The sequence below is a fragment of the Cohnella xylanilytica genome (assembly GCF_014212175.1).
Classification (GTDB): domain Bacteria; phylum Bacillota; class Bacilli; order Paenibacillales; family Paenibacillaceae; genus Cohnella; species Cohnella xylanilytica.
Genome location: NZ_JACJVR010000048.1, coordinates 1 through 41155, shown reverse-complemented (window position 1 = coordinate 41155; position 41155 = coordinate 1). Strand labels below are relative to the sequence as shown.

At 60.4% G+C, this 41155-nt stretch carries 26 protein-coding genes and 1 pseudogene; 20 read left to right on the top strand and 7 right to left on the bottom strand.

Features of this window, described 5'->3' with window-relative positions; translation table 11 throughout:
* Positions 1 to 244: 244 nt before the first annotated feature.
* Positions 245 to 937, bottom strand: coding sequence for a putative endonuclease domain-containing protein (locus H7B90_RS12200; RefSeq protein ID WP_185136154.1), 693 nt, complete (start codon positions 935 to 937; stop codon positions 245 to 247).
* 536 nt (positions 938 to 1473) lie between these two features.
* Between H7B90_RS12200 and chvE the strand changes: the two genes are divergently transcribed.
* The 3 genes from chvE to mmsB all read left to right on the top strand — a co-directional run bounded on the left by chvE (position 1474) and on the right by mmsB (position 5408).
* Positions 1474 to 2601, top strand: a complete 1128-nt coding sequence (gene chvE, locus H7B90_RS12195; RefSeq protein ID WP_185136153.1) for a multiple monosaccharide ABC transporter substrate-binding protein — start codon at positions 1474 to 1476, stop codon at positions 2599 to 2601.
* Between the two features lie 108 nt (positions 2602 to 2709).
* Positions 2710 to 4239 (top strand): multiple monosaccharide ABC transporter ATP-binding protein, encoded by a 1530-nt coding sequence (gene mmsA / locus H7B90_RS12190; RefSeq protein ID WP_185136152.1) that lies wholly within the window; start codon positions 2710 to 2712, stop codon positions 4237 to 4239.
* 5 nt (positions 4240 to 4244) lie between these two features.
* Positions 4245 to 5408 (top strand): multiple monosaccharide ABC transporter permease, encoded by a 1164-nt coding sequence (gene mmsB, locus H7B90_RS12185; protein WP_185136151.1) that lies wholly within the window; start codon positions 4245 to 4247, stop codon positions 5406 to 5408.
* Positions 5409 to 6004: 596 nt separating this feature from the next.
* Here mmsB and H7B90_RS12180 read toward each other — a convergent pair.
* Positions 6005 to 6865, bottom strand: a complete 861-nt coding sequence (locus H7B90_RS12180) for a hypothetical protein (RefSeq protein ID WP_185136150.1) — start codon at positions 6863 to 6865, stop codon at positions 6005 to 6007.
* A gap of 132 nt (positions 6866 to 6997) precedes the next feature.
* Here H7B90_RS12180 and H7B90_RS12175 point away from each other — a divergent pair, with 132 nt between their 5' ends.
* The 12 genes from H7B90_RS12175 (at position 6998) to H7B90_RS12120 (ending at position 23083) form a co-directional block, all read left to right on the top strand.
* The gene (locus tag H7B90_RS12175; RefSeq protein ID WP_185136149.1) at positions 6998 to 7939 is read left to right on the top strand and encodes an alpha/beta hydrolase; all 942 of its coding nucleotides are present in this window, start codon (positions 6998 to 7000) and stop codon (positions 7937 to 7939) included.
* Positions 7940 to 9010: 1071 nt separating this feature from the next.
* On the top strand, positions 9011 to 9946 hold the full coding sequence (locus tag H7B90_RS12170) for an ArsR/SmtB family transcription factor (RefSeq protein ID WP_185136157.1): 936 nt from the start codon (positions 9011 to 9013) through the stop codon (positions 9944 to 9946).
* A 196-nt stretch (positions 9947 to 10142) separates the two neighbouring features.
* Positions 10143 to 11507, top strand: coding sequence for an ABC transporter substrate-binding protein (locus H7B90_RS12165; RefSeq protein ID WP_185136148.1), 1365 nt, complete (start codon positions 10143 to 10145; stop codon positions 11505 to 11507).
* Positions 11508 to 11596: 89 nt separating this feature from the next.
* Positions 11597 to 12481, top strand: coding sequence for a carbohydrate ABC transporter permease (locus H7B90_RS12160; RefSeq protein WP_311772716.1), 885 nt, complete (start codon positions 11597 to 11599; stop codon positions 12479 to 12481).
* Complete coding sequence (locus H7B90_RS12155) at positions 12481 to 13287, top strand: carbohydrate ABC transporter permease (RefSeq protein ID WP_185136146.1); 807 nt, start codon at positions 12481 to 12483, stop codon at positions 13285 to 13287. Before H7B90_RS12160 ends, H7B90_RS12155 begins: the two co-directional genes overlap by 1 nt.
* Positions 13284 to 13490, top strand: coding sequence for a heparan-alpha-glucosaminide N-acetyltransferase domain-containing protein (locus H7B90_RS12150; RefSeq protein ID WP_185136145.1), 207 nt, complete (start codon positions 13284 to 13286; stop codon positions 13488 to 13490). Before H7B90_RS12155 ends, H7B90_RS12150 begins: the two co-directional genes overlap by 4 nt.
* Positions 13481 to 14341, top strand: a complete 861-nt coding sequence (locus H7B90_RS12145; RefSeq protein WP_185136144.1) for a hypothetical protein — start codon at positions 13481 to 13483, stop codon at positions 14339 to 14341. The genes H7B90_RS12150 and H7B90_RS12145 overlap by 10 nt, the downstream gene beginning before the upstream one ends.
* A gap of 20 nt (positions 14342 to 14361) precedes the next feature.
* Entirely contained in the window at positions 14362 to 16149 is a 1788-nt protein-coding gene (locus H7B90_RS12140) for a glycoside hydrolase family 2 protein (protein ID WP_260410972.1), read from the top strand.
* A 77-nt stretch (positions 16150 to 16226) separates the two neighbouring features.
* Positions 16227 to 18689 (top strand): family 43 glycosylhydrolase, encoded by a 2463-nt coding sequence (locus H7B90_RS12135; RefSeq protein WP_185136143.1) that lies wholly within the window; start codon positions 16227 to 16229, stop codon positions 18687 to 18689.
* Positions 18690 to 18782: 93 nt separating this feature from the next.
* Entirely contained in the window at positions 18783 to 20291 is a 1509-nt protein-coding gene (locus H7B90_RS12130; protein ID WP_185136142.1) for a family 43 glycosylhydrolase, read from the top strand.
* A gap of 7 nt (positions 20292 to 20298) precedes the next feature.
* On the top strand, positions 20299 to 22053 hold the full coding sequence (locus H7B90_RS12125; protein WP_185136141.1) for a glycoside hydrolase family 2 protein: 1755 nt from the start codon (positions 20299 to 20301) through the stop codon (positions 22051 to 22053).
* A 31-nt stretch (positions 22054 to 22084) separates the two neighbouring features.
* Positions 22085 to 23083 carry an aldose 1-epimerase gene (locus H7B90_RS12120; protein ID WP_185136140.1) on the top strand — a complete coding sequence of 333 codons (999 nt, stop codon included), beginning with the start codon at positions 22085 to 22087 and terminating at the stop codon, positions 23081 to 23083.
* A 202-nt stretch (positions 23084 to 23285) separates the two neighbouring features.
* Here H7B90_RS12120 and H7B90_RS12115 read toward each other — a convergent pair whose 3' ends face one another.
* Positions 23286 to 23732 carry a hypothetical protein gene (locus H7B90_RS12115; protein WP_185136139.1) on the bottom strand — a complete coding sequence of 149 codons (447 nt, stop codon included), beginning with the start codon at positions 23730 to 23732 and terminating at the stop codon, positions 23286 to 23288.
* A gap of 621 nt (positions 23733 to 24353) precedes the next feature.
* Here H7B90_RS12115 and H7B90_RS32910 point away from each other — a divergent pair.
* Together H7B90_RS32910 and H7B90_RS32905 are read left to right on the top strand one after the other, a co-directional pair.
* Positions 24354 to 24725: pseudogene (locus H7B90_RS32910) on the top strand (NAD(P)H-binding protein); the annotation flags it as partial.
* A gap of 44 nt (positions 24726 to 24769) precedes the next feature.
* Positions 24770 to 25261, top strand: coding sequence for an NAD-dependent epimerase/dehydratase family protein (locus tag H7B90_RS32905; protein ID WP_260410973.1), 492 nt, complete (start codon positions 24770 to 24772; stop codon positions 25259 to 25261).
* 71 nt (positions 25262 to 25332) lie between these two features.
* On the opposite strand, the gene H7B90_RS12105 is transcribed toward H7B90_RS32905, so the two are convergent.
* Both H7B90_RS12105 and H7B90_RS12100 read right to left on the bottom strand, forming a co-directional pair.
* Complete coding sequence (locus tag H7B90_RS12105; RefSeq protein ID WP_185136138.1) at positions 25333 to 25989, bottom strand: response regulator transcription factor; 657 nt, start codon at positions 25987 to 25989, stop codon at positions 25333 to 25335.
* A gap of 16 nt (positions 25990 to 26005) precedes the next feature.
* Positions 26006 to 28054, bottom strand: a complete 2049-nt coding sequence (locus tag H7B90_RS12100; protein ID WP_185136137.1) for a sensor histidine kinase — start codon at positions 28052 to 28054, stop codon at positions 26006 to 26008.
* A 279-nt stretch (positions 28055 to 28333) separates the two neighbouring features.
* Between H7B90_RS12100 and H7B90_RS12095 the strand changes: the two genes are divergently transcribed.
* The 3 genes from H7B90_RS12095 to H7B90_RS12085 all read left to right on the top strand — a co-directional run bounded on the left by H7B90_RS12095 (position 28334) and on the right by H7B90_RS12085 (position 38215).
* Complete coding sequence (locus tag H7B90_RS12095; RefSeq protein ID WP_185136136.1) at positions 28334 to 28840, top strand: hypothetical protein; 507 nt, start codon at positions 28334 to 28336, stop codon at positions 28838 to 28840.
* 404 nt (positions 28841 to 29244) lie between these two features.
* Positions 29245 to 30399: a stalk domain-containing protein gene (locus tag H7B90_RS12090; RefSeq protein ID WP_185136135.1), complete on the top strand. Its 1155-nt coding sequence runs from the start codon at positions 29245 to 29247 to the stop codon at positions 30397 to 30399.
* Positions 30400 to 30553: 154 nt separating this feature from the next.
* Positions 30554 to 38215 (top strand): S-layer homology domain-containing protein, encoded by a 7662-nt coding sequence (locus H7B90_RS12085; RefSeq protein ID WP_185136134.1) that lies wholly within the window; start codon positions 30554 to 30556, stop codon positions 38213 to 38215.
* A gap of 139 nt (positions 38216 to 38354) precedes the next feature.
* Here the strand turns inward: H7B90_RS12085 and H7B90_RS33390 are convergent, their stop codons facing one another.
* The gene (locus H7B90_RS33390) at positions 38355 to 40406 is read right to left on the bottom strand and encodes a LuxR C-terminal-related transcriptional regulator (RefSeq protein ID WP_311772715.1); all 2052 of its coding nucleotides are present in this window, start codon (positions 40404 to 40406) and stop codon (positions 38355 to 38357) included.
* Positions 40407 to 40572: 166 nt separating this feature from the next.
* Positions 40573 to 41155: HEAT repeat domain-containing protein (locus H7B90_RS12075; protein WP_185136133.1), on the bottom strand; the 583-nt coding region annotated here is incomplete at its 5' end.

Below are 41155 nucleotides of genomic sequence, written 5' to 3'. Positions count from 1 at the left end.
AATGCCGAAAAATTCGGCATTCAGAGCAACTGCGCTCCCGCAAGCGGTCCCCAATGCCGAAAAAATCGGCATTCAGAGCAACTGCGCTCCCGCGAGCGGTCCCCAATGCCGAAAAATTCGGCATTCAGAGCAACTGCGCTCCCGCAAGCGGTCCCCAATACCGAAAAAATCGGCATTCAGAGCATCGGTGCTCCCGCGAGCGGTCCCCAATGCCGAAAAAATCGGCATTCACGCGCTTGCAAGTTTACCGAAAATACTCGGAAAAACCGTTTATCCGATATCCTCTTACATGCTTAGCATCAGGGCGAATGGGTTGCAGTATCTTCTTTGCCACTAGAGCGCGAATATACTGGAGTGCAGTATCTCTATGGATACCCAGTTCTTCCGCGACTAGCTTCGTGGTAATGGGTTTGAGGTGCCGTCTAGCCAAAGAAATAATAGCAAGCTCGGTAAGCGTCAACTCCTGAACGCTCCCAACCATGCTCATCTTCCCCAGCAGTTGCTGGAGGACTTGCTGGCAGCTGCGGGGTCTCTCCATAATGTCGTCGTAGGAGAAGCGCAGCACGAGCCAGCCGTCGATGACGAGATGGTTCTGGCGCATGAGATTGTCGGCGAACTTCCGCCGGTCCACGTCGCGCCAATGCGGTCCGTAACCGTCGATCTCGATGCATACCTTCATTCCTTGAGCGAGATACGCGAAGTCCAAGAATCGCGTGCCGTCCTTGAAATCCTTTACCTCGTATTCCGGATGCAATCCCTCCAACGTGCGAAATGCCGGCCACCACACCCGATCCAGGAACATTTTCTCCGCATGTCCGTGGCTCGATAAACGCCGTTTGGCGTCTCCTTTGCCCTTCTTCATCTGTTGCTGCAGCCACGACTCATAGACCGACTTCAGTTCCGCCGACAACTCTTCTCCCGTACCTTGCAGATTCATTCTCGATCCCTCCGATTGGTTATATCGCCGTAAAAAAACAAAACGCCGCCAACCCCGGCGGCAAACCGGAGGATGGGCGGCGTGTTCTTCACGACCGTAAGTCTATTTGCCATTCATCATATCAGTTAAATCTAATAATATCAAGAAAAAATTCCCATTGTGTCCAATTGCGGCTTTAGAGGGAGACGCAGGAACGGTGGGATTACGAAACAGCAAGTGGAGAGAGAAGAGTTAGCTGAAGGGTTCCGAACGTGCGAGCCACAGACGCAGGAACGGTGGGATTGCGAAACAGCAGGTTGAGAGAGAAGAGTTAGCTGAAGGGTTCCGGACGTGCGAGCCACAGACGCAGGAACGGTGGGATTACATAGCGGGAGGAGGAGATTGAAGAGCGGGATTAAGTCTGGGCATTTTTAAACGGGATGTTTGCAACCGTATACAAAAGTAGATTTTTCGCAAAAAAGTGTTCGATTCCTCGAAAGACGGTTCCCCGGGCCCCGTGATAAATTCATACCAGATCATCGAAAGGGGAGTTCACATTGAAAAAGATTACGATTCTTGCCCTTATGCTTATCCTCGCGCTATCCCTGGCCGCCTGCGGCAAAACGAATAACGGCGGAGGCGGCAACGCGGCCGCGCCGAGCGGAAGCGCCAGCGCCGACAACGGCTCCGGAGGCGACAAAGGCACGATCGGCATCGCGATGCCGACGAAGTCGTCGGAACGCTGGGTGAACGACGGCAACAACATGGTGAAGCAATTCCAGGCGCTCGGTTACAAGACCGACCTGCAATACGGCGAAGACGTCATCGAAAACCAGGTGTCTCAGATCGAGAACATGATCACGAAGGGCGTGAAGCTGCTCGTCGTCGCCTCGATCGACGGCGAATCCCTGACGGACGTGCTGCAGAAGGCGCACGACGCGGGCATCCCGGTCATCGCTTATGATCGCCTGATCAAGAAGTCCGAATACGTCGATTACTACGCGACGTTCGACAACTTCAAGGTCGGCGTGCTGCAAGGCTCCTACATCGAAGAGAAGCTGGGCCTCAAGGACGGCAAGGGCCCGTTCAACATCGAGCTGTTCGCCGGCTCCCCGGACGACAACAACGCGACCTTCTTCTTTAACGGCGCGATGAGCGTACTGCAGCCTTACATCGATTCCGGCAAGCTGGTCGTCCGCAGCGGCCAGACGAAGTTCGACCAAGTCGCCACGCTGCGCTGGGACGGCGGCGTCGCCCAATCCCGCATGGATAACCTGCTGTCCGCGAAGTACACGACCGAGCGCGTCGACGCGGTGCTCTCCCCGTACGACGGTATCAGCATCGGCATCCTGTCCTCGCTCAAGGGCGTAGGCTACGGCTCCTCCGACAAGCCGCTGCCGATCATCACCGGTCAAGACGCGGAGCTCGCTTCCGTCAAGTCGATCATCGCCGGCGAACAGACGCAGACGGTGTACAAGGATACCCGCGAGCTGGCTAAAGTAGCGGTGTCCATGGCCGACAACATGCTGAACGGCAAGCCGGTCGAGACGAACGACACGAAGACGTACGACAACGGCGTGAAGGTTGTTCCGGCCTACCTGCTGACGCCGGTATCCGTCGACAAGTCCAACTACAAGGAAGTGCTGGTCGACGGCGGCTACTACACCGAAGATCAACTGAAGTAAGGGAATCGCAAGGCCGCAGCCAGCGGCCGAAGAAGCTTCGTGGCGGCCCGCCCGGGCCGTCGCGAAGCCGTTTTATCCCCTCAATCCAGAAAGGCCGGGTGAACGAACATGGCGGATTATATATTGGAAATGCGCGGCATCACCAAGACCTTCCCCGGCGTGAAGGCGCTCGAGAACGTCAACCTCAAGGTCAAGGAAGGCGAGGTGCACGCGCTCTGCGGCGAGAACGGGGCCGGCAAGTCGACGCTGATGAAGGTGCTGAGCGGCGTTTACCCGCACGGCACGTACGAAGGCGATATTTTGTTCAAAGGCAACGTCTGCGAATTCAAGGACATCAAGTCCAGCGAATCGCTCGGCATCGTTATTATTCACCAGGAGCTGGCGCTCATTCCGTACCTGTCGATCGCGGAGAACATCTTCCTCGGCAACGAGCAGGGAGCGAGAGGCGTCATCGACTGGAACGAGACGAACGTCAAGGCCAAGCAGCTGCTCTCCAAGGTCGGGCTCAAGGAATCGCCCGGCACGCTTATCAACACTCTCGGCGTCGGCAAGCAGCAGCTCGTCGAGATCGCCAAGGCGCTGTCCAAGCAGGTTAAGCTGCTCATTCTGGACGAGCCGACGGCGGCGCTGAACGAGGAAGACAGCGAGAACCTTCTCAACCTGATTTTAACCTTCAAGCAGCAAGGGATCTCTTCCATTATCATCTCGCACAAGCTGAACGAGATCGCCAAGGTGGCGGACTCGATAACGATTCTACGGGACGGGAAAACAATCGAGACGCTCGACATGAAGGCGGACGAGGTGACGGAGGACCGCATCATCAAGGGCATGGTCGGACGGGACTTGACCCATCGCTACCCGGAGCGGGTGCCGAACATCGGAGAGACGATCTTCGAAGTCAAGAACTGGACCGTCCATCACCCCCAGCACCTGGAACGCAAAGTGATCGACAACGTCGATTTCCATATTCGCAAGGGAGAGATCGTCGGCATCGCCGGCCTCATGGGCGCCGGACGCACGGAGCTGGCGATGAGCATCTTCGGCCGGTCTTACGGGCGGAACATCTCGGGACAGGTTTTCAAGGACGGCAAGGAACTGCACCTGCGCACGATCAGCCAAGCGATCGACAACGGCATCGCCTACGTGACGGAGGACCGGAAGCATTACGGGCTCGTCCTCATCGACGACATCAAGCGCAACATCTCGATGGCCAGCCTGCCGAAGCTGTCGCGCCGCTCGGTCGTGAACGAGAACGAGGAGATCGTCGTAGCCGAATCGTTCCGGAAAAAAATGAACATCAAAACGCCGAGCGTCAAGCAGATCACCGGCAATCTGAGCGGGGGCAACCAGCAGAAGGTCGTGCTTAGCAAATGGATTTTCTCCGGACCCGACGTTCTGATTCTGGACGAACCGACCCGCGGCATCGACGTCGGCGCCAAGTACGAGATCTACACGATCATCAACCAGCTGGCGTCCGAAGGGAAGGGCGTGCTTATCATCTCCTCGGAGCTTCCGGAGATTCTCGGCATGTGCGACCGGATCTACATCATGAGCGAAGGCCGGATGACCGGCGAAGTGAGCCGCGAAGAAGCGTCGCAGGAGACGCTGATGAAATACATGACCAAAAGCAGGGGGTAATACGGATGGCCGCTCTTAAATCGCTTTTCAAAAACAATATGCGGCAGTACAGCATGATCATCGCCCTCATCGTGATCACGCTGCTGTTCCAGATTCTGTCCGACGGAATTCTGCTCAAGCCTCTTAACGTGACGAACCTGATCCAGCAGAACAGCTACATTCTCGTGCTCGCGATCGGCATGGTTCTCGTCATCATCACCGGCCATATCGACCTGTCGGTCGGCTCGGTCGCGGCGTTCGTCGGGGCCATCTCGGCGATCATGATGGTCGACCACGGCATGCCGTTCTGGGTGGCGCTGATCCTGTCGCTGCTCATCGGCGCGCTCGTCGGCGCTTGGCAGGGCTTCTGGATCGCCTACGTGCGAATACCGGCGTTCATCGTGACGCTGGCCGGCATGCTCCTGTTCCGCGGCCTCACGATGGTCGTGCTGAACGGGCAATCGATCGCTCCGTTCCCGAAGCTGTTCCAGAAGATGAGCTCGGGCTTCCTTCCGGACATCGACGGCAGCTCGTCCATCCACACGCTGACGGTGCTGATCGGCGTCGTCCTGTCGCTCGTGACGGTCGTGCAGGAGATCCGCAACCGCCGCGCGCAGCTGAAATACGACTTCGAAGTGTCGCCGCTGCCGCTGTTCATCGCCAAGCTGGTCGGCATCGTGGCGGTCATCAACGTGTTCACGTACGTGCTGGCTCAGTATAAGGGCATTCCGTTCATCCTCATCATTCTGTTCGCGCTGGTCGTCGTTTACTCCTTCGTGATGAAAAAGACGGTCATGGGCCGCCACACGTACGCCATCGGCGGCAACGAGAAAGCGGCGAAGCTGTCGGGCATCAAGACGAAGCGCGTCACGTTCTGGGTGTTCGTCAACATGGGCGCCCTCGCGGCCCTGTCCGGCCTTATCTACGCGGCTCGTCTGAACGCGGCCACGCCGAAGGCGGGCACGAACTTCGAGCTCGACGCGATCGCGGCCTGCTTCATCGGCGGCGCATCGGCGAGCGGCGGCATCGGGACGGTGCTCGGCGCGATTATCGGCGGTCTCGTCATGGGCGTCATGAACAACGGGATGTCGCTCATCGGCCTCGGCATCGACTGGCAGCAGGGCATCAAAGGTCTCGTGCTGCTGCTCGCGGTCGGCTTCGACATCTACAACAAGAACAAGTCGGCTTAAGAGAGAGTCGAATAGCAGGTGGAAAAGAAGGGGGCGCCGGCGGCGCCTCCTTTTGCGCGTCGAGAAAATCGCCCCTTACGGGAGATCAATAATAACGTTGCCTTCCCCAAGAAGCTTTTATCTTTATAAACGATGCCTATGCCGAGGACGGGGGTCCGATCCAGGAAGGACCTGATCACCAACGAGCCTTCGAGTTCCAGACCGTTATAGATGGGGACAATCCCTACGTCTCTTTACGCCGGGTTGATCTGGTCCGGCATCGGATTCGCGGGTTTATTTAACGGGTGGATCGGAGGGAAGGCCATCGACCGCTGGCCGAGCGGATATACGCTTGCGGCGGGGCATTAGGCGCCATTACGATCGGGCTGGTCAGCTTTTTTCCCCCTCCGCTGATGACGACCGCGCTTCTTCGGCGATATGTCCCTCATCGCGCCTATGCGGCATGCCTGCCTTTTTCGCTTCCGGGCAGATTATCGGCCCCATCGTCGCAGGCCTTGCGCGCTTGAGATCCTTGAAGAAGCCGAGTTGCGTGATCTAAAAAACGAGCCCTTCGGCATGATGGACGCCGAAGAGCTCGTTGCTAGTTTGCAAGGAGGCTAGATGATATAGAGCAGAAGGTTGATCGAGCTGAACGGATCCGCCGGCAGATTCAGCAGGCTCTCCGGAATGACGCGGCCGTTGTACAGGATGCGGACGGCGATGTTGGGCCCGATCCGGATTCCGGCCACCGATGCGATCCGGCCACCGAAGCCGAAGGCGACCAGCCCCGACAATTGCAGCGCGATCCGAAGCGTAATTCCCGGATAGAAGCCGACGTAAGTCGTCTGCGTCACGCCGGGGAACGCGAAGCCTCCGTTGACGCGGATCGCGATATAGGCGGGCGTCGGCTGCGGCGGGAACGGCACGGGCGTCGGGAACGGAACCGGGAACGGAAGCGGGAACGGGAACGGCGGTCCAGGCGGCGGGAACGGTCCGGGCGGCCGGGGCGGCGGCGGAGGCGGGAACGGCCCGGGTCCAGGGCCGGGTCCCGGAAATGGCGGCGGCGGGAAGGGGCCGGGTCCAGGGCCGGGTGACGGTCCGGGTCCAGGGCCAGGGCCGGGGGGAAGCAAGCCGGCGCTCCCGCCGGCGGTTCCGCCCGTCGCCCCTCCGCCTATCGTTCCTCCCGGCTGCAGAGCGCGTTCGTTCTCCGGGAACACCCACCACGGAATTTGCCGCACCGGCGGCACCGGCACCGGCTCGCCTCCGCTCTGGTGAAGCCGGACCTTGGGGACTGCCGGCTTTATTTTCGACGGGGCTCTCTTCGCCTTCGGGAGTCGGGCCGCCAGCTTCGCCTTCGCGGAGCCGGCCTGGGGTTGCGCCTTCGGGGCATGAGCCGCTATCTTCGCCTTTGAGCCGGCGGAGCCGCCCGAAGAACGTCTCGCGTTCGGCCGGACGGAAGCCGGCCGTTGTCTCGGCATGGTTCGTTCCTCCTTTGATCCATAGGCTAATGTACGGTTAATGCACAATATGCGTTCGCCCATGCATAGGTGTCGGCCCATGGCGATGATGATACAATGAAGTTAATGTCATGGCAGCGGGGAGAGGGAAGAATGCCGGTCGCAGGTTGGATAGGGATCGCCGCGGCGATCGTCGTCGCCTTGTTGGGCGCGGGAGTATGGATGATGGCGGTCAAGGCCCAGAGCCCGACGCCGAAGCCGAACGAGACGAAGCCTCCGGAGCCGTACGAGGAGGCGGAGTGGCAGAGCGGGGAATCGAGGATTCGCGGCTGGCTGCTTCGGCCGCGGGCCGGCCGGCCGGGACCTTGGCCGGTCGTCGTCGTCGCTCACGGCTGGGGCTCCAACCGTTCGCGCGTTCTGCGCTATGCCGTGCCGCTGCGCGACGCCGGCTTCGCGGTGTTGACCTACGACGCCCGCAGTCACGGGGAGAGCGGGCGCGTCAAGGCTCCGTCCGGGCTGATGTTCCGGGACGACCTGCTCGCCGCGCTGCGCTGGATTCGCGCGCGGAACGATCTGGACGCCGGGAGGATCGGCGTCCTCGGCCACTCCGTCGGCGGCTTCGGGGCCGTGCTGGCGCTGGACGAAGGAGCGCCCATCTCGGCCCTGGTCACCGACGCGATGCCCGTCCGCTTCGCCACGATGGTCGAAGCGGAGCTGCGCCGCAAGGGGCTGCCGCCGTTCCCGCTGGCGAATCTGATCGGCGCGGCGACGCTGCTGCGCAGCGGCATCTCGCGCAAGGTTCTGAAGCGCGCCGATCCTGCGCGCATTCTCGCCGACAACGAGCGAAGCGGGCGCGTTCCGGCGCTGCACGTTCATTCCCGGAAGGATTCGTTCATCCCGCCTTCCGAGCTCGAGCACGTGCTCGCGGCGGTTCCCGCCGCGCGGCACCTGTTCGTCGACGAGGAGGGGCACAGCGTCTCCGAGAAGGACCCGGCCTTCTGGCCGGCCGTGCTCCCGTTCTTCGCAGAGCATCTCGGGAGCAAAAAAAGGGGGCCTGCGGCATCGGCCGCAAGCCCGGGAGAGTTATATGAATGAAAAGGGGGGTCATGAATGTATGATACCCCACGAATATGAAGCGTTTATGAAAGCCGGATTACGGTTTCGTTACAAAAGCAGCCATTCCCCATACAGTTTCAGTTCGGCGATAAAGTCGGGGAATGCAGAAAGTCTCCACGGCTTCCTTGAGGAGCCTTGTGGATGCCTTTGTTCGCCATACGGGATCTGATACCGCGAGGAGTTCGCGCCATTGTTTGGGAGCCGCGCGGCGTGGCGCGAACGCCGTGAATGCCGAATAATTCGGTATTGGAGCTCCTGAACGGGGGCAAGAGCGCCGCGAATGCCGAATTTTTCGGCATTGAAGCTCCTAAACGGAGGTGCGAACGCCGTGAATGCCGAATATTTCGGTATTGGAGCGCCTGAACGAGGGCGGGAAGGCCGCGAATGCCGAAATTTTCGGTATTGGAGCTCCTGAACGGGGGCAAGAGCGCCGTGAATGCCGAAATTTTCGGCATTGGAGCTCCTGAACGGGGGCAAGAGCGCCGCGAATGCCGAATTTTTCGGCATTGAAGCTCCTAAACGGAGGTGCGAACGCCGTGAATGCCGAATATTTCGGTATTGGAGCGCCTGAACGAGGGCGGGAAGGCCGCGAATGCCGAAATTTTCGGTATTGGAGCTCCTGAACGGGGGCAAGAGCGCCGTGAATGCCGAAATTTTCGGTATTGGAGCTCCTGAACGGAGGCGAGAGCGCCGTGAATGCCGAATAATTCGGCATTGGGCGAGCTGCGGCGTGGTGCGGACGTCCATGAGGCGGTTGCAGTGGGCTTGCCCGGAAGACCGCCGCAAAGACCGCCGCAAAGACCGCCGTCAAGACCCGTTAAGACCGCTGCCAAGGTCTGCCGCAAAGCCGCTACAAAAGCCGCTACAAAAGCCGCTACAAAAGCCGCCACATGCCAAAGCTTCAGCGCCGCGTCCGCGCGACCTCAGCCTTCGCCTTCCCCTCGCGCCCACAATTACAAACAATCCGTTTTATTACAAATATATTGATTTAAATCGGCGTTGCATGTAAACTTCTAGGAGGATAACGATTTCCAAGAGGCGGTGAAGAACGTGTTGGAGCTGAGCTTTAACGATCCGGACAAGCTGGTCCTGGTCTCGCACGCGCTGTCGACGCGTTCGCGGGTCGATATTCTCCGCCTGCTGAGCTCGCGGAAGATGAACGTGGTCGAGATCGCGGAGGCGCTGCAGCTGCCGGTGTCGACGGTCGCCAATAACGTGAAGGTGCTGGAGGCGGCGAAGCTGATCAACACCGAGCTGCTGCCCGCATCGCGCGGAGCGATGAAGGTGTGCAGCCGGAACTACGACGATATCCATATCGGCTTCAACCTGGAGAAGGCCGTGCCGAAGGGAGCCGTCCGCGTCTACGAGATGGAGATGCCGATCGGCCACTACAGCGATTGCGAGGTGCATCCGACCTGCGGCATGGCGAACGCGGACGGCATGATCATCCGCGAGGACGAGCCGGCCAGCTTCTATCATCCGAAGCGGGTCGGGGCGCAGATCATCTGGTTCCGCAAGGGCTACATCGAGTACCTGCTGCCGCTGGAGCTGCCGCCCCACGCCCGGATCGAATCGCTGGAGCTGTCCATGGAGATGTGCTCGGAAGCCCCGAACTACGACAACAACTGGCCGTCCGACATCTCGGTGTGGGTGAACGGGGCGGAGATCGGCACGTGGACGAGCCCGGGCGACTTCGGGGACCGGAGAGGCAAGCTGAATCCCCCTTGGTGGCTCGACTGGACGACGCAATACGGCCTGCTGAAGACGTGGCGGGTGGACGAGGAGAAAACGACGCTGGACATGAACAAGGTGTCGGACGTGAAGCTGAGCGACCTGAAGCTGACCCACCGGCCGAACGTCAGGCTGCGGATCGGGGTCAAGGAGGACGCTATTCACCAAGGCGGAGTGAACCTGTTCGGACGTCAATTCGGGGATCACGAGCAGGATATCGTCATGAAAGTGCATTATTCGGTCGAAAAGGACTAAAAAACCGACCTTTAATTACAACAAAACTGTAATTAAAGGTTTTTTTATTTTATTTGTTACAAGAAATCAAAATGAAATCGTTGACAATCCCTGTTTTCAGACCTATTATGGGCATATAGATACAAAAATCATGTATTAAAACAATTATGATGTTTTGTATCTGCCATTTATTTTCTACGGTTAAGGGGAGGCAAACATGAAAAAGAGCTATGGATTCACACTCGCGTCCTTACTGTCGGTATCCCTCATGCTGAGCGCCTGCGGGGGCAACAGCGGCAACAACGGCGGCAATAACGCATCGCCGTCGCCGTCCGCCTCGGAATCCGGAGCCTCGTCTCCGGCCGCTACTGAAAGCGCTGCACCGCCGCAAGGCAACGGAGAGACGATCAACCTGAACTTCTGGACGCTGTTCGACGGCGGAGACGGCGCCAACATGCAAGCGCTTGTCGACGAGTTCAACAAGACCCACCCGAACATCCAAGTGAAGAACACGAAGCTTGTCTGGGGCGAATATTACACGAAGCTGATCACGGCGGTCGGCAACGGCACCGGTCCGGACATCGGCATCTCCCATACGTCCCGCCTCCCGGACCTGATCGACCAGGGAGTCGCCACTCCGCTCGACGACGCCGCCACAGCCGCGGGCGTCGACTGGGGAACCTTCAACCAGAACCTGTTGAACGCAACCGTAGTGGACGGAGAGCACTACGCGGTCCCGATCGATACCCATCCGTTCATTATGTACTATAACAAGAAGCTGCTCAAGGACGCCGGCCTGCTCGGCGACGACGGCAAGCCGGTGCTGGAGCAATCCGCCGACGGCTTCGTCCAGTTCCTGGAGACGCTCAAGTCGAAGCTTCCCGCCAAGACGACGCCGTTCGCGCTGTCGAACGCCAACGACGACCCGTACCGCCTCTGGTGGGCGCTGTACTCGCAGCTCGGCGGCAACGACGTCGTGGCCGACGACCTGAAGACCGCCGCCGTCGACGCCGAGAAGGGCGCCAAAGCGGCCGAATACATCCAGAAGCTGTTCACGAACGGCTACATCAAGAAGAACGATCCGGACTTCTACAAGAACTTCCAGAGCGGCACGGCCGCCATCATGATGACCGGCGTCTGGGCGACCGGCACGTGGGAATCGACCAAGGGCCTCGAGTTCGGCGCGATGCCGATTCCGAAGATCTTCGATCAGGAAGCGACGTGGGGCGACTCGCACACGATCATCCTGCCGACGACGAAGGACAACGACAAGGCGAAGCGCCAAGCCGCAATGACGTTCGCGAACTGGGTCGCCGACAACGGCCAGATCTGGGCGAAGGCCGGCCATATTCCGTCGAAGCCTTCGGTGCTCGAGAAGCAAGAATTCAAGGATCTTCCTTACCGCAGCGATTACGCTTCCGTCGCCGACACGGTTAAGTTCAGCAAGCCGTCCACGAAGGTATGGCAAATCCGCGACAACTCCTCGTTCAAGTTCCTGAACGAAGTGTGGGCGAACAAGATGACGCCGGCCGACGCGATGGCGAAGATGCAAGAAGCGACGCAGAAGATCCTGAACGAATAGTTCCGGACGCGAGACGGATCCGACGGGCTTGCGGCGGCATCGCCGCAGGCTTGTCGGGCGACTAGGGAAGAGGTGAGGCGCGTATGAAAATGAGCAAGCTGAGAGCGGACGCGCAAGCGCTGCTTTTCCTGCTCCCCTTCTTGGCCGTTTATGGCCTGTTCACGATATGGCCGATGATCAAGGGCGTCGAGATGACGTTCTACAAGTGGACGCTCATCAAGAAAATGAAATACGTCGGCTGGGACAACTACCAGCGCATGTTCAACGATCCGGAAGTGTGGGCGGCCATCTGGCACTCCACGATTTTCGTCATTCTGACCACCCCGACGATGATCGTGCTGGCGATCTCGCTGGCCTTGATCGCGAACCGGCAGTCCCGCTTGCAGAAGCTGTACCGCAGCGTCTTCTTCCTGCCGAGCGTGCTGTCCGTGGCGGTCGCATCGTACCTCGGGCTGTTCGTCTTCCAACCGTACAACGGCTTCGTCAATTCGCTTCTGCATCTGCTCCAACTCCTGCCGGCCAACAGCGAGCTCTTCTGGCTGACCGAGGAGAACCTGAGCTGGATCGCCTTGACGCTCATCACGCTCTGGTGGACGGTCGGCTTCAACTTCATTCTCTACTTGTCCGCCATGCAGGATATTCCGGACGAGGTCAAAGAAGCGGCGAGATTGGACGGAGCGACCGATTGGGTCCTGTTCTGGAAGATCACGCTGCCCCACCTGTCGCCAATAACGAAGACGATTACGATGCTGCAGATCATCAGCTCGTTCAAAGTCTTTTTGCAAATCTACATTATTACCGGAGGCGGTCCGCTGGACAAGACGAGACCGATCATCCAGCTCATCTACCAGACGGGCTTCCGCAAGAACGATCTCGGCTACGCGGCCACCATGTCCTACATGCTCTTCGTCATTCTGCTCGTTCTGTCCGCGCTGCAATATTGGATCAATAACCGGAAGGGGGCGAACGCCTGATGAAGTGGGTCTATCGCATCGTCGCTCTAATCGCGGCCATCGTGTTCATCGCCCCGCTCGTCTGGATGATCGTCGTCTCGATCAAGGAAGAAGGCATGAAGATCGTTACCCTCGTCGACTGGTTCACGCCTCCTTACTCGTTCGCCGTCTACGACCAGATTCTGAGCGGCACCAAGCTGACGAACTGGATTCTCAACAGCTTCTTCGTGGCGTTCTGCGTCACGATTCTGACGGTCGCCTTCGCCGCGATGGCCGGGTTCGTCATGTCGAAGCTTCCGTTCCGCTATAAGTCCTTCATGTTCTTCCTCGTCCTGGCCGGCCTGCTGATCCCGGGCGAAGCGATCATCATTCCGCTGTACCAGGTCGCGAAGGACATGAGCTTGCTGAATTCGTACCAGGGGCTGATCATCCCGGTGCTCGCGTCTCCCGTAGCGGTCATCGTGCTCAAGAGCTTCTTCGACGGAGTCCCGAACGACCTGCTGGAGAGCGTTCAGATCGACGGCGGAGGAACCTGGCGCATTTTCACCCAGATCATGCTGCCGCTGAACCGGCCCGCGCTCGCTTCCATGGCGATTCTGACGTTCATCGGCTCGTGGAACAACTTCCTGTGGCCGTTCCTGTCCGTCACGAACGATAGCCTGTTTACGCTCCCGATGGGGATCCCGACCTTGATGAGCTCGTATTCGGAAGACTACGTGAAGCCGATGGTCGTCAACACGATCGCTTCCATTCCGATCATCCTTCTGTTCATCATCTTCGAACGGCAGATCGTCAAGGGCGTCAGCCTGTCGGGGATCAAAGGGTGAGCCGGACCGCGCTTGCGGCCAAGCCGCGCGAGAGAGCCATCGACCTGTTCAAGGGCTTGCTCGTCATCGGCATGGTCTATTGCCATACGCTGCAGTTCTTCAGCGACCCGCAGGCGTATCCGAACGGGCAGCGCATCATCGACCTCGTCAACCTGATCACGTTCTCCGGCTTCGTCTTCGCCTTCGGCTACGGATGCTGCTGACGGCGCTCAAGACGCTGATCGGCTTCTACGTATCCGGAACGGCGTACCGGCTGTTCATCGACGGGCGGAGGCTGAGCTGGGACAACATCCGCCCGATTCTGACGATCGACGATATGCCGGGCTGGTCGGAGTTCCTCGTCTCGTTCGCGTACCTGATGCTGGCGGGACTCGTTCTGTTCGCGCCGTTGCGATGGCTGGCGGAGCGGCGATGGCTCGGGTTCGCGGCGGCGGGAGCGCTGCTGCTGACGACGCTGATTCCCTACGGCTCGATACACGGCATGAAGCTGGGGCCGCTGATCGGAACGAGAGACTTCGCTTCGTTCCCGGTGCTTCAATATTTTCCCTACTATTTAATAGGAATGTTGTTCGCCCGCCACCGCATCGGCTGGAGCTGGAAGGTGCTGGCGGGAGCCGCGGCGGGAACCGGTCTCTTCCTCTGGAAGTGGCTGTCGGCGGAGGACCGCGTTCTTCCGGAACGCTTCCCGCCCTCGGTCTGGTGGATCGTCGGCCCCGCGTTGCTTCTGTACGGCTATTACTTGCTGGCGCGCCGGATGGAGAAGGTTCCCCGGCCGTTCGCGCCGATCGAGACGCTGGGCAGGAACGTCCTCTGGTACCTCGTGCTGAGCAACGTCCTGATCTTCGCCCTGAAAAGCAATCAACCGGACACCCTCGTCAGCGCCCTGGACGGGTTATGGATGGCCCTCGTCTTCCTGGCCGTCGTCTCGTTCGGCGTCTGGATCACGACGAAGCCGCCCCGATGGCGGCCGGCGGTTCCGGACATTCCTGGCGTTTCTGGCGTTTCTAGCGATTCAAGCGTTCCCTCGTCAACTAGACGCACGATAAGGCAGTAACTTAAAGGAGCAGGAGAGAGATGACAGATACAACGATGACCGTTATTCCCGGCGAGCGGACCGCCGCGCTTCGAACCGAGTACCCCCGCCCTCAGTTCGTCCGGGAGCAATGGATGAGCCTCAACGGGGAATGGGAATTCGAATTCGACGACGACCGGGTCGGCGACCGCGAGCGGTGGTACGAGAACGGCGAGTTCTCCCGGACCATCCAGGTGCCGTTCTGCTACCAGAGCGAGCTGAGCGGCATCGCGGACACGTCGTTCCACGACGTCGTCTGGTACCGCCGCAAGTTCGAGGTGCCCGACGCTTACAAGGGCCGGCGGCTTATTCTGCACTTCGGAGCCGTCGATTACGAAGCGTCCGTCTGGGTGAACGGCAAGCTGGTCGCCGCCCACGAAGGCGGACATACGCCGTTCCGGGCGGACATCACGGACGTGCTCGAGGACGGCGGGAACGTCGTCGTCGTGAAGGCCGTCGACTACAGCAAGGACGTGACGCTTCCCCGCGGCAAGCAGTTCTGGGAGGAGCGCTCCGCCGGCATTTTCTATACCCGCACGACGGGCATCTGGCAGAGCGTCTGGCTGGAGCCGGTGGCGGAGACTCATGTCTCGCGCATTCGCCTGACGCCGGACATCGACCGCAACGAGCTGAAGCTGCAAGCGTTCATCGAGGGGCTGCGGCCGGGTTCGGACGTCCGTCTGCGGACGACCGTCAGCTTCGAAGGGCAGTTCCTCTCCGAGGACGAGTTCACGGTGACGAAGGGGACCGAGTCCCGCGCCATCGGCATCCACGACTTCAACGACCACGGCCTCGGCCGCTGGTGGAGCCCGGAGAAGCCGAACCTGTACGACCTTCGCTTGACGCTGCTCGTGGACGGCCAGGAGGCCGACCGGGTGGACAGCTACTTCGGCATGCGCAAAATCTCGATCGAGGACGGAGTCGTCCTGCTGAACAACCGGCCTTACGAGATGCGGCTCGTGCTCGACCAGGGATACTTCCCGAGCGGCCTGCTCACCGCGCCGAGCGACGAGGACCTGCGCCGGGACATCGAGCTGACGAAGGAGATGGGCTTCAACGGCGCCCGCAAGCACCAGAAGATCGAAGACCCGCGCTACTTGTACTGGGCCGATCGGTTCGGGCTGCTCGTCTGGGGCGAGATGGCCAATTCCTACCACTTCTCGGAGACGTACGTCGGGAGGGTGACGCGAGAGTGGCTGCAGGCGGTGGAGCGCGATTACAACCATCCGTGCATCGTCGCCTGGGTTCCGCTGAACGAGAGCTGGGGCGTGACGAACATTCTCGTGGACCGGCAGCAGCAGCAGCACGCGCTCGCGCTCTACCATATGACGAAGTCGCTCGACCCGATGCGCCCCGTCATCTCCAACGACGGCTGGGAGCTGGTGAAGACGGACCTCGTCACGATCCACGACTACGAATGGCGCCGGGACGTGCTGGCGGAGCGCTACTCCGACAAGGACAAGGCTCTGTCCGCGCGGCCGGGCAACCGCTGGATTCTCGTTCCGGGCTTCGACTACGAGAACCAGCCGCTGCTGCTCACCGAGTTCGGCGGCATCTCGTTCAAGAAGAGCGACTGGGAAGGCTGGGGCTATTCCGGTGCGACCGACGAAGAGGACTTCGTCCGCCGGCTGCGGGACGTGATCGAGCCGGTGCGCGAGGCGCCGGTCCTGCAAGGCTTCTGTTATACGCAGCTCACCGACGTCGAGCAGGAGATCAACGGGCTTCTCACCTACGACCGCCAGCCGAAGGCGCCGCTGGACGTCATCCGGCGGATCGTCCGAGGCGGGTGAGCGAACGGTTCGGCGACGGGTCTGCGGGCGATCGGCCCGCGGGCCCGATTGTCGTTCGATCGGAGGGGGAGAGCATCATGTGGAGAAAAGCAGGGGTCGGCGTCCTCGCCGCGCTGCTCGGCGTCGGGGGGTTCGGGTGCTCGCCGAAGGGCGACGACGAGCTGCCCCCGATCGCGCGAACGTACGCCAATCCGATCGCGCTCGAAGACGAATGGGGCGAATACGGGCTCGGCGATCCGTTCATTTTCAAATATAACGGCTATTATTATCTCTACGTCAGCACGAGGGATACCGACGAGGGAATCAAAGTCTGGCGCTCGCCCGACCTCGCGAAGTGGACGTACGAGGGGCTGTGCGCGGAGGAGCCGCTGACGAAGGGCGCTTACGCCCCGGAAGTCCGGTATTGGAACGGGAAATTCTACCTGTACACGTCTCCTGCGGGGCAGGGCCATTACGTTCTGGTCGCGGATAAGCCGACCGGGCCGTTCAAGGCCGCGACGGACAACTTCGGCCGGACGATCGACGGGTCGACCTTCGTGGACGACGACGGCAGCTGGTACTTCTACTACGCGGGACCGTCCGGCATCCAGGCGGCGCCGATGGAGGATCCGCTGACCGTGGCGCCCGAAGAGCTTCCGACCGGAGCCTATATGGGCGGGTGGACCGAAGGGCCGACGGTGTTCAAGCGGAACGGCAAGTACTTCATGACGTATACCGGCAACCATGTCTTCAGCGCGGGTTACCGGGTGGACGCGGCCGTCGGCGATTCCCCGCTGCAGGGCTTCCGAGGCTTCGCGAACAATCCGGTTCTGCTGCGGACGGAAGGGCCGACGGTCGGACTCGGGCACAACTCCCTCGTCCGGGGGCCCGATCTCGATACGGACTACATGATCTACCACAACCTGGAGGGGCCCGGCGTGGTCGGCCCTCTCCGCCATATGAACATGGACCGGATCGTCTGGAACGGAGACCGGTTCTATGTGGCGGGACCGACGGCGGGGCCGCAGCCCGCGCCGGAGCTGCCGGACTTCGAGGATCGCTTCGAGCGAAGCGATCTCGGCAGCGACTGGCAGAAGAAGGGCGCCGGCGAGTGGGAGGCTTCCCCGGAGGAAGGGCTGATCGCCCGGGCGAAGGGGAGCGGGGAGCTGTCGATGCTGCTCGCGAAGCCGAAGACGGAAGAGGACTACACGGCGGAGTTCCATGTGCGGATCGGCGCGCTCGCGGAAGCGGAGGCCGCGGCCGGAGCCGTGTTCTCCTACGAAGACGACGATAACTACGGCGTCGTCTTGCTCGATCCGGGCGCCGGCCGGGTGACGGCGGAGGTGCGCCGCGACGGGCGGGCGGAGGAATCGGCGGAAGCCGCGCTTCCCGCGAACGTCGACCTGTCGCGGCTGCATGAGCTGCGCGTGGAGAAGCAGGGCCGGTCGCTGCGGTTCTACGTCGACGGCATGAACGCGCTCCGGCTCGAGCTGCGCTCCGACCTCGGCGCCGGACGAGTCGGCTACGCCGCGCGGAACGCCGAGGCCGGGTTCGGCTACGCCGCGTTCAGCGGCCATGTCGGCGGCAGCGGCGCCCGGACCGCCTATGCGCCGGTTCCCGGCGCTTGGCAGGCCGTCCATTCCGAAGACGGAGGAGCTGTCGGCGGCGAAGGAACCGGGGGCGACGCCGCGAACGGCTATTACGCGGCCGGCCTGAAGAAGGGCGATTCGCTGTCGTACCGGGTGAACGTCGAGAGCGACGGGGAATACAGCCTGCGCTTCCGCGTCCGGCCGGGCCCGGAGGGAGCGAAGTTCCGTCTCGTCGCCGGCAAGACCGCGTTTACGCCGGATATCGAAGTCAAGCCCGATCCGGCGGGAGAGCCAGGAGAGTGGCTCGCGGCCGGCATGGACGAGGTGAAGCTGAAGGCGGGACCGCAGAGGTGGAAGCTCGAGATCGTCAGCGGGACGATGGACTTCATCTCGGCGGACGCGGCGAAGTACGCGCCTGTAACGGCCGCGAAGGAAGAGTTCGAAGACCGGAGCAGCTCCGGATGGACGCGCTATGAGGGCGTCTGGACGATCAAGGAGGGACAGCTGCGGGCTTCTTCCGTGCAGCCGGCCAAAATCCTGTGGGGCGATTACGGCTGGACCGATTACGAATTCGAAGCGGACCTGACGGTTCCCGATGAAGGCGGACGGACCGGCGTGCTCGTACGGGCGACGAATCCGGCGAACGGCATGGACCAAGGGCAGAACCGGACCGACTTCGTGCAGGGCTATTACGTCTACGCGGACGCGGCCGGGCTGCATCTGGCGAAGCTGAATTACGGGACGGTTCCGCTCGCGGACGCCGATTATTCGCTGCCGAAGGCCGGGGACATGCTGCGCCTCAAGATCCGGGCAATCGGCGATCGCATTACCGTCTTCGCCGGCGGCGCCGATACGCCCGTCATCGACTTCGCCGATCGCGGCGACGCTCCGTTCCTGCGCGGGAAGGTCGGCTTCCAAGCCGCGGATACCGCCGCGCGATTCGACCATGCAAGCGTGGCTCCGGTCTCGTAGGCCGAAGCGGCCGCTTCCCGCGGAGCGGTCGCTTCGATCGCCTCGAATTTCGATCATCCCCTTGACCTTATCGAGCACTAGGAGGAGATGCCCTTGAACCGATGGGCTCGAATCGCATCGGGCTGCTGCGCGGCCGCCGCGTTGTTCCTATCCGGCTGCGAGGCCGGAGGGGGAGGCGCTGGCGGCACTGGAGTCGCTGGCGGCGATGGCAGCGCTGGCGGTAATGGCGGCCGCGCGGGCGGCAGCAGCATGAATGCCATGGGCAGCGCGGACACCTTCGCGAATCCGATCCTGAACGCCGGGGCGGATCCGTGGGTCGTCCAGCACGAAGGCTACTACTATTACACCCATACGGTGGGGAACGCCATCCGGGTATGGAAGTCCCGCTCGCTGACGGACCTGGCGGCCGCGGAGTCGGCGACCGTATGGGAGCCGCCGGCTTCCGGGCCGAATTCGGCGGAGATCTGGGCGCCGGAGCTTCATCGGATCGACGGCAAGTGGTACATCTACTACGCGGCGGACGACGGGGCGAACGAGAACCACCGGATGTTCGTCCTCGAATCGGTCGCCGACGATCCGCTCGGCGAGTACATGGACCGGGGGAAGATCGCCGATCCGTCCGACCGATGGGCGATCGACGGCACCGTCCTGCGCAAGAAGGACGGCTCGATGTACTTCGTCTGGTCCGGCTGGGAAGGCGACCAGAACGCGAGCCAGCGCCTGTACATCGCCCCGATGAGCAATCCGTACACGATCTCCGGCGACCGGGTCGAGATCTCGCGGCCGGAGCGCGAGTGGGAGACCGTCGGAACGCCGACCGTCAACGAAGGGCCGGAGGTTCTCGTCTCCGACAAGAAGATCAACATCGTCTATTCCGCCAGCGGCAGCTGGACGGACGATTACGCGCTCGGCCTGCTCTCCGCCGATCCGGACGCCGATCCGCTCGATCCGGCTTCGTGGACGAAGCGGCCCGAGCCGGTATTCGCCAAGACGGACCGGGTGTTCGGTCCGGGCCACGCCTCGTTCGCCAAGTCGCCGGACGGCCGGGAGGATTGGATCGTCTACCACGCGGCCGTCGCGTCGGGAGCCGGCTGGAACCGCAACGTCCGGGCGCAGCCGTTCCGCTGGAACGAAGACGGCACGCCGGACTTCGGCGAGCCGGTCCCGCCGGGAGCGCTGCTGCCGCTGCCGTCCGGCGAGCCGAAGCGCGTTCGGCTGGAAGCGGAAGACGCGAAGCTGGACGGCATGACGGCCTCCGAACGCGAGGAAGCGTCCGGAGGACGGATCGTCTCCGGATGGACGGGAGACGGGAGCGGGGCCGAATGGGAGATCGAGGCCGACCGCGACGGTCTCTACGTCGTGGCGCTCCGCTATTTGAACGAAGGCGCCGTTCCCCTGTCCTTGACCGCCGCGATCGGCGGGAAGCTCCGAATCGACGTCCAGCTCGCCGGCGGGATGAACGGGGAATGGTCGAACGAATTTATCGAAGTGCCGTTGAAGCAAGGCCGCAACACCATCAAGCTAAGCGGCGGGGAAGAGGGGCTGTCGCTCGACGCGATCGACGTGCTGCCCCCCGCGGCGAATTCTCCGAAGGACAGGTGATGACCGAATGGCGATTAGCAAATACCGCAAAGAGTACCCGAGACCGCAGTTCGTCCGCGAGGATTGGCTGAACCTGAACGGGCAATGGGACTTCCGCTTCGATGACGCGGGCGTCGGGGAGACGAGCGAATGGTTCCGTTCGTTCCCGGGAGACCGCAAGATCGAAGTGCCGTTCGCTTACGAGACGAAGGCGAGCGGCATCGGCGAAGAGGCGTTCCACCCGAACGTCTGGTACCGCCGTACCTTCGGCGTTCCGGCCGGACAGGAAGGGAAGCGGGTTCTTCTGCATTTTCAAGCGGTCGATTACGTCGCCAAGGTGTGGGTCAACGGCGAATACGTCGGCCGGCACGAGGGCGGCTATTCGGCCTTCACGTTCGACATCAGCCGGTTCTTGAAGCCGGGAGACGCGAACGAGCTCGTCGTCAAGGCGGAGGACAGCGACAGCGTCACCCAGCCGCGGGGCAAGCAGCGCTGGCGCAAGGACAACTTCGGCTGCTGGTACGTCCAGACGACCGGCATCTGGCAGACGGTATGGCTCGAGTTCGTCGGCGCTCAGTACTTGCAGTCCGTGAAGATCACGCCCGACCTGGATGCCAATTCCGTTCGTTTCGACTATCGGGTAAGCGGCGGCGCGTCCCCTTCCTTGAAGCTGACGGCCAAGATTGCGATGGACGGCGAGCCGATCAAGGAGACGAGCCTCCTCGTCGACCGCTCCTACGTGTCGGCCAGCGTTGAGCTGATCAGCGACGCCAGGGAATGGCGGGTCGAGCAGTGGCATCCGCGCAATCCGAAGCTGTACGAGGTCGAATTCACGCTCTCCGACGGGGACCGCGTCGTGGACCAAGTCCATTCGTATTTCGGCATGCGCAAAGTCTCCATTCATAAAGGCAGGGTGCTGCTGAACAACGAGCCGATCTACCAACGGCTTATTCTCGACCAAGGCTATTGGACGGACAGCCACCTGACTCCGCCATCCGAAGAAGCGATCCTCGAGGACATCGACAAGATTCTGGCGATGGGCTACAACGGCGTGCGCAAGCACCAGAAGATCGAGGATCCCCGGTTCCTATACTGGTGCGACGTCAAAGGCGTGCTCGTCTGGTCGGAGGCGGCCGCGACTTACGAGTTCAACGACGAGGCGGTCGAACGGTTCACGCGCGAATGGCTCGACATCGTGCAGCAACAGTATAACCATCCGTGCATTATTACGTGGGTGCCGTTCAACGAATCCTGGGGCATCGGCAACGTGATCGCGGACCGGAAGCAGCAGCAGTTCACCGAAGCGATCTATCATCTGACCAAGGCGTTCGATCCGCACCGGCCGGTCGTCGTCAACGACGGGTGGGAGCATACGGTGTCGGACATTCTCACGCTCCACGATTACGAGGAGACGGGCGAAGCGTTCGCCAAGCGTTACGCGGACAAAGATGCGATTATAAGCAACGAGATCCCGCACAGCAACTACAGGTACGCGTTCGCTCCGGGCTACGAATATCGCGGGCAGCCGATCATCATCAGCGAATTCGGCGGCATCGCCTTCCGCAGCGAGAAGGGCTGGGGCTACGGCAACCAGGTCGATTCGGAGGAAGCGTTCCTGGCGCGCTTCAAGAGCATTACCCAAGCGATCAAGGATACCGACTATATTTGCGGGTACTGCTACACCCAGGTGACCGACGTCCAGCAGGAAGTGAACGGGCTGCTGAAGGAGAACCGCGAGCCGAAGATCGCCTTGGAGAAAATCAGGGAGATCAATCTGGCCTGATGCGGATACGAACCAGGAAAGGGGAACCGTCATGAACGACAACCATGCCCGGGAAGGCGAATTCCACGGAGAGCCGGCGATCTGGCTGCGCTCGGGAGGCTACGAGGCGGCGCTTCTTCCGGCTATCGGGGGCAACCTTATCGCGTTCCGCGATACGTTAAGCGGAATGCGGTTCCTCCATGAGCCGTCGGCGGAGGAGATGGACGGCTTCCGCGCGAGGCCGATGATCCACGGCATCCCCGTCTTGTTCCCGCCCAACCGGTACGAGGACGGCCGGTTCCGGTGGGGCGGCGCCGAGCATCGCCTTCCGGTGAACGAGCCCGCGACCGGCAATCATCTGCACGGGTTCCTGTACGACACGCCTTGGCGGGTCGAGGAATACGGCGCGACGGCGACGGAGAGCTTCGTCGTCGTCTCCGTCGCCGTGGACGAGAACCATCCCATGTACGCGTACCTGCCGTATTCGTTCACGATGCGGCTGCGTTACGGACTCGGGCCGCACGGGTTGTCCCAGCAGGTCTTCGTCCGCAACGAGGGACGGGAGACGATGCCGTGCCTGTTCGCCTTCCATACGTCGGTGAACGCCCCGTTCGCGCCGGGAAGCTCCGCGAAGGATTGCCGGCTGAAGCTGACGGTCGGGGAGCGATGGGAGCTGGACGGCCGGATGCTGCCGACGGGGAGCTTCCGGCCGCTGTCCGCGGAAGAGGAAGCGATGAAGGGAGAAGGGGTGTATCCGTTCTTCGAGCCGATGGACAACCACTATACCGCCGCCGCGCAGAACGGCCGCAACCGCATGGAGCTGACGGATGTCCGGGCCGGCGCGACGCTCGTCTACGACGTCGGAACGTCCTATAAGCAGTGGATGATCTGGAACAACGGCGCGCGCGAAGGCTTCTTCTGCCCGGAGCCGCAGATCAGCCTCGTCAACGCGCCCGGCATCGATCGGCCGGCCGAAGAGATCGGCTTGTTCTCGCTGGACCCGGGGGACATCTGGGAAGAGACGAGCCGGTTATACGTCAAGCGAACGTAAGGCGGCGGACACCAAACAGGATGCGTTCTTCCGAACCGGAAGAACGCATCCTGTTGCTCTTTTTTTCGGCTGGAAGGGACAGAAAAAACGGGCGACATCGTCGAAGAAGAAAGGGGTAGTCTATTTTAACGAGGTTATGACCTCAGTCGTTTACGAAATTAGACCGACGAATCGAGTTGGTTTATAAAAACTGGAAGTTGAATTAATGAAGTGCGTCAGATGCTTTTACGTTAATTTTTCCACTTACTGTACCGTCGGCTGTATTATAATCTACATAAAAACCATGTCCGCTTGCGTGAGTAACATTAATAGTCAAAGTGCCATTTGCACTAACTGTTCCAGTATAGATATTTTGTTTGCTACCATTTAAATTGTATGATAAATAGACATTTAGAGTTTGGGATCGCGAGTTGGAAATATATACTCTAGCATAATCGTATGCAGATGGCTGGGACCAAGAATTTCCTCCATTATTGAGATTCGCATTATCGATAGTTAAGATGTCGGTGAATGGTATGCTCTCAGGAGGAGATGAGTCTATGACAGCTGCAGATGGTGGCGAAGAATCAGCCAAGGTTGACACGGACGACAACGGCATGAATGCGACTACTACGGCAAAAACAAAAAAACTCCTTTTGAATCTTTTCATTTTCATCCCTCCAATTTTACGTTGATAGTCACCAATCCCGTATTAGGGGATATTGGTGATAAAACTACATTACCATATATAGCCATTAATTACCGGCAAATATTTAGATATTCTATATGGCTGGAAATTCAAATGCAGAGTCAAAAGATGTGTAGCGACCGACTCCGCATCAGATGATGGAAGTATACCGGATTGTTGCCGACAGCGGCCGAGCCGTCGAACCGTCGCGTCGCTGTTCGGCTGTTCGGAGGCGGAGGTCGTCTTATGGAATCGAATCGAGTGCTGGAAGCGGTCATCGCTCTACGCAGCGGGACCAAAATCGTGGGCATTTACCGCTAAATAGCGTCTCCTGAATTCGTTAGAGAATAAGGTGCCTTCCAAGAAGCCTGTTAGCGAAATAGTCTTGCGTAGAAAAAAAGGGAGCCCGCGGCGTCCGGCCGCGAGCCCGAGAAGTTATATAAATGAAAAGGGGGGTCATGAGTACATTGTATCGCCCGAATGTGAAAGGAAGATGAAAGGGATGTTACGGTTCCATTGCAAAATCAATTCGATTCCGTAACGAAGGTTAATAAGCGTTGACCCTGCCGCTAATGTGAGGGTCTACAATAGAATGGCAAGAAAATGGGCGAAAGGGGCGGTACAATGAAGACTTATTTCATTACAGGGGCGACAGGCTATATCGGCGAAGTCGTGGCGGAGCGGCTGTTGGCTCATGGAGTTCGATTGGAAGCGCTGGTTCGGACGGAGGAGAAGGCCGCAAGGTTAGAGGGGAAAGGGATAAAGCCGATTATCGGAGACCTTGCCGACGCGAGGCTTCTTAAAGGGGCGGCCGAACGGTCCGACGGCGTCGTTCACCTCGCGGTCTCCCATACCCCCGATAACGAGCGTCTGGACACGTCTGCCGTCGATGCGATCCTCGACGGGCTGAGCGGAAGCGGGAAGCCGTTCGTTTATACGAGCGGGACTTTAATCTACGGCGATACTTCTACCGCGATCGTAGACGAAGCCGCGGCCCCCAGACCGCAGCCCTTCCTGGAATGGAAGGCGAAGCAGAGCAGAAGGTGCTGGACGCGGCCGAGCGCAACGTTCGCTCGATCGTCATTCGTCCGGTTCTCGTATACGGAAAAGGAGGAGGGCTCGTTCAGGCGCACCTTCGTCTCTGCCAGGAGCTTGGGATGGCCAAGTATATCGGCGACGGGTCGAACGCCTGGTCGACGATTCACGTGGACGATCTGGCGAGCCTGTATGATCGGGCGCTAACGTATGGGCTGCCGGGATCGCTTTACAATGCCGCGTCCCGGGAGCAAGTGACGATGAGAGAGCTTATGGGCGCGATCGCCAGGAATGCGAAGCTGGAATCTGCGGTCGGATCTCTGAGCCTGGACGAAGCCATGGAGATCCTCGGCCCCAACGCATGGCCGTTATCGATAAGCCAGAGAATATCGGGCCTCAAAGCGGAGAAGGAGCTTCAGTGGGAAGCCGGTTCCCCCTCGATTCTAGAGGATATCGTGCAGGGGAGCTACTCGTAGCCCGGCGTTCGCCCTGAGCTTGGCGAAGAGTAACCCGGAGCGCATCGTCCGCTCCGGGTTGGCTTGATCGCTTATTGCTCCGAATAGGGATCCCAGTCGGGAGTGGCCTTGAGCAGCTTCTTGGCCTCGTGCCGATCGCTGACCTGCAGCTTGTTCAAAATATTGGATACGTGGTTGGCGACCGTTTTGGCGCTTAGATAGAGTCTGTCCGCGATTTGATTGTTCGTCTTGCCGGCGACGATCAGTTCCAAAATTTCCTTTTCGCGTCCGGTCAGATCTTTTAGCACGGGGTTATTCGTATCCGAAGCATGGGCGCTCGTGAAGTAATCCATCATTCTAGCGGCGATATCGGAACTGAAGACGGCGCCGCCGTTGCCCGCCAGCCGAATGGAATGAAGGAGCTCCATCTCTCCGGCATCCTTGAGCACATATCCGCTTGCTCCCATCTTCATGGCCGCAAAGACGGATTTATCGTTCTTGAGCATGGTAACGATAAGGATTTTGACCTCCGGGTGCTTCTCCTTAATCCGCTTGGTCGCCTCGATTCCGTTCATTCCCGGCATCCGGATATCCATGACGATAACGTCCGGCAGAAGCGAAGAAGCCAACTCGACGGCCTCTTCCCCCGACGACGCTTCGCCGACCACCTCCAAATCCTCGGTCGTCTGAATTAAATTCCTCACTCCGCTTCTGAACAACGGATGATCGTCCGCTAATAAGACTCGCAATCGGATTTCCTCCTTGCTATATAGGTATGATCGCTCTGACTCGCGTGCCTCCCGGTTGTATATTCTCGATGCTGCAGCTTCCTCCAAGCTCAAGGGCTCTCTCTCGAATCGACGTCAGTCCGATGCCTCCGTTCTGGGCCGGCCTCGCCTTGCCGGGGAGTCCGATCCCGTTGTCCGTTACTTCGACTAGAAGCTCGTTGTCGTTAAGGACGTCAATCCGAACCTTGCAGCGCGTTGCCTTCGAATGGCGGATCACATTGACCAGCGATTCCGTCACGATCCGGTAAGCGGCCACTTCCGCGGCTGCAGGCAAAGGCGGAAGATGATCCGGCGCCTCCAGCTCCGTCGTTAACGGTCGGATATGAAGGGCAGCGGCCAAAGGTTCGGAGGTTTGACCGATATCGTTCAAACGCGCCTGAATGGAGCCGATAAGCCCGAGCTCGTCCAACGTCGGCGGGCGCAGCCCGTGCACCATCGTCCGGATCTCGTCCACCGTCGTCCGAATCGTCTGCCTTAGCCCTGCCAACAATTCAATCGCCTTTCTCGGATTGTTCTCGATATATTGCTCGGCGGCGGCGACATTGAACGATAAGGACAGCAGCTTCGGCGCCAGATCGTCGTGCAGGTTTTTGCGGATTTGCAGCCTTTCTTCTTCGCGGGCCACGACCAGCCGCTCCCGCGAATGCTGCAAGTCCTCCGCCAACAATTGCATGCCCAAGGTTATTTTAACGTTCTGTACGATGGGGCCTATTTGCCGGACCAGGAAATGGATCAGCTTCTCGTCTTCTCCGGTAAACGCTTCGTCCTTGGATCGGCTGGACAGAAGAAGGGAGCCCAGCTCTTCGCCGCCGTGAAGAATCGGGAAGGTGCAGAGATCGAATCTCGTCTTGCCCGACTCGGCCGCCATCGTCTCGTTCCCGTTCACCCCGACCGCGATCCCGGCATAGGGAACCCGAAGCGCTTTGCGAATCGATTCGATTACGGCGGCCAGCATGGTATCGGGCGCTATAGGCTTGATCAGCCGGTCGCCCAGTTCCTTTATAACGGAATAGGGATCGTCATGTCTTCCTTTCATTAGGCGGTTGACCAGAAGCTGAAGTTTGTACTTCAACGGGGCGAACAGAACCGCGATGATGCCCGTGGCGACCAGGGAGACGATGAAGTTCTGTTCCGTATCGAACAGGCTGCTGAAATACAAGACCAGGAACGCATACAAGAGAATGATGGAAAGCGACAGCGTTCCGTAAACGATCGTCCGGTTGACGAGCGGGTCGATGTCCCATAGCCGGTGGCGCAAAATGGCGAACGACAGGGTGATCGGGAAGACGCATACGATGGCATATAAACCGATGCTCATATAGATATAGGATGCCGGGCCGCTCGAAAAGACGGGATAAACGAAGACTCCCCCGAACAGCATGGATCCTATGAAGGAGAACGCGAATCCGTAAACGACCCATTTCGTTTGCTGACGCTGGATCGCGTTCGATCTCTGTTTATATTGAACGAATTGCGAATAAGCGATCGTGACGATCATGATCATGTAGTAGACGAGCCTTGCCGTTGACGGCCAATTCACCAGCTCGAAGCGCGTATGAGGGAAGAGAAGGCTCGCAAGCTGGACCAGGCAGAACGGAATATAGATATAAATCGTCCAACGATGCGTCAGACGTCCGTCGGGGAACAGCAGAAAGAACAAGGAGATGGACATCCAGCCTATAGCGGATATGATCTCGGGGATCTGCGCGAACGTCCCGCCGCCGGTTCCCAAGTATACCAACGAGGTATAAGTGGTCCCGTAAGCAACCAGAGCCAGAACGGCAAGAGACCCCATCATTCCTTGCCTGTTTTTCAAAAAAAGGAGGAGCGCGGCAATATAGAAAACGCAGGCAAAAACGCACTCGATGAGAACGAAGGTCAGGGCATACAGGTCGGGGGTCAAATGAACGTCCGCCAGAGCCTCGACGGTCGTAGGAGGCGCCGGCGCCAGCGTGCTGCAGGAATGAAGAACGCATTCCGTGCGAAGGAACTCGTAGTAGCCCGCGATCGAATGAAAGAAAAACAAGATGCATAATCCGCTGAATAGGACCGCGCACCATCGAAACCAAACGACTCCCCTATCCCCACTAATCATAAACGGCCGCTCTCCTCGATCCTTTTTCTTTCCCGAATATCCCTACCTAATCTTCCGTACCGCTATAGGAATCCCATGCCCTTCCAACTAGGTATTCCCGCTTGGTAGGATTACCACGTAATCAACAAGCAAAGGGAGTTGGAGAAGATGAATGTTGAAAAGGCAATTAAGGTCCTTGGGTTTATCGCATTCTTGGCGGGCATTACCCGAATGGCGATGTCGCCTTCGGGATTGATTTGGGGAGCGGACAGCACGCCTGAGCTCGTGTTCGCTCTCATCGCCAGTATATTAATGGGCATCTCGTCCATCGTCCTGTTCCTGGCGCAAGCCAAGCAGACCGGTATCTTCGGGTTCGTCTCGGGCGTGCTTCTGACCATAGGAAATATCGGGCTCGCGGCCACCTTCTACGGAATCTTCGCCTACGGAGATTATCCGCAGGACGGGACATTCGTCAACACGGCTAACGCCGTCTCCAATGGCGGAATGCTGCTCGGCACGATCATTCTGCTCGTCGTCACTTTCCGGGCCAAAGTATTTCCGCGTTGGTATGCGGCGGTGTTTTTGCTTCAGTTGGTATCCCTTGGCCTTCCGTTCCTGGGCGATTATTTCGCCGCCATCTGGGGCTTGACCTATGTCTTAATGGGATACTCCATCTTCGCGGGCAAGACCCGGCGTCTTGACTCCGATACCTCCGAGCAGCCTTCATTGGCTTCGTAGGACCCGCGGCACCTGCTAATTTAACCAATCGAACGGGCAAAATCAAGGGATTTCGGGAAATTTCCGACGCGATTCGGACGGATAGGAAGCGTTCTTGAAAAAAGTATCCTTTCGGATAAGATTTAGTGCCCGTTCGGTCCATAGGAAGGTTTGCGAGGTCCTTATTAAAATGGAGCATGTGTTTGATGTTTTATTTGGAAAAGTATCCCAATCGACATCGCACATAGGGCGCGATTTAGAATCGAACGATTAAAGGGGGAGTCTATCGGCCATCGATTCCACACGTACGCAACTCGCTGGAGACAGCTTAGACCAATACCATTCAGGAGGGACATCATATGTCGCATTCGCAATCTCGTTATTTTAGAAAGGCGTTGAGTTTGGCCTTGGCCGGAGGAATCGTATTGTCCGGAACCGCCTGCGGCTTCGCGTCCGAGGCCAAAGCGAGCCAAGGGATCGACGTCTATTTTCAAGGCCAGAAGCTTCAATTCCAGGATGCCGCGCCGGTTCAGAAGAACGGCACGACGCTGGTCCCGTTCCGCAAGCTGTTCGAGACGCTCGGGTTCCAAGTCAAATGGACGAAGACGGGAGCCAAGCAGCAGGTTATCGGCACGAAGGACGGCTTGACCATCGAACTGACGATTAACGGCAGCACTGCGAAGGTCAACGGAGAGAACGTGGCTCTAAGCGTGCCGGCGCAAGCGATCAAAGGCAGCACGATGGTTCCGCTGCGTTTCGTGGCGGAGAACAGCGGCTATCAAGTGTCGCACTCCAGCAAGAACGGCGCCAGCACGATTCGGATCGGCGACGGGGGCGAAGCCGGCGGAACCGGAGGCGGCGGAGGCAGCGGAGGCGGCGGAGGCGGCCAGACTCAGACTCCCGGGTCTTCGGGATCGAAGGACGCGACGACGGTCGAACCTTACGTGGTCAAGGGCTACGTACGCGACGACCAAGGCAAGCCGATCGTGGGCGCACAGGTCTACGCGGACAACACTTTCCTCTACGACAGCAATATTCTGGGAGTGACCGACGCGAACGGGTTCTACCGTCTGGAGCTTCCCGAGGTCGCGACCACCTGGCGGATGAGCGCCAACTTTACCTTGACCGTGAACGGCAGTCCGATGAGCAACAGCATCTTCGCGGATAAGGATGAACCTTTCGCGGGCAATACGGGGGCTATCCGAGATTTCACTTGGAAGAATGCCGACGGTTACATTTATGTTTATCCTGATATTTTCTCGTTTAGAGACGACCTGCCCACGTTTGAGCTCCTGGATGTGGAACTGACGCTGACGCCTGCCGACGGGGGAGAATCCATTACAAAGCGCCTGAATTACGTGAACGACAGCGTCGGATTGGAGCAGTTGCCGATTAAGAAGTTCAAGGTGACGGCCCGATGGCTACCAGCGGGGCACGATCCGATCCCGCTTCTGATCCGTGAAGAGAATAAAGGGGAATACGCCGAGTCCGCCGAGATCGAGTTCGGCAGCACGATTAACGGACCGGCCTCTCTGAAATTCATGAGAGAGCTCGAGGTAAGGGTGCCCGCAGCCGAATGATTAGAGAATCTAGTAGATGATTAGGAGGCCAAGAATGAGATCGCAGCTGAACTACGGTTTGGGCATGCGAGCAATAGCCTTCATTTTATCCGTTGCTATACTCGGCAGCGGATTATTTGTTGGATGGGGGCGAGCGCATGCTGATGATGAGACTTTGCCTGACCTGAGGGAGCTTGTCGTTCCTCTCGCGGAGGAGCTCGCCGAAGAAGAACCGATGTGGAACCATCTCGTGCGGGTGTTCGACGAATTGCATGCCGGGGTGGCCGACTCCGTCCGCATCACTCCGGACGGAAGATTTATCGGCTTTATCGAGATTACTTTCGTGAAGGATGGCGCCGGAGGCGAACTTCATTCGGCGCTGATGCTGTACGACCGCGAGACGGGATCCTTGGAGAACGTTCTGCAGCTTCCGGACTCGGAACCGAAAGAGCCCATTCGTTTCTCGATGTCGTCGGACGCCCGATGGTTCGCCTTCGCGGGCAAATCGAGCATGATGGCGTCAGAGAATCCGCAGATCTACTTATACGACCGAAAGGAAGACGAGCTTCGTCTAGTCAGCAAGCAACCGAGCGGGCTCCCCGGAGACGGGATGAGCGATCATCCGTCCATTAGCGCGGACGGACGTTACATTGCCTACGACTCGGATGCTCCCGGTCTCGCGGACGGGGATCGGAGCAACTTCGACATCTTCGTCTATGATCGCGACAGCGATGCGAACGAGCTGATCAGCGTCCCGGCGAATGCCGAAGATCCGGACGGGGTCGCGGGAAGCAACAGCGAGATGCCGTCGATCAGCGCGGACGGAAGATACGTCGCCTTCGAATCGAGCTCGGCCTATCTCGTGGAGGGCGACGAGAACGGGTATGAAGACGTGTTTGTCTTCGATCGCGAAGAGAAGCGGATGCGCCTGATCAGCGTCCCCGTCGCGGGCGGCCAGGCGAACAATAACAGCGGAGCCCCTTCGATGAGCGCGGACGGAGGGGTGATCGCGTTCGAATCGTACGCCGCTCTGGCGGAAGACGATACGAACGGCGCTAGGGATATATACGTTTACAGGAGCTCGGATTCCGCCGTGGAGCGGGTATCCGTCGGCTTGAACGGCGAGGAGAACGACTTCGAGAGCTACGAGCCGCTGATCAGCGCCGACGGGGCTTACGTCTCCTACGAGATGTGGCCGGATGGGTCGGAGTACGATATGGCGATGATCGGAGACTTGAGGAACCATGTCGTCCGCAACGTATCCGTATCCGATCCCGAGATGGAGGTATTCGAGCCGTTCACGACAGTGGCGATCAGCGCTGACGGGGCCGCAGCCGCCTTCAACGCGGAATACGAAGTCGTTGATCCGACAACGGGGCTTGAGGTGACGATGCCCGGACTGTTCATCGCCTCGAAGGTACAGGGAGGCGGGCAAGCGCCGACGTGGCCGGACGGCAGCAAGCTGGAAGCGAAGGACGTGCAGCCGGACCGAATCTCCCTCGCCTGGACGCCGGCGTCCGATCCGAAGGGGATCAAGGAGTATCGGCTGTACAAGGACGGCGAACGGATCGCATCTGTGGACGGGAATACGCTCGCGTATACGGCGACGGGGCTCGAACCCGCGACGGAGTATTCGTTCAAGGTGGAGGCCGTCAACGCCGATAACGTCGCGACGGCCGGCGGTCCCGGGCTTCGCGTCGCGACGGCAGCCGACGATCGGACTCTGGAGCTGAGCCTCAAGTTCGACCAGCTCTCCCCCAAACGGCTGCCCCTTCCGAACAGCAAGCTGACGATCGAAGCGAAGGCGAAGTCCGGCCGGACGATCGCGGCGAAGATCGTTTATTCCGACTGGCTGGACGCGTCCGGAGAACGGCTCCCGACTCCGCGCAAGGCCGAAGCGACCGTGAATCTGACCGAGAAGGCCGCGGGGTCCGGCGATTACGCGGCGGAATTCCCGATCCGGGAAGGAATCTCCGAACTGACTTCTGTCGTCGCGACGATGACGGGCGCGTCGGGAGGCCCGGTCGAGAAGCCGGCGGAAGGGCTGCCGCGCGCCGTAGCCGGCAACCTGAAGGTCGCGTTCGACAACCCCGGAGAGGTCGAACTGAACGGCGCGTACCTGATGGCGGTCAGTCTGGACAACGGAAGTTCATCCACGGCGATTCTGGAGAACGGCGATCCGATCGTCATGAAGGGAGTGGCTCCTTCTGATAAGTACGTGTTGACGCTCTATTCGGGCAACGGCAAACCGTTGTCGCAGCTATCCGACGTCCGGGTTCCGGGCGGGCTTGTAACGTCGTTGACTTTGAAGGTGATCGAGCCCACGCGCTACCGATTCAAAGTCACGGATCCGGACAACAAGCCTCTATCCGGAATCCGGGTAGAGGTCTGGAATGAGGCGGCCGCCGATTATTTGGCCGGATTCCAGACGGACGGTGAAGGGTTGACGAACTGGACGGCGGCAGGAGACACGACGAAGAAGTATACGGCCAAAGTCGATCTGAGCGGAACCAAGTACGACGAGATTCCGAATATCCCGTTCTCGTTGAAGCCGGGCGATAACGTCATTCCGGTTACCGTTCGCCGGTCGCCAGAAGGCAAGCTGCAAGGCAAAGTGCTGGACCCCGCGGGCAAGCCTGTGTTCAACGCGCTGGTGACGGCGACCCAGACATACAAAGGCAAGCCGGTTGTGCAGAAGGCGTATACCGATTTGAACGGAGCTTACCAACTATCCGTACTCGCGGGAGAGGTAGACGTTCAGGCCGCCCAGACCTCCTATCATTACAAGTCGGAGGAAGGCTTGAAGGCGGTTGTCGAGAACGGCAAGACCACCACCTTCGATATTCCGGTGCGAATGGCCGAACATGGCATGGTCGAGTTTAAAGTCTACGTCAAAATGATCGGCGGCGATTGGCAAGGCCCTATCGACATGGAGCAGCTCCGCTTCAAGGCGGAACTGCGGGGCAAATCCGGCGGCCGGACCAGCTACTATCAGAATTCGATGCCTCTGCAGGGTCAGCCCGGCGAAGAGGTGGAAGCTTGCGTATCGGGCGTCCTGAACTCGCCGTTCGAGCAATGCACGACGATTCGGCTCGACGAACAAGCGAACGGCACCGTAGAGATGCGGATCGAGGAACAAGGCGGGCTCTTCAAAGGTTCCGTTCCGACGGAAGGGAACTCTTGGGCCTATGCGAATCTTTACGAAGTGATAAACGGCGAACTGGAGTTCATCCGGACGACGAACGTCCGCACCGGTCCCTTCGAATTGCACGCTCCGAAGGCGGGCGTATACCGGCTTGAATTCCATCTCAGAGACGAGAAGACGAAGCAACTGAAGACGGCGTTCAAACAGTTCACTATTCGCGAGCAGGAGACGATCGACGTCGGAACCGTCACCCTGCAGGCGGCGAATTACTTCTTCCATGTGACGGCCAACGGTTTCCTGGCCCAGCAGAACGAGGTCACGCCCGGAGGAACCGTCAACTTGCGCGCGTTCTATCAGAACCACGGGGAAGCGACGGTTGCCGGCGCCGCTCTAAAGATCGAGGTTCCGGACGGCGTGTCTCCGGTTACGGTTCCTGGAGGCGACCGGATTCCAGTGAAGCTGAACGGAGCTGACGCAACGGCCTCCTTGAACGGCCATACGCTTGAAGTCGCATTGGGCGACATCGAGGAGAGAGAGCAGGGAACGGTCGTCCTGCAAGCGAGGCTGAACGAGGGATATGGCTTGGGCCAAGCCCAATTGTCCGCTCGCATCGTAGGAACGGCCGGGGGCAAGTCGATCGAAGAGTCTCTCGGCTCCATCCAGCTCGACGTTCCGAAGGTCACGCTCGAAGTGCCGAACATCGTGACGGCATCGTCTGTTCGGGTCATCGGCTTGGCGCCGCCAAGCAGCCGGGTCAAGGTCTATGACGGCGACTTGCTGCTCGGCACGTTCGCAGCTTCGTCCGGCGGAAGTTGGGCCGGCGACATCGAGTTGACCAACATGGACGGCTCGGAATATCATCTCCTGTGGGCGCAGGCGGAATCCGGGGATAAGGCGCTCCGCACGGACCAGCACGTCGTAAGCTATCTGCAGAATGAACCGGTCCTGCAGCAGATCGCGATGGCTCAATATCCGGACGGCAAGTGGCTTCAGCTCGATACGGAGAACGGAATCGCGCAGCTGCCGTACACGGTCGTTCCCGGCCGTCCGTTCCAATTCGTACTCAAGTTCAACGAACCGGATAAGGTGAAGAACGTCAAGATTTATCTGGGAGGCCAGATCGGGGGACCGGTCACGGCGGAGAAAGGCGAGGACGGTCTGTTCCGCGCGACGGTGCCGACTTCGTCCGGCGCTCTGGGCGGGCTATACGTTGACTACGACACGGTGAAGCCGAAGATCGTCATCAGCCGCGAGATCCCGACTGATCAGGAGACGAGGGATGCGCTTCCTCCCGGAATGAAGGACTTCATCATCTCGGAGAAGACGCCGTTCAAGCAGGAAGGCAACGTTTATTCGGGCAGCGCGGTCATCGAATTCCCCGGGCTGCCGGACTTCAAGATCGAGGCTAGCGAGACAATCGATCTGACTCCGACGACGTACAGGCCGACGGTCGAGGAGATCGTCGAAGCCGAGGCGGCCGGTCTTCCCGTTTACAACATGACCTTCGACGTGAAGGAGACGGCGGACGGAGTCGTCGTGAAGACGAGCGCCTACATGCCGAAGGCGGAATTGTTCCCTTCGAATACCTTGACGAAGGAGCAGCCGGTTGCCGCCTTGGCCGGCGATCCGCTGGATAGCCTGGATCAGTTCGGGATCGATCCGGGCAAATACCGGGAAATGATCCGGGTGACGGCCGAATACAAAATCATAACGCAAGAGGATTCATTTGCGAAAAAAGGCGGTTCACCTCTCAAAAAAATCAAATCGGAGTATTCGAAATACAATAAGTACGCCGGCCGGATTACCAAGATTATGGATAACGTCGAGGCCGCGACCCTCTGTCCGGAGAACATCGAAGCGACCGGCCAACAAGCCGGCAAGGCGCTCCTCGTGACGGTAGGGGGCGAAGTCGCCAAGACGGCGATCACCGCCTGGACGGGCGCGATGATGCTCGAAGGTCCCTTGGGCAAAGCCGCCGGCATCGCCGGCAAGTATGTCTCCAAAAAGATCGACGGCTACGTCGACGAGCAAATCGACAAAGTCAAGACGGTCGGCCCGACGAATCCGAAGAGCTGCGAGGAAGACGATGACACCTTGGATGGGCTTGAAGAAGAGAACATTTACAAGAAAAGACTGAGACGCGTCTATGCGGAACTGAAATGGATCTACGATCCGAGCGGTTACGTCTATGAAGCGGTGCCTTCGAATCGCCTGGAAGGCGTGAAGGCGACGGTTCTGTTCAAGGACAAGGCGGCGGGAGAATGGAAGGTCTGGTACGACGCCCCTTCCTACGGCCAGATCAATCCGCAGTTGACCGACGGCCAAGGCAAGTACGGCTGGGACGTGCCCGAAGGGGTATGGAAGGTCGTCTGGGAGAAGGCCGGCTACGAGACGGCGAGCAGCGCGGAATTGACCGTTCCGCCGCCGCACTTCGACGTGAATGCCGGGCTGGTCTCGACGGCGCCGCCGATCGTCGCCGGCATCGAAGCCGTCGTAAGCGGCGAAGAGAGCTACGTCGACATCGAGTTCAGCAAGTACTTGACGGCTAAGGATCCCATCGCGGCCGGCACGGTCGTCGTCACCGGACCGGGAGGCGCCGCCGTTGAAGGTACCTTGGCCTACCTGGAGCCTCAAGACGGCGGGCAAGGTCCGCTCGCGCGCAAGGTGCGGTTCAAGCCAAGCGGGCCTGGATTGCAGGAAGGAAGCGAATATATGGTCGCGGTCGAGCCTCAATCGTTCGTCAGCTATGCGGGAACGAGGATGCTGGCCGGCGCCGAGCGGACGGTCAAGGCCGTTCGCCGCGACGCGCAAGGACCGGTTCCGATGGAGGCCGAGGCGATCGGCGGCAACGCCGTGATCCGCATTCGCTTCGACGAACCGCTGGCGGCGGGAACGGTCCTGAACCCGGAATCGTTCGAGCTGACCGGCACGGATCAAGCCGTCCTGTCGGCGGTCGCCGAACGGCCGGAAGAAGGGAAGCAGCCGGAAGCGGTCGTCTTGACGCTGAGCGGCCGCATCCGGGATGGCGCCGCGGTTACGGTGCGCGCGGCGGCGGGCGCCGCGGCCGATTCGCTCGGCAACCCATCCGCGGAGAAGACGCTTGCCCTGAACGGGCCGGATGCCTCCTTAAGCGCGCTTGTCGTCGAAGGCGGAACTCTCGCCGAGCCGTTCTCGAAGGAGAAGACCGACTATACGATCAAGGTTCGCGGGAACGCTTCGTCGATCCGATTGAAAGCGACTCTGGCGGCAGCCGGAGGCAAGCTGTCCATTCGGGGAGTGCCGCTGGCCGCCGACACGCTGAAGGAGATCGAAATTCCGAGCGACGGCGTCATTCCGATTCGGGTCGAAGCCGCGAACCGTCCGGACGTGACGAAGACGTACGCGCTGACGATCGAACGCTCGTCGACGCCCGGTCCGGGAACGGGCGGGGGCGGAGGTTCGGGAGGCGGAGCCGATCCGGGTCCTGCCGAAGGCAATATCGCCGACATCGGCAAGGATGCGGAGGTTAGCGTCAAGGACGGCGACGGAGGCCGCAAGTTAGCGGCGATCTCTCTCAAGACCGAGACGGTGCTTAACGCGATCAAGAACGCGAAGAACGGCGAAGAGCTGTTCGTTCAAGTTCCGTCCGCCGCCGATTCGTATGATCTCGTCTTGCCGGCGGAAGCGTTCCGAGCTCTTGCCGAGGCCAAATCAAAGATCCGGCTGAAGGGCGAACCGGTGTCGGTCGTCGTAGAACCGGAAGCCTGGGCATCCGGCGTCGGCGACAAGGCGTCCGCCGTTCATTACAAGGTCGACCGAGCTTCCGCCGATGAGGAGAAGGCTTGGCTGGACGGCTTGAAGGCCAAGTTCGGAGGACTAACGGGGGTAAGCGGAACATACCGGTTCGCCGCGGAAGCGGTGGAAGGAGACGGAACCGTTCCTCTGACCGCTTCCCGGCCCGACGCGGCCCTCGCGTATTGGACGACGGCGACGCCGTCCTCCGGATCCGCGGCTGTCTACGGCTACGATCCGAGCTCGAAGGAGTGGCAATTCGTCTCGGACGTCTCCAGCACAGCAGGGCTCAAATGGGCAGGCGCCGACGCGAAGTCGCGCTACTACGGCATCGTCGCCTTCGCGAATCCGTTCGCCGACATCGGCGGACATTGGGCGCAGGGCCATATCGAATGGATGGCCGCCCGTCTGTACGTGAACGGAGTGACGGCCGATGCGTTCCAGCCCGACCGCAAGGTGACGCGGGCGGAGTTCGCCGCGATGCTCGCGCGCATCGTCGGCGCGAAGAGCGGGGCTGCCGGAGCGTCGCCGTTCGACGACGTGAAGGCGGAGGACTGGTACTACGAGGCGGTCCGCACGGTGGCCGCCGCGAAGCTGATCGAAGGCGACGGGCGCGGGAAGTTCCGCCCGAACGACTTCGTCACCCGCGAGCAGATGACGGCGATGAGCTGGAGGGCGTACTCGCTGCTCGTTGCCGGTGCCGTTCCGGCGCGGGAAGAGGAGATTCAGAGCCTCCTCCAGCCGTTCGCGGACAAGGGCAATATCAAGAGCTGGGCGAAGGCGGACGTCGCTTCCGCGCTTAAGGCCGGACTGGCGCAGGGCGTCGGCGGATCGCGGTTCGATCCGGACGGCGTCGCGACCCGCGCCCAAGCGGCAACGGTTCTCCGCCGTATCGCGGAGAAGCTGGGAAGCCCGGAGTAAAGACGAGGGGCAAGAGATAAGAGACAAGAGATAAGAGAAAGAGAAAAGAGAAAAGGGAATCGAACGGAGAGAGGCCGGCGCCGAAGCGCCGGCCTCTTCGTCGCGCGCCGGGGAGGCGCGCCGCTGTCAGGGGCAGCGATTATTCTTTTATTAGAATTCTGGCCAATTGGACCCTCGAATGAACGCCCAGCTTGTCGTATACCGCCCGAAGATGCTTCTTGACGGTCGCCTCGCTGACGAACAGCTTCCGCGCGACTTCGCCGTTGGACAAGCCGGCCAGTACGAGCTCGGCGACCTCCAGCTCCCGCTTCGTCAATGGATGGAGGACCGCCGACTGCCGTTCGAATCCGCCATTGGCTTCCGGTTCCCGTCTCGCCGAAGGCTGCCAATCCAAGCCGGCTCTGCGGAGCATCGCCTCCAGGAACCCGCGGAGCTTGTCGCCCCGCGTATCGAGAGCGTAAGTCGGCGCCTCCGTCCGCCCTTCGTGATTCCGGTGAGCGGCGCTCTCAACCGCGCTGAAGCCGAAGCCGGGGTATGTCTTGCGGGCGATCTCCGTCGGATAAGGAGAGCAGACGACGAGACCTCCCGAGCAGATGTAGGAGAAGATGAAGTCGATCGTCTCATCGCGCACGTCCGGATCCGACACGTCCCAGCAATCCAGGACGCGGATGAACCACCCCGACGGGCGGTGGCGAGGCGTCTGAAGCTTCCTCTTCTCCTCCGGCTTCAGCGACCGCAGATAGGGACTGCAGATCGGGTCCTTCTCCATGAAGGCGAGGGTGCCTTCGTGGAAAGGAATGACGACGGCAAGGCCGCGAGCTTGTCCTTCCTGATCCCGCAGCAGCTTGATCGCTTCAGGGTCCAGCTCGAAGACTTGCCTCGCGTCCAGCCGCGTCACGTTGCCGCGGATCGCCTCCGCCGTGTATTCGATCTGGAAAGCGGCGCCGGTCTCGGGATCGACTCCCATCCCGGACTGGCCGTCCTCCGTCCAGTTCTGCCGGCAATCGATATAGGCGATCGCGTCGCCGAGAGTCGTCTCCGTCAGCGTCTCCCAATATAAGGAGGAGCGGGGCGTCTCGCTCGACAGCGCCCGAAGAACGTCAGGGCCGACGTAGCGGAACAGCTCGCGAACTTCCCAACCCGAGTCCGACCGGCTCGCCGATTCCAGCACGGCATCGGCGTAATAGCCCGCGGCGCGCCCGCACAGCCGCTTGTAGAGCTTGGGAGCCCGCGCCCGCAAGCGGGCGCTCGTCGTCTCCCGCATCAGATCGTGAAGCTGCCAGCCGCGCTTGGACTTGCTGACGAACGACAGCGCCGTCAGCCGGTCGAAGACGTCTCCCGGCACGTTCTCTTCCAGAAGGTACGACAGCAGTTCCTGATCGAAATGCCGCAGGATCGAGGCGGCCTCCACGACGGTCCTCAATTGGGGGTCGGGGACCTCCCTAAGCCACAGAGCCGCCGCCTCTTCGAACCAGTCCGCCTCCTTCGCGAAGCTTCCTCGCTCGTCGTAAGATTGCGCCGCGGCGGCCAAGGACAGCGTGAGCGGATGGCCCTTCGTCAATCGCCAGATGCGCTCGTTGACGACTTCGTCGTAAGAGCCGCAACGGGTTAAATACCGGTGGCAGTCCGTTTGGTCCAGGTGCGTCAATTCGAACTGCGCCAGCTTCCGCCTCCAGACCGGGGACAACAACCAGTCCCCCTTCAACGGGCGGCGGCCTGCGGTCAGTACGATCGTCGTCTCCGGCAGAGAGGACAGGAATCTCTCGCGAAGCCAAGTCTCCAAATCTTGCATCTGTTCGAACGTGTCGAGCGCCAACACGACTCTCCCGGATTGCGAGAGCCGCCTGATAGCGCTCTCGCATTGCTCCAAGGGAGGACCCGAGAGGCCGTCGAGATCGGAGAACCGTTCCTTTAATTGTTGAAGCAGCGCCTCCGCGAATCCGCGCTCGGTATGGACGAAGTCCGGGGTGTCCAGCAGGATGAAGCAGGCTCCGGCCCGCTCGGCCTCGCTTCTGCATAATCGAAGATAAGTGCTTTTGCCGACGCCTCCCGTTCCGTACACGTGCAAGAAGCTCGCGTGACCCGGCCACCCGCCGCGGGACAGAACGGTTCGGAAGCGGCCAAGTTCCTCGTCGCGGCCGACGATATAATGGCGTTCGAGGTCGGCGAAGCTTAGATGTCCGATCATCATCCGAAGCCCTCCCTTCATTCATTCGCTGCGAGTATCCTTTGGTATACCATTTTGGAATACGATTGCATTTTTGGCAAGGCGGCGAAGTGAAAATCCCGGAGCGGCGGGGCTCCGGGACGAGCTGTCGGCGCGGCGAACGATCGAGGACTCCGCTACCGGGCAACCCTTATTCTTTGGCCTGCTCCTGCTCCTGCTCGCGCATACGCGTCATCTGCTGCCAGACGGAGCCGGCGGCTTCCTCGCCGCTCTGGATGCGGGCGACGGCCATCTCGGCCTGGAGCCGCACCTCGAACTCGGGCTCGGAGGCGGCGATGCGCTCCAGGGCCGGAAGGGCCGATTCGTCGCCGGCCTCGTAGAGGAAGCGCGCGGCGCGCCAGCGCACGAGCTTGTTGGAGTCGCCGAGCGCCTCCACCATCGGTCCGATCGCGGCGGGATCGCCCAGATCGGACAGCGTGTCGCCGGCGGTGCGCCGCACGGCCGCCGACGAATCCTTCAGCGCGCCGAACAGGTACGGCAGCGCCTCCGGGCTGCGCAGGTCGCCGAGGTACACGACGGCGAGCCGGCGCACGGACACGTGCGCGTCGCGCACGGCGAGCGCGAGCAGCGGCAGCTGCTCCGCGTCCGGCTTCATGCGCGCGAGCGCCGCGTAGCGCTCCTGCCAATCCGGCGCGCGCAGCCGCTCCTCGAGCTCCTCGCGCGAGAGCGGCGCCGGCGCTTCGGGCGGCGCGGCCGCCGCCTCGCCGCCCGCG

What these genes read in the sequence shown, in the direction of transcription:
- H7B90_RS12135 (WP_185136143.1), top strand. Translation starts at nt 16,227, where the DNA reads ATGTGGAGAAAAGCAGGGGTCGGCGTCCTCGCCGCGCTGCTCGGCGTC.
- mmsB (WP_185136151.1), top strand. Translation starts at nt 4,245, where the DNA reads ATGGCCGCTCTTAAATCGCTTTTCAAAAACAATATGCGGCAGTACAGC.
- H7B90_RS33390 (WP_311772715.1), bottom strand. Translation starts at nt 40,406, where the DNA reads ATGATGATCGGACATCTAAGCTTCGCCGACCTCGAACGCCATTATATC.
- mmsA (WP_185136152.1), top strand. Translation starts at nt 2,710, where the DNA reads ATGGCGGATTATATATTGGAAATGCGCGGCATCACCAAGACCTTCCCC.
- H7B90_RS12095 (WP_185136136.1), top strand. Translation starts at nt 28,334, where the DNA reads ATGGCGATGTCGCCTTCGGGATTGATTTGGGGAGCGGACAGCACGCCT.
- H7B90_RS12125 (WP_185136141.1), top strand. Translation starts at nt 20,299, where the DNA reads ATGGCGATTAGCAAATACCGCAAAGAGTACCCGAGACCGCAGTTCGTC.
- H7B90_RS12160 (WP_311772716.1), top strand. Translation starts at nt 11,597, where the DNA reads ATGAGCAAGCTGAGAGCGGACGCGCAAGCGCTGCTTTTCCTGCTCCCC.
- H7B90_RS12155 (WP_185136146.1), top strand. Translation starts at nt 12,481, where the DNA reads ATGAAGTGGGTCTATCGCATCGTCGCTCTAATCGCGGCCATCGTGTTC.
- H7B90_RS12120 (WP_185136140.1), top strand. Translation starts at nt 22,085, where the DNA reads ATGAACGACAACCATGCCCGGGAAGGCGAATTCCACGGAGAGCCGGCG.
- H7B90_RS12180 (WP_185136150.1), bottom strand. Translation starts at nt 6,865, where the DNA reads ATGCCGAGACAACGGCCGGCTTCCGTCCGGCCGAACGCGAGACGTTCT.
- H7B90_RS12140 (WP_260410972.1), top strand. Translation starts at nt 14,362, where the DNA reads ATGACAGATACAACGATGACCGTTATTCCCGGCGAGCGGACCGCCGCG.
- H7B90_RS12115 (WP_185136139.1), bottom strand. Translation starts at nt 23,732, where the DNA reads ATGAAAAGATTCAAAAGGAGTTTTTTTGTTTTTGCCGTAGTAGTCGCA.
- H7B90_RS12175 (WP_185136149.1), top strand. Translation starts at nt 6,998, where the DNA reads ATGCCGGTCGCAGGTTGGATAGGGATCGCCGCGGCGATCGTCGTCGCC.
- H7B90_RS12200 (WP_185136154.1), bottom strand. Translation starts at nt 937, where the DNA reads ATGAATCTGCAAGGTACGGGAGAAGAGTTGTCGGCGGAACTGAAGTCG.
- H7B90_RS12165 (WP_185136148.1), top strand. Translation starts at nt 10,143, where the DNA reads ATGAAAAAGAGCTATGGATTCACACTCGCGTCCTTACTGTCGGTATCC.
- H7B90_RS12145 (WP_185136144.1), top strand. Translation starts at nt 13,481, where the DNA reads ATGCTGCTGACGGCGCTCAAGACGCTGATCGGCTTCTACGTATCCGGA.
- H7B90_RS32905 (WP_260410973.1), top strand. Translation starts at nt 24,770, where the DNA reads ATGGAAGGCGAAGCAGAGCAGAAGGTGCTGGACGCGGCCGAGCGCAAC.